The 50,840-nt window shown below is 72.7% G+C and carries 40 protein-coding genes, 3 pseudogenes and 1 riboswitch; of the genes and pseudogenes, 20 read left to right on the forward strand and 23 right to left on the reverse strand.

Annotated features, from left to right (window positions below):
• Positions 1-58: 58 nt before the first annotated feature.
• Positions 59-361 carry a DUF4193 domain-containing protein gene (locus ACFQE5_RS07755; protein ID WP_379584142.1) on the reverse strand — a complete coding sequence of 101 codons (303 nt, stop codon included), beginning with the start codon at positions 359-361 and terminating at the stop codon, positions 59-61.
• 252 nt (positions 362-613) lie between these two features.
• Here ACFQE5_RS07755 and ACFQE5_RS07760 point away from each other — a divergent pair, with 252 nt between their 5' ends.
• Positions 614-1,714 carry a phosphotransferase family protein gene (locus ACFQE5_RS07760; protein WP_379584143.1) on the forward strand — a complete coding sequence of 367 codons (1,101 nt, stop codon included), beginning with the start codon at positions 614-616 and terminating at the stop codon, positions 1,712-1,714.
• Positions 1,714-2,373 (forward strand): envelope integrity protein Cei, encoded by a 660-nt coding sequence (cei, locus tag ACFQE5_RS07765; RefSeq protein WP_379584144.1) that lies wholly within the window; start codon positions 1,714-1,716, stop codon positions 2,371-2,373. Before ACFQE5_RS07760 ends, cei begins: the two co-directional genes overlap by 1 nt.
• A gap of 16 nt (positions 2,374-2,389) precedes the next feature.
• Here cei and ACFQE5_RS07770 read toward each other — a convergent pair whose 3' ends face one another.
• A complete protein-coding gene (locus ACFQE5_RS07770; RefSeq protein WP_379584145.1) occupies positions 2,390-3,220 on the reverse strand; it encodes an inositol monophosphatase family protein in 831 nt (276 codons plus the stop codon).
• Between the two features lie 269 nt (positions 3,221-3,489).
• Here ACFQE5_RS07770 and ACFQE5_RS07775 point away from each other — a divergent pair, with 269 nt between their 5' ends.
• The 5 genes from ACFQE5_RS07775 to ACFQE5_RS07795 all read left to right on the forward strand — a co-directional run bounded on the left by ACFQE5_RS07775 (position 3,490) and on the right by ACFQE5_RS07795 (position 9,183).
• Positions 3,490-4,908, forward strand: a complete 1,419-nt coding sequence (locus tag ACFQE5_RS07775; RefSeq protein ID WP_379584146.1) for an RNA polymerase sigma factor — start codon at positions 3,490-3,492, stop codon at positions 4,906-4,908.
• 316 nt (positions 4,909-5,224) lie between these two features.
• On the forward strand, positions 5,225-6,538 hold the full coding sequence (locus ACFQE5_RS07780; protein WP_379584147.1) for a branched-chain amino acid ABC transporter permease: 1,314 nt from the start codon (positions 5,225-5,227) through the stop codon (positions 6,536-6,538).
• Positions 6,539-6,548: 10 nt separating this feature from the next.
• Entirely contained in the window at positions 6,549-7,616 is a 1,068-nt protein-coding gene (locus ACFQE5_RS07785) for a branched-chain amino acid ABC transporter permease (protein ID WP_379584148.1), read from the forward strand.
• Positions 7,613-8,455, forward strand: coding sequence for an ABC transporter ATP-binding protein (locus tag ACFQE5_RS07790; protein ID WP_379584149.1), 843 nt, complete (start codon positions 7,613-7,615; stop codon positions 8,453-8,455). Before ACFQE5_RS07785 ends, ACFQE5_RS07790 begins: the two co-directional genes overlap by 4 nt.
• Entirely contained in the window at positions 8,452-9,183 is a 732-nt protein-coding gene (locus ACFQE5_RS07795; RefSeq protein WP_379584150.1) for an ABC transporter ATP-binding protein, read from the forward strand. Before ACFQE5_RS07790 ends, ACFQE5_RS07795 begins: the two co-directional genes overlap by 4 nt.
• Positions 9,184-9,253: 70 nt before the next feature.
• On the opposite strand, the gene ACFQE5_RS07800 is transcribed toward ACFQE5_RS07795, so the two are convergent.
• Positions 9,254-10,528: an ABC transporter substrate-binding protein gene (locus tag ACFQE5_RS07800; protein ID WP_379584151.1), complete on the reverse strand. Its 1,275-nt coding sequence runs from the start codon at positions 10,526-10,528 to the stop codon at positions 9,254-9,256.
• Between the two features lie 119 nt (positions 10,529-10,647).
• Positions 10,648-10,920, reverse strand: coding sequence for a hypothetical protein (locus ACFQE5_RS07805; protein WP_379584152.1), 273 nt, complete (start codon positions 10,918-10,920; stop codon positions 10,648-10,650).
• A gap of 120 nt (positions 10,921-11,040) precedes the next feature.
• Between ACFQE5_RS07805 and ACFQE5_RS07810 the strand changes: the two genes are divergently transcribed.
• Together ACFQE5_RS07810 and ACFQE5_RS07815 are read left to right on the forward strand one after the other, a co-directional pair.
• Complete coding sequence (locus tag ACFQE5_RS07810) at positions 11,041-12,105, forward strand: helix-turn-helix domain-containing protein (RefSeq protein ID WP_379584153.1); 1,065 nt, start codon at positions 11,041-11,043, stop codon at positions 12,103-12,105.
• A gap of 32 nt (positions 12,106-12,137) precedes the next feature.
• Positions 12,138-12,458, forward strand: a pseudogene (locus ACFQE5_RS07815) (DUF2784 domain-containing protein); the annotation flags it as partial.
• 29 nt (positions 12,459-12,487) lie between these two features.
• On the opposite strand, the gene ACFQE5_RS07820 reads toward ACFQE5_RS07815, so the two are convergent.
• From ACFQE5_RS07820 to ACFQE5_RS07825, 3 genes and pseudogenes are all read right to left on the reverse strand, one after another.
• Positions 12,488-13,036 (reverse strand): response regulator, encoded by a 549-nt coding sequence (locus ACFQE5_RS07820; RefSeq protein ID WP_379584154.1) that lies wholly within the window; start codon positions 13,034-13,036, stop codon positions 12,488-12,490.
• A complete protein-coding gene (locus ACFQE5_RS23180) occupies positions 13,033-13,524 on the reverse strand; it encodes a response regulator (RefSeq protein WP_449301265.1) in 492 nt (163 codons plus the stop codon). Before ACFQE5_RS23180 ends, ACFQE5_RS07820 begins: the two co-directional genes overlap by 4 nt.
• 33 nt (positions 13,525-13,557) lie before the next feature.
• Positions 13,558-16,047: pseudogene (locus tag ACFQE5_RS07825) on the reverse strand (HAMP domain-containing protein); the annotation flags it as partial.
• Positions 16,048-16,465: 418 nt separating this feature from the next.
• Here ACFQE5_RS07825 and ACFQE5_RS07830 point away from each other — a divergent pair.
• Positions 16,466-18,577: a SpoIIE family protein phosphatase gene (locus ACFQE5_RS07830; RefSeq protein ID WP_379584155.1), complete on the forward strand. Its 2,112-nt coding sequence runs from the start codon at positions 16,466-16,468 to the stop codon at positions 18,575-18,577.
• Here the strand turns inward: ACFQE5_RS07830 and cobN are convergent.
• Entirely contained in the window at positions 18,541-22,209 is a 3,669-nt protein-coding gene (cobN, locus tag ACFQE5_RS07835) for a cobaltochelatase subunit CobN (protein WP_379584156.1), read from the reverse strand. The genes ACFQE5_RS07830 and cobN overlap by 37 nt on opposite strands.
• Before the next feature lie 57 nt (positions 22,210-22,266).
• Positions 22,267-22,389, reverse strand: a riboswitch (cobalamin riboswitch).
• Between the two features lie 96 nt (positions 22,390-22,485).
• Here cobN and ACFQE5_RS07840 point away from each other — a divergent pair.
• Genes ACFQE5_RS07840 through ACFQE5_RS07850 form a run of 3 tightly spaced genes read left to right on the forward strand, consistent with a single transcriptional unit; the run spans position 22,486 to position 25,881 of the window.
• Positions 22,486-23,748 carry a precorrin-3B synthase gene (locus tag ACFQE5_RS07840; RefSeq protein WP_379584157.1) on the forward strand — a complete coding sequence of 421 codons (1,263 nt, stop codon included), beginning with the start codon at positions 22,486-22,488 and terminating at the stop codon, positions 23,746-23,748.
• On the forward strand, positions 23,745-24,371 hold the full coding sequence (locus tag ACFQE5_RS07845; RefSeq protein WP_379584158.1) for a precorrin-8X methylmutase: 627 nt from the start codon (positions 23,745-23,747) through the stop codon (positions 24,369-24,371). The genes ACFQE5_RS07840 and ACFQE5_RS07845 overlap by 4 nt, the downstream gene beginning before the upstream one ends.
• A gap of 1 nt (position 24,372) precedes the next feature.
• Positions 24,373-25,881 (forward strand): precorrin-2 C(20)-methyltransferase, encoded by a 1,509-nt coding sequence (locus ACFQE5_RS07850; RefSeq protein ID WP_379584159.1) that lies wholly within the window; start codon positions 24,373-24,375, stop codon positions 25,879-25,881.
• Here ACFQE5_RS07850 and ACFQE5_RS07855 read toward each other — a convergent pair.
• Genes ACFQE5_RS07855 through cbiE form a run of 3 tightly spaced genes read right to left on the reverse strand, consistent with a single transcriptional unit; the run spans position 25,869 to position 28,575 of the window.
• The gene (locus ACFQE5_RS07855) at positions 25,869-26,624 is read right to left on the reverse strand and encodes a cobalt-precorrin-6A reductase (protein ID WP_379584182.1); all 756 of its coding nucleotides are present in this window, start codon (positions 26,622-26,624) and stop codon (positions 25,869-25,871) included. The genes ACFQE5_RS07850 and ACFQE5_RS07855 overlap by 13 nt on opposite strands.
• Positions 26,621-27,364 carry a precorrin-4 C(11)-methyltransferase gene (cobM, locus tag ACFQE5_RS07860; protein ID WP_379584160.1) on the reverse strand — a complete coding sequence of 248 codons (744 nt, stop codon included), beginning with the start codon at positions 27,362-27,364 and terminating at the stop codon, positions 26,621-26,623. The genes ACFQE5_RS07855 and cobM overlap by 4 nt, the downstream gene beginning before the upstream one ends.
• Positions 27,361-28,575, reverse strand: coding sequence for a precorrin-6y C5,15-methyltransferase (decarboxylating) subunit CbiE (cbiE, locus tag ACFQE5_RS07865; RefSeq protein ID WP_379584161.1), 1,215 nt, complete (start codon positions 28,573-28,575; stop codon positions 27,361-27,363). The genes cobM and cbiE overlap by 4 nt, the downstream gene beginning before the upstream one ends.
• Before the next feature lie 126 nt (positions 28,576-28,701).
• Here cbiE and ACFQE5_RS07870 point away from each other — a divergent pair, with 126 nt between their 5' ends.
• The 3 genes from ACFQE5_RS07870 to ACFQE5_RS07880 all read left to right on the forward strand — a co-directional run bounded on the left by ACFQE5_RS07870 (position 28,702) and on the right by ACFQE5_RS07880 (position 32,721).
• On the forward strand, positions 28,702-29,433 hold the full coding sequence (locus ACFQE5_RS07870; RefSeq protein WP_379584162.1) for an ATP-binding cassette domain-containing protein: 732 nt from the start codon (positions 28,702-28,704) through the stop codon (positions 29,431-29,433).
• 3 nt (positions 29,434-29,436) lie between these two features.
• Complete coding sequence (locus tag ACFQE5_RS07875) at positions 29,437-31,386, forward strand: YhgE/Pip family protein (RefSeq protein ID WP_379584163.1); 1,950 nt, start codon at positions 29,437-29,439, stop codon at positions 31,384-31,386.
• 420 nt (positions 31,387-31,806) lie between these two features.
• The gene (locus ACFQE5_RS07880) at positions 31,807-32,721 is read left to right on the forward strand and encodes an IniB N-terminal domain-containing protein (RefSeq protein ID WP_379584164.1); all 915 of its coding nucleotides are present in this window, start codon (positions 31,807-31,809) and stop codon (positions 32,719-32,721) included.
• Here ACFQE5_RS07880 and ACFQE5_RS07885 read toward each other — a convergent pair.
• The 6 genes and pseudogenes from ACFQE5_RS07885 to ACFQE5_RS07910 form a co-directional block, all read right to left on the reverse strand.
• Positions 32,685-33,518 carry an ABC transporter ATP-binding protein gene (locus ACFQE5_RS07885; RefSeq protein WP_379584165.1) on the reverse strand — a complete coding sequence of 278 codons (834 nt, stop codon included), beginning with the start codon at positions 33,516-33,518 and terminating at the stop codon, positions 32,685-32,687. The two genes, ACFQE5_RS07880 and ACFQE5_RS07885, sit on opposite strands and share 37 nt — an antisense overlap.
• Positions 33,511-34,308 carry an ABC transporter permease gene (locus ACFQE5_RS07890; protein WP_379584166.1) on the reverse strand — a complete coding sequence of 266 codons (798 nt, stop codon included), beginning with the start codon at positions 34,306-34,308 and terminating at the stop codon, positions 33,511-33,513. The genes ACFQE5_RS07885 and ACFQE5_RS07890 overlap by 8 nt, the downstream gene beginning before the upstream one ends.
• Positions 34,275-35,321: an ABC transporter substrate-binding protein gene (locus ACFQE5_RS07895; RefSeq protein ID WP_379584167.1), complete on the reverse strand. Its 1,047-nt coding sequence runs from the start codon at positions 35,319-35,321 to the stop codon at positions 34,275-34,277. Before ACFQE5_RS07895 ends, ACFQE5_RS07890 begins: the two co-directional genes overlap by 34 nt.
• 262 nt (positions 35,322-35,583) lie before the next feature.
• Positions 35,584-36,256, reverse strand: a pseudogene (locus tag ACFQE5_RS07900) (enoyl-CoA hydratase-related protein).
• A gap of 8 nt (positions 36,257-36,264) precedes the next feature.
• A complete protein-coding gene (locus ACFQE5_RS07905) occupies positions 36,265-37,374 on the reverse strand; it encodes an acyl-CoA dehydrogenase family protein (RefSeq protein ID WP_379584168.1) in 1,110 nt (369 codons plus the stop codon).
• Positions 37,371-38,579, reverse strand: coding sequence for an acyl-CoA dehydrogenase family protein (locus ACFQE5_RS07910; protein ID WP_379584169.1), 1,209 nt, complete (start codon positions 38,577-38,579; stop codon positions 37,371-37,373). Before ACFQE5_RS07910 ends, ACFQE5_RS07905 begins: the two co-directional genes overlap by 4 nt.
• A 108-nt stretch (positions 38,580-38,687) precedes the next feature.
• Here ACFQE5_RS07910 and ACFQE5_RS07915 point away from each other — a divergent pair, with 108 nt between their 5' ends.
• Positions 38,688-39,344 (forward strand): TetR/AcrR family transcriptional regulator, encoded by a 657-nt coding sequence (locus tag ACFQE5_RS07915; RefSeq protein ID WP_379584170.1) that lies wholly within the window; start codon positions 38,688-38,690, stop codon positions 39,342-39,344.
• Between the two features lie 10 nt (positions 39,345-39,354).
• Here ACFQE5_RS07915 and ACFQE5_RS07920 read toward each other — a convergent pair whose 3' ends face one another.
• From ACFQE5_RS07920 to ACFQE5_RS07935, 4 genes are read right to left on the reverse strand one after another with little or no spacing between them, the layout of a single operon-like run.
• Positions 39,355-42,915 (reverse strand): ATP-binding protein, encoded by a 3,561-nt coding sequence (locus ACFQE5_RS07920; protein ID WP_379584171.1) that lies wholly within the window; start codon positions 42,913-42,915, stop codon positions 39,355-39,357.
• Complete coding sequence (locus tag ACFQE5_RS07925) at positions 42,912-44,273, reverse strand: hypothetical protein (protein ID WP_379584172.1); 1,362 nt, start codon at positions 44,271-44,273, stop codon at positions 42,912-42,914. Before ACFQE5_RS07925 ends, ACFQE5_RS07920 begins: the two co-directional genes overlap by 4 nt.
• Positions 44,274-44,276: 3 nt before the next feature.
• Positions 44,277-44,942 (reverse strand): response regulator transcription factor, encoded by a 666-nt coding sequence (locus ACFQE5_RS07930; protein WP_379584173.1) that lies wholly within the window; start codon positions 44,940-44,942, stop codon positions 44,277-44,279.
• Positions 44,933-45,613: a histidine kinase gene (locus ACFQE5_RS07935; RefSeq protein WP_379584174.1), complete on the reverse strand. Its 681-nt coding sequence runs from the start codon at positions 45,611-45,613 to the stop codon at positions 44,933-44,935. Before ACFQE5_RS07935 ends, ACFQE5_RS07930 begins: the two co-directional genes overlap by 10 nt.
• Positions 45,614-45,790: 177 nt before the next feature.
• Here ACFQE5_RS07935 and ACFQE5_RS07940 point away from each other — a divergent pair, with 177 nt between their 5' ends.
• Positions 45,791-48,376 (forward strand): Hsp70 family protein, encoded by a 2,586-nt coding sequence (locus tag ACFQE5_RS07940; protein ID WP_379584175.1) that lies wholly within the window; start codon positions 45,791-45,793, stop codon positions 48,374-48,376.
• Positions 48,377-48,612: 236 nt separating this feature from the next.
• Positions 48,613-48,786: a DUF7455 domain-containing protein gene (locus tag ACFQE5_RS07945; RefSeq protein ID WP_449301266.1), complete on the forward strand. Its 174-nt coding sequence runs from the start codon at positions 48,613-48,615 to the stop codon at positions 48,784-48,786.
• A 35-nt stretch (positions 48,787-48,821) separates the two neighbouring features.
• Here the strand turns inward: ACFQE5_RS07945 and ACFQE5_RS07950 are convergent, their stop codons facing one another.
• On the reverse strand, positions 48,822-49,262 hold the full coding sequence (locus ACFQE5_RS07950) for a hypothetical protein (protein WP_379584176.1): 441 nt from the start codon (positions 49,260-49,262) through the stop codon (positions 48,822-48,824).
• Between the two features lie 127 nt (positions 49,263-49,389).
• The gene (locus tag ACFQE5_RS07955; protein WP_379584183.1) at positions 49,390-50,295 is read right to left on the reverse strand and encodes an EamA family transporter; all 906 of its coding nucleotides are present in this window, start codon (positions 50,293-50,295) and stop codon (positions 49,390-49,392) included.
• A 290-nt stretch (positions 50,296-50,585) separates the two neighbouring features.
• Between ACFQE5_RS07955 and ACFQE5_RS07960 the strand changes: the two genes are divergently transcribed.
• The gene (locus tag ACFQE5_RS07960) at positions 50,586-50,771 is read left to right on the forward strand and encodes a DUF7455 domain-containing protein (RefSeq protein WP_379584177.1); all 186 of its coding nucleotides are present in this window, start codon (positions 50,586-50,588) and stop codon (positions 50,769-50,771) included.
• Positions 50,772-50,840: the final 69 nt, after the last annotated feature.

Here is a 50,840-nt window from a genome sequence, read left to right on the forward strand (position 1 = left end):
CGCTGACCGCAGGCCGCTGAGCGGCTCCGCCGGCCGGCCGGGCGCGCCGGACCTGGCGTCAGGCGGCGCAGTCACGGCAGATGAGCTGGTTGCCGTGGGTCTCGGCCAGCCGGCTGCGGTGATGCACCAGGAAGCAGCTGGCACAGGTGAACTCGTCGGCCTGCTTCGGCAGGACCTTGACGGTCAGTTCCTCGCCCGACAGGTCCGCACCCGGCAGCTCGAAGCTCTCCGCAGTGTCCGACTCGTCGACATCGACCACGGACGACTGCGCCTCGTTTCGACGGGCCTTGAGCTCGTCGAGCGAGTCCTCCGCAAGGTCGTCGGATTCATTTCGTCGCGGAGCGTCGTAGTCGGTCGCCATCGTTCCCACCCTTGTACTCAATGCACTTGTCTCGTCGTGCCGCAGGACAACGTCACAACTTCGGGGTTTGTGCCCGGCATACGGGTGACGCAGGTCACATCTCAGACGTGTCCAGGTTCGCCAGCAGGCCGGGCCCGTGGCACTCATGACAGATGTCGACTGCCCCCCGGGGCGGAGAGGGTAGCTCAGAGCTGCGCGATTCGCTGCGCCGCCCGCCGAACCTTCGGCCCCACTAAGGTCATTGCCGTGGTGGTGAGCTCCGAAGGACCCTCAGAACCCTCCGCCCCCGGCCATCCCGGGGCCGACCCGGCCGCCGTCGGCGCCTGGTTGGCGGTCGAACTGGGCGACGAGGCCTGGCGGCGGTCGACGCTGAGCCCGATCGGCGCGGGCCGCTCGAACCTCACCTATCGGGTGGACAGCCCCGCCGGGACCGTCGTGCTGCGTCGCCCACCCGTCGGTGCGGTCGCGGCGACCGCCCACGACATGAACCGCGAGCGTCGGGTCATCTCCGCGCTCCGGGGAACCGCGGTGCCGGTACCGGCCGTTCTCGCCGCGTCCGACGGTGGCCGGCCCGTCGGCGCGTCGTGCTACGTCATGGAGTACATCGACGGCGTCGTGCCGCTCGGCGAGCTGCCCGAGGGCTGGGCCGCGACCGAGGCCGACCGCGCCCGGGCCGGTCAGGCGCTGGTCGATGTGCTGGTGGGGCTGCACGCGGTGGACCCGGACACCGTCGGCCTGAGTGACTTCGGTCGCCCGGACGGCTACCTGGCCCGTCAGGTGCGGCGCTGGAGCACGCAGTGGGAGACCGCCCGCGCTGACGGCGTGACCGCCGCCTCTGCCCGGACGGCCGGTGAGCTGAGCCAGCTCTGCGCGCTGCTGGGCGGCTCCGTGCCCACGACGCAGCGGAACACGATCGTGCACGGCGACTATCGCATCGACAACTGCGTGTACGACCGCACCGACCCGGGGCGCATCCGTGCGGTGCTCGACTGGGAGATGTCGACCCTCGGCGACCCGCTGGCAGACCTCGGCCTGCTGCTCATCTACTGGTACCAGGCCGACGAGACGCCGGTCTGGCAGGCCGCGCAGCATCTGCCCAGCCCGACCCGGTTGCCCGGCTTCCCGCTGCGCGTGGACGTCGCGGCGGCCTATGCGCGAGCATCGGGCCTGGACCTCGAGCCGCTGCCCTGGTATGTCGCGTTCGGCGCCTTCAAGCTCGCGGTGGTGCTGGCCGGCATCCTGGCGAGAGTCCGCGCCGGCGCGGTGCCCGCCGCGATGGCCCACGGCATCGACGACGCGGTGGAGCCGCTCGTCGCGCTCGGCCACCACGTGCTCGCCCGCGGGATCGACTGATGACCATCCGGATCCGGCCCTACCAGCGCCGCCGCTCCCGGCCGATGATCGTCACGGTTTCCGCGCTCTTCGTCGCCGCGACGCTGACCTGGTCGATCGTCCTGATCAGCGCCGCTGGCCGATCCGGTACGTCGGCCTGCCCGAATCCCGCTGCCGGAGGCGCTCTGGGCACGGTCCTGGACGCCACCGCGCTCGACGAGGTCGCACCCCTGGCCCCCGACGCGATCAAGGTCCGGGTGCTCAACGGTGGCGGGCAGCGGGGCCAGGCCAACCTGGTCGCCGCGCAGCTCGGCGACCTCGGCTTCACCATGGCCGCACCGCCCGACAACGATCCGCACTATCCCGCGGGCGGCCTCAGCTGCCGCGGCCAGCTGCGCTTCGGCCCCGCCGGGGAGGGCGCGGCGGCGACGCTGGCGATCGTGCTCCCCTGCACGGAGCTGGTCCGCGACGATCGCTCGGACGAGACCGTGGACGTCGCGGTGGGGGCGTCATTCGGTGATGTCAACCCGAGCCGCCCGGCGCGTGACCTCCTCGACCAGCTCACGAGTCCCGCGTCGGTCGGCGGGACCGCCGTGGGGTCGGCGGCCGGGGACGACGACCCCACCCGGCCCGCCGTCGACCCGGCAACGCTCGCGAGCGCACGCGCGGTGCCGTGCTGAGAGGGGACCGCCCCGTTCAGACCGCTGCCGCACCGCAGTCGCGAACCAGCGCGGTCAAGGCATCCGCGATGCCCGGTGTGGCGGCCAACACGGCGTCGGCACCCAGCCCGTCGCCTCGGGGCGCGGTCGGGGCACCGGGCGGACCGGGCACCCGCACGACCGCGCCCGCCTCACGAGCGACAAGTCCCGCGGCGGCCCAGTCGTACCAGCTCAGGCCATGTTCCACGTAGGCGTCGAGCCAGCCCGCGGCCACGGCGCACAGATCCAGCGCCGCTGAGCCCGCACGGCGCACGTCGCGCACCCGCGGCAGCATCCCGGCGACCATCCGGGCCTGCCGGGCACGCCGGTCAGCCCGGTAGGAGAACCCGATCCCGATCAGCGACTGGGCGAGGTCGGTCTGCTCCCCCACCCTCAGCGGCTGGCCGTCGAGCGTCGCCCCGTCGCCGGCCGCCGCCGACCACACCCGGCCCGAGGCGGGCTCCACGACCGCGCCGGCGAGCGACCGGCCGCCCCGCACCGCGGCGACCGAGACCGCGTACCAGGGCAGCCCGTAGAGGTAGTTGACGGTGCCGTCGATCGGATCGACCACCCAGTGCGCCGCGGTGGGATCACCGCCCGTTTCCTCGCCGTAGACGACCTCCCCCGGGCGCAGCTCGGCGAGCCGGGAGCGCACCAGGTTCTCCAGGGCGGTGTCCGCCGCGGTGACGACGTCGGTCGGGGAGGTCTTCGTCCGCAGCGCCCGCACCGCCCCCTCGGTGCGTAACATGCGCAGGTGCTCGGCAGCCTCCATGGCCACCTGTTCTGCGGTTCGGCGCAGCGCGGACGGGTCGTCGACTACGGGATCCATGGCTCAATCGGACCACATCGCTCGGCGCGGCCCTTCCGCTCACCGGTAACCGGACGACCGCCCGGCGAATCACCCCTGCGCGCGATGTGCGCGAAGTGCGAGCACTCCGCGCGAGCACAGTTACAATGAGCGGGTACTCCGCCCAGGGAGGCGCGTCGAACCGACGAGACGACGGCTACGGGCGAGGCGAGGCAGCAGACAATCTCGACGGTCGCCGGATCAGTCCATGTCCCGGTGGACCGCAGAGCGCACGCAGCGAGAGGGCCTAGGTGGCAGCCGCAGACTCCGCAACCCGCACCGACGCGACCGTCGACCCGGCGGCCGCTCCGGCACCCGTACGCCGCACCCGAAGGGCGGGCACCGCCACCAAGGCGGGCAGCCCGAAGAAGGCCGCACCCAGCGCGCGGTCCCGGGCGGGGACGAAGACATCGGCCAAGAAGGCGACATCGCCCGCGGCCGGCGAGGAGCCCACAGACCTCGACGACCTCGACGGTGCCCCGGAGGCCGGCGAGCTCGAGGATGTCGATGTCGACCTGGACGACGCCGATCTCGACGCCGCCGTGGCGGACGACAGCCATGACGACGTCCTGGACGAGACGGACGACGAGGCCGACGACGAGGCCGACGACGAGCCGGAGAGCAACACCGGCGCACACCGCCGCGCACCCACGACACGCAGCTCGCAGCAGAAGCAGTCGAGCGACTTCGTCTGGGACGAGGAAGAGTCCGAGGCGCTGCGGCAGGCCCGCAAGGATGCCGAGCTCACCGCCTCGGCCGACTCGGTCCGCGCCTACCTCAAACAGATCGGCAAGGTCGCGCTGCTCAACGCCGAGGAGGAGGTCGAGCTCGCCAAGCGGATCGAGGCCGGGCTCTACGCCGCCGAGCGGCTGCGGCGCACGATGGACGCCGGCGAGAAGATCTCCCCGCAGCTGCGCCGCGACCTGCGCTGGATCGTCCGCGACGGCGAGCGCGCCAAGAACCACCTGCTCGAGGCCAACCTTCGCCTCGTGGTGTCGTTGGCCAAGCGCTACACCGGCCGCGGGATGGCGTTCCTGGACCTGATCCAGGAGGGCAACCTGGGCCTGATCCGCGCGGTCGAGAAGTTCGACTACACCAAGGGCTACAAGTTCTCCACCTACGCCACCTGGTGGATCCGCCAGGCCATCACCCGGGCGATGGCCGACCAGGCCCGCACCATCCGCATCCCGGTGCACATGGTCGAGGTCATCAACAAGCTCGGCCGCATCCAGCGCGAGCTGCTCCAGGACCTGGGCCGCGAGCCCACTCCGGAGGAGCTGGCCAAGGAGATGGACATCACTCCGGAGAAGGTGCTGGAGATCCAGCAGTACGCCCGGGAGCCGATCTCGCTGGACCAGACCATCGGCGACGAGGGCGACAGTCAGCTCGGCGACTTCATCGAGGACTCCGAGGCGGTTGTCGCGGTCGACGCCGTGAGCTTCACGCTGCTGCAGGACCAACTGCAGTCGGTGCTCGCCACGCTGTCCGAGCGGGAGGCGGGCGTGGTGCGGCTGCGGTTCGGGCTCACCGACGGCCAGCCTCGCACGCTCGACGAGATCGGCCAGGTCTACGGGGTGACCCGGGAGCGGATCCGGCAGATCGAGTCCAAGACGATGTCGAAGCTGCGCCACCCGTCGCGGTCGCAGGTGTTGCGCGACTACCTGGACTGAGCAGTCCATCGAGATGCCCTCCGAGCTGTGCAGCGGCTCGGAGGGCATCTCCGTGTCGTGCGCGGTGCTCCCCGCGAGGAGATCCGCTCGCCGTCCTCGTCTCCCGGATCGGCCGGAGGAGTCCGACGCTGCCACCGGCCGTCAGAACTCGGCACCGCGGCAGGTCACGGACCGGTCTCGACCTGTTTGGACACCGGACGACCTGGCCCCTTCGACGACGGTCGGACTGCCGGCCGCGCGTTGGTCAACTCTCGACCGGCGGCTCCGGGCAGGGCATGGTATAGCGACACATCATGCATCGGGGCGAGGAGGGGTCGTGCGCAGTCGCCTGGTGGTGTTGCTCCTCGTAATCGCCGCGCTGCTGACGCCGTCCGCCGCGGCGATCGCCCAGGAGGGGCAGTCCGTCGGCGGCACCCTGCGCGGCCCCGGCGGACAGCCGGTGGCCGGGGTGACCATCAGCGTCACGCAGGACGGCGCCCCCGTCGGCACCGCGACCACCGGCCAGGACGGGACATGGGAGGTGCCGGTGCCGGCGCCCGGCAGCTACGACGTCACGTTGGACGTCGCGACGCTCCCGGCCGGCATCATGCTGCGCGACCCGGGCGCGGCGACGCTGGCCGGGGTGACCGTCCGGCCCGCGCAGCAGCGCAGTGTGCTGTTCGCGCTCGTCCCGGCCGGCGGGACCACGGGCGAGGGCGGTTCGGCTCCCGGTCCCGCCCCGGCCCCGGGCCCGCCCGGGATCGGCGCCGTCCTCGCCCAGCTCACCCTGGCGGGGATCAAGTTCGGCGCCATCATCGCGATCACGGCGATCGGGCTTTCGCTGATCTTCGGGACGACCAACCTGATCAACTTCGCGCACGGTGAGCTGGTGACCATCGGGGCAGTCACCGCGTTCTTCCTCAACGCGGCGACAGTGGGACCGGGCTGGGGCCTCATCCCCTCGGCTCTGCTCGCCATCGCGATCGGGGCCCTGATCGGCGCGGCGCTCGAGCTGGGACTCTGGCGGCCGCTGCGGGTGCGGGGCACCGGTCGCATTCAGCTGTTCATCATCTCGATCGGGTTGTCCCTGCTGCTGCGCCACCTCCTGCTCGTGATCTTCGGCTCCCGGCCGCGCCCGTACACCGAGTACGCCATCCAGCAGGCAATCGTCCTCGGCCCGATCTCGATCACCCCGCGCGACCTGGTGATCACTCTGTTGTCCCTTCTCGTGCTGGTGGCAGTGGGTGTGATGCTGCTGCGCACCCGGATCGGCAAGGCGATGCGGGCGGTCTCCGACGACCGCGAGCTCGCCGAGGCGTCCGGGGTGAACGTCTCCCGCGTCGTGCTCTGGGTCTGGGTCTTCGGCGGCGGGCTGGCGGCCCTGGGTGGTGTCCTGTTCGGACTGACCGAGATCGTCGCGTGGGACATGGGATTTCGCCTGTTGCTACTGATGTTCGCCGCGGTGATCCTCGGCGGGCTCGGCAGCGCGTTCGGCGCGATGGTGGGTGGCCTGCTGGTGGGTCTCGTCGCCCAGCTCTCCACCGCGTACTTCCCCGTCGAGTTGCAGAACGCCTGGGCGCTGGGGGTACTCATCCTCGTCCTGCTGGTACGCCCGCAGGGTGTCCTCGGCCGCGCGATGCGGGTTGGGTAGGCGAGACGCGATGGACCTGCTGGCGATCCTGGCCGACTCCGGACGCGGCGCGCTGGGGCCGGTGGCGGCCATCTACGCGCTCGCCGCGGTAGGCCTGAACATCCACTTCGGGTACACCGGGCTGCTGAACTTCGGGCACGTCGGGTTCATGCTCGTCGGCGCCTACGGAGTCGCCGTGCCGGTCGCGGTCTACGGCGGGCCGCTGTGGCTGGGCGTGCTGGTCGGCCTGGCCGGCGCGGGCCTGCTCGCGCTCCTGCTCGGGTTGCCGACCCTGCGTCTGCGCGCCGACTATCTCGCGATCGCCACGATCGCCGCCGCCGAAGTCCTGCGCATCGTCTTCAACGCGGGCTTCGCCCAGCCGATCACCGGCGGTGTCTACGGCCTGCAACAGTTCGCCGGGGCCTTCTACGCCCTCAACCCGATCCCCCGCGGGGCCTACGGAGTGGGCCCGCTGGCCTTCACCGAACGGGACCTGTGGGTGATGCTCGTCGGCTGGGGTGCCGTGGCGGTGGCCGCGCTCGGCCTGTTCCTGCTCGTGCGCAGTCCGTGGGGGCGGGTGCTGCGGGCGATCCGCGAGGACGAGGAGGCCGCCCGGAGTCTCGGGAAGAACGTGTACGGCTACAAGATCCAGAGCCTGGTGCTCGGCGGGTTGATCGGCGCCGCCGCCGGGATGCTGCTGGCCGTCGACGCCCAGGCGGTGACCCCCAACATGTTCAACCCCGGGGTGACGTTCTACCTGTACACGCTGCTCATCCTCGGCGGCGCCGGCACGGTCCTCGGGCCGGTCCTCGGTTCGGTGCTGTTCTGGTTCCTGCTCTCGTTCGCCGACAGCGTGCTGCGTCAGGCGATCGGAGCGGGATACATCTCGCCACAGGTGATCGAACCCGCCGACGTCGGCGCCCTGCGCTTCGCCCTGGTCGGGCTCGGGCTGATCCTGCTGCTGGTGTTCCGGCCGGAGGGCATCCTCGGCAACCGCGCCGAGATGCGGCTGGAGGAAGGTGCCTCCGGCGCTCCGCGCCGCCCCCACCGCCGTCCCGGCCCCCCGGCACCGTCGCAGATCGAGGAGGTCAGCAGGTGAGCGAGAAGGAGGCGCTGGCCCACGTCGCCGCCGAACCCGGGGTCGCCAAACCGGACCCCCTTCTCGTCGTGGACGGTGTCCGGCGCAACTTCGGCGGCATGCGCGCCGTGGACATCGACCACATGCAGGTGCAGCGTGGGGTGATCACCGGGCTGATCGGGCCCAACGGCGCGGGCAAGACCACGTTGTTCAACGTGCTCACCGGCTTCGACCGGGCCGACTCCGGGCGCTGGACGTTCGACGGCCGAAACGCGTCCGGACTGCCCGCGCACCGGCTGGCCCGCCGCGGCATGGTCCGCACCTTCCAGCTCACCCGCGTGCTCTCCCGGCTGACCGTGCTGGAGAACATGAAGCTGGCCGCCCACGGACAGCGGGGAGAGCGGTTCCTGCCCGCGTTGCTGCACCCGCTGTGGCACACGCAGGAGGCCCGGATCGAGCGGCAGGCCGACGAGTTGCTGACCCGGTTTCGTTTGGCGGCCAAGCGAAACGACTACGCCGGTTATCTGTCCGGCGGGCAGCGCAAGCTCCTGGAGATGGCGCGCGCGCTCATGGTCGATCCGGCGCTGGTGTTGCTGGATGAACCGATGGCCGGGGTGAACCCGGCCCTGCGCCAGGACCTCCTCGCTCACATCACCGACCTTCGCGACTCGGGTCGCACCGTGTTGTTCGTCGAACACGACATGGATGTGGTGATGACGATCAGCGACTGGGTGGTCTGCATGGCCGAGGGACGCATCATCGCCGAGGGACCACCCGCCAGCGTCGCGGGCAACCGCGCCGTCATCGACGCCTACCTCGGCTCACACCATGACGAACCCGAGTTCCGGGAGGGCCGATGAGTCCGCAACCGCTCCTGGCCGCCGAGGCGGTCGTCGCCGGCTACCTGCCCGAGGTCAACATCGTCAATGGCTGCGACCTGCGACTGGAGCCGGACGAGATCGTCGGCATCATCGGCCCCAACGGCGCCGGGAAGTCGACCCTGATCAAGACCCTGTTCGGGCTGCTGCCCATCCGGTCCGGCGCGATCCGGCTCGAGGGCGCGGACATCACCAACGTGCCCGCCCACCGGCTGGTATCCCTCGGGATCGGCTACGTGCCCCAGACCCGCAACGTGTTCCCCAGCCTCACCGTCGAGGAGAACCTGCAGATGGGGCTCTACCAGCGCCCCAAGCGGATGTCGCAGCGGATGCGGGAGGTCGCGGCGCTGTTTCCGCTGCTGGCCCGGCGGCGCACGCAGCGCGCCGGCGCACTGTCGGGCGGTGAGCGCCAGGTGGTCGCGATGGCGCGCGCGTTGATGATGGAGCCGAAGGTCCTGCTGCTCGACGAGCCCTCCGCCGGGCTGTCGCCGATCGCCCAGGACGACGCGTTCGACCGGATCCAGGCGATCAACGAGGCGGGCGTCGCGATGGTCATGGTCGAGCAGAACGCCAGGCGCTGCCTCGAGATCGCCCACCGCGGCTACGTGCTCGACCAGGGCCGCAACGCCTACACCGGCAGCGGCCGCGACCTGCTCGCCGACCCGGCCGTGATCGAGCTCTACCTGGGCACGCTGGCCAGGGCCCGGTGAACCGTATCCGGGTCCGGCAGCCGGCTGCCGGACCCGGATGGCGACGACACCCCCGCGGGCGGCGGCCCGGCTACTTCGCCGACGCCGACTGCACGGTCCGCAGCGACTGCAGCGCGCCCTGGTCGTTGAACGTGTAGACCTCGATCGAGGCGGTGCCCGGTTCGCCTGCGGGGACGAAGTCGAGCGGTCCGCTCACGCCGTCGTAGTCGATGTCCGTGCCGTTGGCGAGAAGCCGCTGGCACTCGGTGAACGTGGTGCACTTCGTGCCGTCCCTCGTCACCTCGACGATCTTGTCCTTGAAGACGGCCGGATCGTCGCTCTTCGCCGACTCGGCGGCGAGCGCGATGACGTTGACGCAGTCGAAGACCTGGGGCGCGTACTGCACCTCGGTCAGCTCGGGGGCGAAGCTGCGCAGGTCCGTGAGGAACTGCGGGTTGTCCGCCGACGCGGGCGCGGTGCCCTTCATGCCCGCGAGCACCGCGGGATTGCCCGGAGCGACCAGCTGGGGAAGTTCCTCGCTGCGCAACCCGTCGGCCCCGTAGATGCCGACGCTGCCCGGCCCCATTCCCGCCTCGATCAGGCCCTTCAGGACCTGGGTGCCCTCCTCGAAGGAGACCAGGACGACGGCGTTCGGCTGCGCGCCACGCACCTGCTGCACGAGGGCATCGAAGTTCTGCGAGTTCGGGTCATAGGTCTCGTTCAACGCCACCGTCGCCCCGGCCTCCTCCAGCGCCTGGGCGGTGGCCTTCGCGAGCCCGCGGCCGTAGTCGTCGGCACGAGCGACGATCGCCACCCGGCTGTGCCCGTCGGCGACGACCGTCTCGGCAAGCACCGGACCCTGCAGCGCGTCGCTGGGCGCGGTACGGACGTAATAGCCGTTGTCGTTGTAGTCGGTCAGGTTCGGCGCGGTGTTCGACCCGGAGCACTGCACGACGTTCGCCCCGGTCACCCGGTCGATGATGGCCAGCGTCATGCCCGACGCGGCCGCGCCGATGACCGCGTCCACCCCGCTGGCGAGGACCCGGTCGGCCGACTGCTGGGCCACCGCGGCCTGATCGGCCTCATCGCCGCCGACCAGATCCGGAATCGGCTTGCCGAGCACGCCACCGGCCTCGTTGATCTGCGACACCGCGTACCTGGCCGCCTGGATCTGCGGCGGGCCGAGGAAGGCGAGCTGCCCGGTCTGCGGCAACACGAACCCCAGCTTGAGCACGCCGTCCGCGCGCGCCCCGCCACCGGCAGGCGGGGCGGCGCCACCACCTGCTTCCCCGCCGCCTCCGCCACACCCGGCGGCGACCAGCGCCATCACCGACAGTCCCATCAGCATTCGCAAGCGCCTGCGCATCGTCTGTCCCTTATGCGATACCGAGCGAGGTTCTGGCCTAGTCGCAACTCTTGTGACCTATTCGCTACGGGCAATGATCGCAGGACAATCGTTATCAGTCCGTGTCTATCGAGTGGGGATCATCGGCGCTCGCAGCCCTCCTCCCACGGCCGGTCCAGCCGAATGCGACGTTCCTGCAGCTCGCGCATGTCGGCGAGGACACGGCGCACCGCCCGCCACAGGGTCGCGAGGTCGCGTGCCGGCGAATGCGCCCGATACGGAGTCGGCGCCAGCCGGGGCGCCGGCTCGCGACGGATGTTCCAGTCCTGGCCGTCGCGGCTGTCGACCCCGTAGCGCCATGCCGCGGCGTACACCAGTCCGATCAGGATCGAAGCGATCAACCAACCCGGCATCAGGACCACCTTCGGCCGGCTGTCTCGACGTTCGAGGGATCGTGCATGCCCCGAGCATGCGCCGGGACGGGCGCTGCCGGGACTGGCAGGAGTGACAGTAATCGGGAAAAATCTGCCAACATGATGCGCGATGTCGTCGCCCTCGTCGACCATCGGATCCACCCGTTCGAGCTGGGCGTCGTCTGCGAGGTGTTCGGCCTGGATCGCACCGCCGACGGCCTGCCGGGTTTCGATTTCGCCGTCTGCGCCGCCCGGCGCCGGCGGCTGCCGGCGCTCGGCGGTACGACCCTGCACGTCGGCCACGGACTCGACCGGGTCGCCACCGCCGACCTCGTGGTCATCCCGGCCTGGGAGACCGGCGACGTCGCCGTGCCGCGTGGGGTCATCCGGGCCCTGCGCTCGGCACTGGAACGGGGCGCCACCCTGCTGAGCGTGTGCTCCGGGGTGTTCCTGCTGGCCGCGGCCGGCCTGCTGGCGGACCGCCGGGTCACCTGCCACTGGATGCATGCCGACGTCCTCGCGCGCCGGTTTCCCACCCTGCAGGTCGAGCCGGACCGGCTCTACGTCCAGGACGGTCCGATCATCACCAGCGCGGGCACCGCCGCCGGGATCGACGCCTGCCTCTACGTGGTCCGCTGCGAGTTCGGGGCCCGGGTCGCCACCGGCATCGCCCGTCGAATGGTCGTGCCGCCGCACCGCGACGGCGGCCAGGCCCAGTACATCAGTACCCCGGTTCCCCGCCGTGCCGGTGACGGCGACGACCTCGCGCCGCTACTGGCCTGGCTGCAAGCCCACCTGCACCATCGGCACACGGTCGCCGGCCTGGCCGAACGGGCCCACATGTCGCCGCGGACCTTCGCCCGTCGCTTCGCCGACGCGACCGGCACCACCCCGCACCAGTGGCTGATCCGGCAGCGGGTCCTGCTCTGCCAGGAACTGCTCGAACACGACGACCTCACGATCGACGAGATCGCGCGCCGCACCGGTTTCGGTACCGCGGACCTGCTGCGCCACCACTTCACCCGCCTGGTCGGCACCACGCCGCGGGCCTACCGGCAGACGTTCGGCCTGCGCTCCGGCAGCGATCCGGGTCCGGGCGGCACCACAGGCGGCCTGGCTCGCCGGATGATCGCCCCTGCCCCGGAGGAACCGGGCCGGGCGGCACAGACCGGGAAACCGGCGTAATCTCGGCTCGCATCCTCGATCCGGAGGCGGCCGTGGGCTACCAGGCTCTTGCCGACCTGACCATGGCGGCGCATGTCACCTTCCTGGTCTACGTGGCCCTCGGAGGGTTCCTCGCCTGGTGGCGGGCATGGCTGATCGTGCCGCACGTCGGGTCCGCGGTCTGGGGCCTGCTCACCACGACCGTCGGTCTGGTCTGCCCGCTCACCCTCCTCGAGGACTGGGCCCGGCGCCGCGCCGGGGAGCAGGGTCTGCCGCGCGGGTTCATCGACACCTACCTGACCGGGGTGGTCTATCCCACCGATGCCCTCGTCGGCATCCGCGCGGCGGTGGCCACGACGGTCGCGCTGTCCTGGATCGTGCTGGTGGTGCTGCTGCGCCGCCGTCACCGCCGGGTGCGCCGGTCGCGGGCGGCGGCGAGCCGGGCCCGGACCCGGGCGAGCACCTCGGCGGGATCGTCCGCGGGGTCGGTGAGCATCACGAGCGCGTCGTCGACGGCGCCGCCGAGCTCGTCGCGTTCGGCGGCTCGCTCCACGACCTCGGTGTTCAGCCGCCACAGGTCGACGAAGACCGCGATCTTCGAGCGCAGGACCCACGGATCGAACGGTTTGGTGATGTAGTCGACCGCGCCTGCCTGATAGCCGCGGTACGCCAGATGCGAGTCGTAGTCCACGGCGGTGAGGAAGACGATCGGGACATGCCGGGTCCGCAGCCGGTTCTTGATGTGCCCCGCGGTTTCGAAGCCGTCCATGCCGGGCATCTGCGCGTCGATCAGGATGACCGCGTAGTCGTCCACGAGCAGCCGTTTGAGCGCCTCGTCACCGCTGGTCACACCGACCACCTCGATCGGGAGGCCTTGCAGGATCGCCTCGAGCGCGAGGAGGTTCTCCTTGCGGTCGTCCACCGCAAGGGCCTTGGCGGTACGTCTGGTCACCCGACCGGCTCCTGCCCGGGTGCGCCGCCTGTCCGGGACCACTCGACCCAGGATGCCATCACCGTCAGCAACCGGTCGATGTCCACCGGCTTGATCAGGTAGTCCGACGCCCCGGCGGCCAGGCTCGACTCGCGGTCGCCGGGCATCGCCTTGGCGGTCAGGAACACCACCGGAAGGTTCCGTCCCTGAGGCAGCTTCCGGATCCGCCGGGTGGTCTCGTTGCCGTCGAGGTCGGGCATCATCGCGTCCATCAGCACGATGTTCACCTCCGGGTGCTCGGTGAGCAGCCGGATCCCCCCGAGGCCGGTGTCGGCGTAGAGCACCCGTAGCCCGTGCAGCTCCAGCGCGCTGGTCAGCGCGAACACGTTGCGCACGTCATCGTCGACGATGAGGACCGTGACGCCGTCGAGCCGGCGCTGCGCGCCGGTGCCGCCGGCCTCGTTCGGCAGGATCGAGGCCCCCGACCGCGCGGGCGCGGACGCCGGCACGGAACGGCGGTACGCGCCGGTGGCCAGCGCCGACGGCAGCTCCTCGGGAAGCAGCAACGTGAACACCGAGCCCCGCCCCGACCGCGACGACACCCGGATCGCACCGCCCAGCAGCTGCACCAGTTCCTTGCTGATCGACAGGCCGAGTCCGGTTCCGCCGTACTTGCGGCCGGTGGTGCCGTCCGCCTGCTGGAACGCCTCGAAGATCATGTCGAGCTTGTCGTCGGCGATGCCGATACCGGTGTCGCTGACCACGAAGGCGATCACCGACCGGGCCGCGTCGAGCGTCGGCACCCCGTACCCAGGGCCCGGCGCCACCGATTCGATCCGCAGGCTGACCCGGCCCGCGTCGGTGAACTTCACGGCGTTGGACAGCAGGTTGCGCAGGATCTGCTGCAGCCGCCGTGGGTCGGTGATGATCGTCGGGGGTAGTCCGGGTGCGAGGTCGACGTGCAACTCGAGGCCCTTGTGCTCGGTGTGCGGACCGAAGGCGGCCAGCACGTAGTCGCGGATCTCGGCCAGTTCGATCGGCTGTGCCTCGACGTCCACCCGACCGGCCTCCACCTTGGACAGATCGAGGATGTCGTCGATGAGCAGCAACAGTTCCGAGCCCGCCCGGTGGATGGAGCTTGCGAATTCCCGCTGCTTGTCGCTGAGGTTGCGTTCGGGGTCGTCGGCCAGCAGCCGCGACAGCAGCAGCAGCGAGTTGAGCGGGGTCCGCAGCTCGTGACTCATGTTGGCCAGGAAGTCCGACTTGTAGCGGCTCGCCCTGGCCAGCTGCTGCGCCTTCTCCTCCACCCCGCGCCGGGCCGCGTCGATCTCGGCGTTCTTGATCTCGATGCTGCGGTTCTGGGCGGACAACAGGGCGGCCTTCTCCTCCAGCTCCGCGTTGGTGCGCTGGAGCTCGGCCGAACGCTCCTGCAGTTCCCGGGCCATGTCCTGGGACTGCGCCAGCAGCTGCTCGGTGCGACGGTTGACCAGAATCGTTCGGATCGCCACCCCGATCGTGCCGACCAGCCGTTCCAGGAAGCTCAGATGCAACGGGGAGAACGGCCGGACCGCACCGAACTCGATGACCCCGAGCGGCTCCCCCTCGAACAGCACCGGCAGGACGACGAGGGCGCGCGGCGAGGCCGAACCGAGGCCCGACCGGATCGTCAGGTAGTCCTGCGGGACGTCCTCGACGAGCACGACCTCCTTGGTCACCGCAACCTGCCCGACGAGCCCTTCGCCGGAGCGGACCGAGCGGGCTGTGGCGCCGGGGCCGAGCGCGTAACCGGCGCACAACCGCCAGTGGGTGGGCTCGGCGTGCGGCTCCTCGCCCGTCGGTTCCGCGGCGACGAAGAAGGCACCGACCTGTGCCTTGATCAGGGGCGCCACCTCGTTCATGATCATCTGACAGACCTGGCGGAGATCGTGCTGTCCCTGCAGCAGCTCACTGATCCGAGCCAGGTTGGAGTCGAGCCAGCGCTGTTCGGCGTTCGTCTCCGTGGTCGCCCGCAGGGCGGTGATCATCTGGTTGATCGTGTCCTTGAGGTCGGCGATCTCGCCATGGGCGGCCACGCTGATCTGCTGGGTGAGGTCGCCGCTGGCGACGGCCGTGGACACCGCCGAGATCGCGCGTAGCTGGGTGGTGAGGGTCGACGCGAGCTGGTTGACGCTCTCGGTGAGATCCCGCCAGGTTCCCGCGATACCCCGGACATACGCCTGGCCGCCCAGCTTGCCCTCGGTGCCCACCTCCCGGGCCACCCGGGTCACCTCATCGGCGAAGCTCGACAGCTGCTCCACCATGGTGTTCACCGTCGACTTCAGCTCCAGGACCTCCCCCTGCGCGTCCACGGTGATCTTCTGCGACAGGTCCCCGCGCGCCACCGCCGTCGAGACCTGGGCGATGCCCCGCACCTGAGCGGTGAGGTTGGCCGCCATCAGGTTCACCGCGTCGGTGAGGTCCTTCCACGTGCCCGCCGCATTCGGCACGTCGGCCTGGCCGCCGAGCCTGCCCTCGGTGCCCACCTCCCGGGCCACCCGGGTCACCTCATCGGCGAACAGCCGCAGCGTGTCGGTCAGCCAGTTGATGGTGTCGGCCAGCTCGGCGACCTCACCGCGGGCGTTCACCGTGATCCGCGGCGACAGGTCGCCGCGGGCGATCGCGGTGGCCGCCGAGGAGATGGACCGGACCTGGTTGGTGAGGTTGCTGGCCATGGTGTTCACCGAGTCGGTGAGCGCCCGCCATGTTCCGGCGACGCCCCGCACGTCGGCCTGGCCGCCGAGCCTGCCCTCGGTGCCCACCTCGCGGGCGACCCGCGTCACCTCGCCGGCGAAGCTGGACAGCTGGTCGACGAGCGTGTTGACGGTGCTGGCGATGCGCAGGAACTCCCCCCGCATCGGACGGCCCTCGATGTCCAGGGACATGCGCTGGGACAGATCGCCCTCAGCGACCGCCTCGAACACCCGGGCGATCTCGGCGGTCGGCCCGGCGACATCGTCGATCAGCGCGTTCACCGCCCGGACCGCGGACGCCCACGCCCCGTCGTAGGACTCCTCGTCGAGCCGCTCCAGCATGCGGCCCTCGCGCCCGACCAACCGGCTGATCCGCAGCAGGTCCCGGTTGCGCCGCTCCAGCACCGCGATCAGTCCGTTGAACTGACCGACCAACTCGTCAGCCGCTCCACCCCGGCGCGCCAACCGCACGTCGAACCGCCCGCCGCGCACCCGCCGCAGGGCCTCGGCGAGTTCGTCGAGCAACTCGGCGGAATCCCCGTGGCCGGACCCCTCCTCGCCGGGGCCGCTGGCGTCAGCCTGCTGTACTCCGCCCTCTGCGTCCATCGCTCGCCCCTCCCCCAGGAGCCCAGCCTGCCATCCGACGACGACGACCGGGCTGCTGACACCCCGCGGCGCGGCCCGGCAGACTGTCGGGGTGGGCGCTCCAGGTCGATGGCGGATGCGGTTCCCCCCGGTGGCGGACGCGCCACGCCGGGCGCGCGGCCTGCTCCGCCGGGAGCTCACCGCCGCCGGTCTCGCCGAGCACGACGACCTCACCGACTCGGTCGTGCTGCTGGCCAGCGAGTTGTTCGACAACGCGGTGCTGCATGCGGGTACCGAGTTCGAGGTCGAGATGCAGACGCGGCCGGATTCGGTGACCGTGGCGGTCAGCGACCACGGTGCCGGCCCACTCGAACGGCATCTCGCCCAGCCCCGGCAGGGCTTCGGCCGGGCCGCGGAGCACGGTCGCGGGCTGATCCTCGTGGAGCGGCTGGCCACGGCCTGGGGCACCCGGCACGACTCCGACGGCACCCACACGATCTGGTTCACCCTGCACCACCGACCGCCCGCGCGGTGCCCCGCGCCGACCGTTCCGCAGCCGGTGCCGGTCGGGCCGGTGCCGAAGTGGCCGGACCCCGACCAGGTTCGCCGGCTGTTGCACATCCCGGCCGAGGTGGGCGAGCGTCTCGGGGCGAACGCCCTGGTCGCCGAGCTGACCCGGCGGCTCCGCGAGATCTTCGCCCCGGACGGGGCCGGTGGCGTCGAGGGGGTCACCGTCGAGGTCGATCACGGTGACGGCAACGGCATGCACAAGCTCACCCGGGACGGGCGCGACCCGGCGACGCAGGTCGCCCCGCATCGGGTGATCGACGTGCCACTGCCTCTCACCGCGCCGCAGCGCGGCAGGCTGCGGGTCGCTCTCGGCCCCGACACCACCTCGGCCCGGAGCATCACCGAGGTCGCCGAGCTCGCCGCGTACCGGATCGCGCTCGCCGTCGAGTCGGACTGGCTACGCGGCGCCGACCGGAGCCGTCGGGCCTGGATGACCTATCTCGCCGACACCAGTCAGCTGCTCGGCCAGTCGCTGGACGTCGAGCTCACCGTCACGGTCATCCCGCAGATCGTCGTGCCGCGGCTGGGCGCCTGGTGCGCGGTCCATCTCCTCGGCCCCACCCGCGAGCTGGCGCTGGCCGCGCTCACCCACGCCGACGAGGACACCATCGTCGAGCTGCGCGCCGCCCTCGACCCCGCGCGATCCGGCGCGCTGTGCGCCCGGTTGGCGGAGCTGACCGACCCGACCGCCGCCACCACCGACCCGGCCTGGATCAGCCGACCCACCGACGCGATCGCCGTGCCGCTCGTCGCCGCGGGCCGCCCGATCGGGGTGCTGACCGTCGGGCGTCCGACCAACCGGCCACACACACCCGAGGACGTCGTCCTCATCACCGATATCGCCCGCCGCTCGGCGCTGGCGATCGATAACGCCCAGCGCACGGCTCGGCACGTCGCCACCTCCCAGGCCCTGCAGCAGGCCCTCCTGCCCCGGGCACTGCCCGCCGCCGAGGGGGTGGAGTTCGCCGCGGAGTACCTCCCGGCCAGCGTCGGCAGCGATGTCGGCGGCGACTTCTACGACGTCATCACCCTGGTCTCCGGGCATTGGCTGGCCGCCATCGGCGACGTGTGCGGCAAGGGTGCCACGGCTGCGGCGCGGACCGGGCTCGTGCGGGACGTGTTGCGGGTCCTCGCCCGGGACGGACGCCCGTTGACCAGCGCGCTCGAGCTGCTCAACGACGTGATGATGGAGGCGCACGACCCGTCCCAGTTCTGCACGCTCGCCGCAGCCGAGGTGCGCCGCGCCGGGCCGGGCGTGACCGGCCGGACCGCCGGCCTGTTCGTCGACCTCGTGCTCGCCGGGCACGAGCGACCGGTACTGGTCCGCGCCAGCGGCGCCGCCGAGCTGGTGGGCACCTACGGAACCGCGCTCGGCCTGGTCAACCGGGTGCAGCTGCGGCACACCCGGCTGCATCTGGCTCCCGGCGACGCGCTGCTGGCCTACACCGACGGCGTCACCGAGCACCGCGACGCCGACGAGTTCTACGGCGCGGACCGGCTGGTCGCGACCGTCTCCTCGATCGGTGGCGCCTCGGCCGCCCGGCTCGTCGGGGGGGTGCGCGCCGCGATCGAGGCGTTCTCCCGCACCGAGCGCCGTGACGACGTGGCGCTGCTCGCCGTGGCCGCGACCGAACGCGGCGCTCAGTCCCCCTCGAGGTCCCCCTCGGTCTCCAGGTAGGCCTGGCGCAGCGCCTCCAGCGTCGCGGGCTCCGGAGCCGCCCACATCCCGCGGTCGACGGCCTCGAGCAGCCGTTCCGCCATGCCGTGCAGGGCCCAGGGGTTGGCCTCGGCGAGGAACTTGCGGTTCTCCGGGTCGAGGACGTACTCGGCGCTCAGCCGCTCGTACATCCAGTCCGCGACAACACCCGTGGTCGCGTCGTAGCCGAACAGGTAGTCCACCGTCGCGGCCATCTCGAACGCGCCCTTGTACCCGTGCCTGCGCATCGCCTCGATCCACCGCGGGTTGACCACGCGCGCACGGAACACCCGAGCGGTCTCCTCGGAGAGCGTGCGGGTGCGCACCGACTCGGGACGGGTGGAGTCCCCGATGTAGGCCGCCGGATCCCGGCCGGTCAGCGCTCGGACGGTCGCGATCATTCCGCCGTGGTACTGGTAGTAGTCGTCGGAGTCGGCGATGTCGTGCTCGCGGGTGTCGGTGTTCTTGGCCGCCACCGCGATCCGCCGGTAGGCGGTCTGCATGTCCGCACGCGCGGGGACGCCGTCGAGGCCGCGGCCGTAGGCGTACCCGCCCCAGGCGGTGTAGACCTCGGCGAGGTCGGCGTCCCCGCGCCAGTTGCGGGACTCCACCAGCTGCAGCAGCCCCGCGCCGTAGCTGCCCGGTTTGGAGCCGAAGATCCGGGTGGTGGCGCGGCGGGGGTCCCCGTGGCGCTGCTGGTCGGCCAATACATGGGCGCGCACGAAGTTCTGCTCGGCGGGCTCGTCGCGGGCGGCGACGAGCTGCACCGCGTCGTCGAGCAGCGCCAGCACGTGCGGGAACGCGTCGCGGAAGAACCCGGAGATCCGGACCGTGACGTCGATGCGGGGCCTGCCGAGCTCGTCAAGGTCGATCACCTCCAGCTGGACCACCCGCCGGGACATCTCGTCCCAGACCGGCCGCACCCCCAGTAGCGCGAGCACCTCGGCCACATCGTCGCCGCAGGTGCGCATCGCGCTGGTCCCCCACACCGAGAGCCCGACCGAACGCGGCCACTCACCGTGGTCGCGGCGGTAGCGCTGCAGCAGCGAGTCGGCCATCGCCTGCCCGGTCTGCCACGCCAGCCGGGACGGGACGGCCTTCGGGTCCACCGAGTAGAAGTTGCGTCCGGTGGGCAGGACGTTGACCAGCCCGCGCAGCGGCGAGCCGGAGGGCCCGGCCGGGATGAAGCCCCCGTCGAGGGCGTGCAGCACCCGATCGATCTCCTGGCCGGTCTCGGCCAGCCGCGGCACGATCTCGGCGGCCGCGAACCGCAGTACCCGCCCCACCTCTTCCCCGCGAGTCGCGGTATTTCCGACCGCGAGTCGGGGTGTTTCCGCGACCGAGTCGGGGAGATCCCGCGTCCCCAGCCGCGCCGCGACGACGTCCGCGACGGCATCGGGAACCCAGCCGGCGGCCTCCATGTCCGCGACGAGGCCGTGCGCCAGCGCCTCGACCGCGTCGACGCGAGCCTTGGCCTGCGACCCGTCCTCGACGAGGCCGAGCGCCTCGCGCAGTCCCGGCACGCTCTGCTCGCCGCCCCACATCTGCCGGGCGCGCAGCATCGCGAGCACCAGATCGACCCGGGCCTGGCCCTGCGGCGCCGCGCCGAGCACGTGCAGCCCGTCGCGGATCTGCACGTCCTTGATCTCGCACAGCCAGCCGTCGACGTGCAGCAGGAAGTCGTCGAACTCGGCCTCATGCGGACGCTCGGTGAGCCCGAGGTCGTGGTCGAGCTTGGCCGCCTGCAGGAGAGTCCAGATCTGCTGACGGATCGCGGGCAGCTTCGCCGGGTCGAGCGCGGCGATGTTCGAATGCTCATCGAGCAACTGTTCGAGCCGGGCGATGTCGCCGTAGGTCTCGGCCCGCGCCATCGGCGGAATCAGATGGTCGACGAGGGTGGCGTGGGCTCTGCGCTTGGCCTGCGTGCCTTCGCCGGGGTCATTGACGAGGAACGGGTAGATCAGCGGGACATCGCCGAGCGCCGCGTCGGTGGCGCATGACGCGCTCATCCCGAGCGTCTTGCCCGGCAACCACTCCAGGTTGCCGTGCTTTCCGATGTGGACGATCGCATCGGCACCGAACCCCCCGTCGGCCTGCCCCGCCGCCAGCCAGCGATAGGCGGCGAGGTAGTGGTGCGAGGGCGGCAGGTCCGGATCGTGATAGATGGCGACCGGGTTCTCCCCGAACCCGCGCGGCGGTTGCACCATGAGCACGACGTTTCCGGCGCGCAACGCGGCGATGACGATCTCACCCTCCGGGTCGGCGGACCGGTCGACGAACAGCTCGCCCGGCGCCGGGCCCCACTGTCGCTCGACACCTTCCCGCAGCGCGGCGGGCAGCTGTGCGAACCAGTCCCGGTACCGCGCCGCGGAGATCCGGATCGGGTTACCCGAGAGCTGCTCCTCGGTGAGCCAGTCCGGGTCCTGGCCGCCGGCGGCGATCAGGGCGTGGACGAGCGCGTCGCCGTCGCCCGCGTCGACCCCGGGAAGTTCGCCGATCTCGTACCCGGCCTCGCGCATGGCGCGCAGCAGCGCGACCGTGCTGGCCGGGGTGTCGAGACCGACGGCGTTGCCGATCCGGGAATGCTTGGTCGGGTAGGCCGACAGCATCAGCACGATGCGCTTGTCCCGGTTCCGGATGTGCCGCAGCCGGGCGTGGCGCACGGCGATCCCGGCGACGCGGGCGGCCCGTTCCGGATCGGCGACGTACACCGAGAGCCCGTCGGCGTCGATCTCCTTGAACGAGAACGGCACCGTGATCAGCCTGCCGTCGAACTCGGGGATCGCGACCTGGGACGCGACGTCCAGCGGCGTCAACCCGTCGTCGGACGCCTCCCAGCTGGCCCTGCTGCTGGTCAGGCACAGACCTTGCAGGATCGGGATGTCGAGCGCGGCGAGCTGAGAGACGTCCCATTCCTCGTCGTCCCCGCCCGCCGTCGCCGACGCGGGCCGGGTGCCGCCCGCCGCCAGGAGGGTGACGATCATCGCGTCGGCCTCGCGGAGCGTGTCCAACAGCGCGGGCTGCGCCTGGCGCAGCGAGGCGCAGTAGAGCGGCATCGGGCGCGCCCCGGCCTGTTCGATCGCAGCGCAGAGGGTGTCGATGTAGGCGGTGTTCCCGGCGAGCTGCTGTGCGCGGTAGTGCAGGACCGCAACCGTGGGCCGGGCGGGGTCCCGCTGGTCGCCGCTGTCCTCGACCCGCACGAACCCCCATTGGGGCAGCTCGACCGGTGGGGCGAAACCCTCGCCGGTGAGCAGGACCGTGTCGGACAGGAACGCGTGCAGCTGGCCGAGATTGTCGGCGCCGCCGTGGGCGAGATACCGGTGGGCCTCGGCGGCGACACCGGCCGGGACCGTCGACAACGCCATCATCTCGGCGTCCGGCGACTGCTCGCCACCGAGCGCCACCAGCGGCTTGCCGGACGCGATCAGCGCGTCGAGGCCGTCCTCCCAGGACCGGCGGCCGCCGAGGATCCGCACGACGACGACGTGGACGCCGTCGAGCAGCGCGGGCAGGTCCTCAAGGGGAAGCCGGGCCGGGTTGGCCGGCCGGTAGTCCGCGCCGGAGGCACGCGCGGAGAGCAGGTCGGTGTCCGAGGTGGACAGCAGCAGGATCACCGGGATGAGCCTTCCTCGGGATCCGCGTCCCGGGTCGGAGGGATGGGGCGGGCAGGTCAGTTTCCTGGCTCCCGGATCGTCGCTCGCCCCGGCCTTCCCGGCGTGGCGCCCGTGGCCGTGTGCGGGGTCCGCTCCCCGGTGACAGTGGCGGGACCGCGCCGGACTCGCACCGGCTTCCTGGCTCCGCTCGCCCATGCAGTTGTGCGTCCACTGTCGGCAACCGGTGGGCCACCCGTCAAGCCGGGCCCCGATCGGACGGGTGTTTACAGTGACGGCGTGCCTGCCCCCATCCGTGTTGGACCCGACGCGTGTCCCGGCGTGTTCGCCGTGCACGACGCCGCGGACGGTGCGTTGGCACGGATCCGGCTGCCCGGTGGGGTCATCGGCGCCGCCCAGCTCCGGACGCTCGCCGACTGTGCCGAAGATCTCGCTGACGGCGCGGTGCACCTCACCTCGCGTGGCAACCTGCAGCTGCGCGGCCTCGACCGGGACGATCCCGGGCTGATCCGACGGCTCAGCACCGCCGGGTTGCTGCCCTCGCCCGCCCATGAGCGGGTCCGCAACGTTCTCGCCTCCCCGCTCAGCGGCATCCACGGCGGGCTGGCCGATGTGCGTGGCCTGGCCGCGGCGCTCGACGCGGCCCTGTGCGCTCGGCCCGGGCTTGCGGCGCTGCCCGGGCGGTTCCTGTTCGCCCTCGACGACGGCCGCGGCGACGTCGCCGCCGAGGCTCCCGACCTGTGCTGGCGTGCGTCCGACCCGACCGTGGGCGCGCTGCTGGTCGCGGGTGCGGACACCGGGCTTCGGGTGCCGATCGGCGACGCCGTCGACCTGCTGCTCGCGGCCGCCGAAGCGTTCCTGCTGGTGCGGGGGCCTGGTCGGGGCATGGGGGGCCCGGCCTGGCGGACGTACGAGATCCCCGACGCCGCGGCCCGGATCGCGGCCGTCCTGAGCCGACCCGGCGCTCCGGCCGGCCCCGACCTCCCCGATCATGATCAGCGTCTGGGCGGCGCGAACCTCGGTGAGCGCGGCGGCCGGCTCCCCAACGACGATCACGGTGGGGGTGGAGCGGAGCGCGCGACGGTCGGCCGGATCGGCACCGGGCCCGCGCTGGGCGTCGCCCCCCGGCTGGGCGAGCTGTCCGCGGCGGGGTTGCGGCTGCTGGCCGACCTGGCACCCACCGTCCTCGTCACGCCGTGGCGCACGCTGGTCCTGGCCGAGCCCGCCGAGGAGGCGGCGACCGCCCTGGCGGCGGCCGGGCTGATCGTCGAGCCGGACGACCCGGCGCTCGGGGTGAGCGCGTGCGCCGGCCGGCCGGGATGTGCCAAGGCGCTGGCCGACGTCCGCGCCGACGCCCGCGCGCTGCTCGCGGCGGGCGCGCTGCCCCGCGCAGTGCGGATCCACCTCGCCGGCTGCGAGCGGCGTTGCGGAGCCCCGCACGGCCCGCACACCGACGTCGTCGCGACCGCGAACGGCTACCGGGTCGACGGCACACCGGTGCCGGTGGCCGTACTCGGCACCACTCTCGGAGGAGCACCGTGAGCAGCACCTACATCCGCGACGGCGCGGAGATCTACCGGCGGTCGTTCGCCACGATCCGCGCGGAGGCCGACCTGTCGCGCCTACCCGCCGACGTCGCCGACGTGGCCGTCCGGATGATCCACGCCTGTGGCCAGGTCGACCTCGTCACGGACATCGGACACTCCCCCGGCATCGTGACCGCCGCACGCGCCGCCCTGCGCGGCGGCGCACCGATCCTGTGTGACGCGATGATGGTCGCCTCCGGGGTCACCCGCGCCCGGCTGCCGCGCGCGAACGAGGTGCTCTGCCTGCTGCGCGACGAGCGCGTCCCGGCCCTGGCCACCCGGCTGGGGACCACCCGCTCCGCCGCGGCCGTGGAGCTGTGGCGCGACCACCTCGACGGGGCCGTGGTCGCCATCGGCAACGCCCCCACCGCCCTGTTCCACCTGCTGGACATGATCGATGCCGGGGCACCGCGGCCCGCCGCGGTCCTGGGCATCCCGGTCGGGTTCATCGGCGCTGCGGAGTCCAAACAGGCCCTCGCCGCGCGCACCGACCTCGAGTATCTCGTCGTTCACGGCCGCCGCGGCGGCTCGGCGATCACCGCGGCCGCGCTCAACGCGCTGGCCGACGAGCGGGAGTGAGATGAGTTCCACGACGGGCGCGCTGTACGGCGTCGGGCTCGGCCCCGGCGACCCCGAACTGATGACCCTCAAAGCGGCACGGCTGATCGCCGCGGCCGACGTCATCGCCTACCACGCGGCCCGGCACGGCCGATCCATCGCCCGCAGCATCGCCGAGCCGCACCTGCGCGGCGACCAGATCGAGGAGGCGCTGGTCTACCCGGTCACGACCGAGACCACCGACCATCCCGGCGGCTACCGCGGCGCCATGGACGAGTTCTACGCCGAGGCCGCCGGGCGGCTCGCCGCGCATCTCGACGCGGGCCGTGACGTCGTGCTGCTCGCCGAAGGCGACCCGCTCTTCTACGGCTCCTACATGCATATGCACAAGCGGCTCGCGCACCGCTACCGCACCGAGGTCGTCCCCGGCATCACCTCGATCAGTGGCGCCTCGGCCGCGCTGGGCGCACCGCTGGTCGAACGGGACGAGATCCTCACCGTGCTGCCCGGCACGCTGCCACGCGAGGAGCTCGCCCGGCGGCTCGCCGAGACGGACTCGGCGGCCGTCGTGAAGCTCGGCCGCACCTTCACCCAGGTGCGGGGCGCCCTGGCCGACGCGGGCCGCCTCGACGAGGCCCACTACGTCGAGCGGGCCACGATGGACGGTCAGCGCACGGCTGCGCTGGCCGACGTCGACCCGGACTCGGTCCCCTACTTCGCCATCGCGCTGCTGCCCGGGAAGATCGCCACCGCGGTGCCCGAACCCGCGCCGGTGCCGCTCGGCGGCGCCGGGGAGGTCGTGGTGGTCGGCACCGGCCCGGCCGGACGCGACTGGCTGACCCCGCAGGTCGCGGCCGCGCTCGCGGTGGCCGACGACCTCGTCGGCTACGGCCCCTACCTCGATCGGGTCCCGCCCAACCCGCGGCAGACCCGCCACCCGTCGGACAACCGGGTGGAGGCACAGCGCGCGGCGCTCGCCCTCGACCTCGCCGCGTCCGGCCGCCGCGTCGCCGTGGTCTCCGCCGGTGACCCGGGGGTGTTCGCGATGGCCAGCGCGGTGCTGGAGGTCGCCGCCGAACCGAAGTACCGCGACGTGCCGGTCCGGGTCCTGCCCGGCCTCACCGCGGCGCAGGCCGTCGCGGCCGCGGTCGGCGCTCCGCTCGGCCACGACTTCGCGATGATCTCGCTGTCGGATCGGCTCAAGCCGTGGGACGTGGTCGCCGAGCGGCTCGTCGCCGCGGCGCGGGCCGATCTGGCCATCGCGATCTACAACCCCCGCTCGAAGGCCCGGCCGTGGCAGGTCGGGGCCGCCCGCGACCTGCTCCTCGAACACCGCCGCGCCGACACCCCGGTCGTCCTCGGTCGCGACGTCGGTGGCAGCGGGGAACGGATCGTCGTCACAACCCTCGCCGAGCTCGACCCCGAGCAGGTCGACATGCGCACCCTGCTGATCATCGGCTCCTCGACCACCCGGGTCGTGGAGCGCGCCGGGCGCACCACGGTCTTCACCCCTCGCCACTACTCCCGCTGACCCGCTCCCCGCAGCGCCCGGATCCAGGCCAGGGCGTCCTTCGCGGTGGGGACCGCGGTGACCCCCGCCGGGAGCGGCGGGCGCCGCTGCACGACCACCGGGATCCCCGCCTCGCGGGCGGCGGTGAGTTTGGCGGCGGTCATGGCCCCCCCGCTGTCCTTGGTCACCAGCACCTCGATGCGGTATTCCCGGATCAGGGCGCGCTCCTCCTCGACGCGGAACGGGCCACGGTCGAGCAGGACCCGCATCCGCGCCGGTACCGGCGGCTCCGGCGGATCGACCGACCGGACGAGGAACCACAGGTCGAGCCGCGCGAAGGCGGCGAGGTCCTGGCGGCCCGTGGTCAGGAACACCCGCGAGCCCAGCGCGGGCAGCCGCGCCGCCGCCTCGGACAGCGAGTCCACCCAGTGCCAGTCATCGCCAGGGCCCGCGGTCCAGCCCGGACGGCGCAGCACCAGTAGCGGCACCCCGGTCGCGGCGCACGCGGCCGCCGCGCCCGCCGTCATCCGGGCGGCGAATGGATGGGTCGCGTCGATGACGGCGTCGATCCCGTTGTCCCGCAGCCACTGCGCGAGTCCTTCGGGTCCGCCGAAACCGCCGATGCGGACCGCGCCCGGCGGCAGCGCCGGGGTCCGCACCCGCCCCGCGAGCGAGGAGACGACCTCCAGCCCCGGGGCGTCGACGAGCGCCCCGGCCAGCCGCCGCGCCTCCGATGTCCCGCCGAGGATCAGCAGCCGGATCAGGATCGGCACCTCGCATCGGAGTAGAGATGGCTGTCGGGGAACTGCTCGGCCGCCAGCGCCGGCCCGACGATGATCACCGCGGTGCGCTGGATCCCGGCGTCGTGCACGGCGCCGGCGATCTCGTCGAGCCGCCCGCGCAGCACGATCTCGTGTTCGCGGCTCGCGTGGGCGACCACCGCGGCCGGGCAGTCCGGTCCGTAGCTGCCGACCAGCTCCTTGACCAGCTCGTCGATCCGGTGCACCGCCAGGTGCAGCACCAGCGTCCCCCCCGCCGTGCCGAGCGCCGCCAGGCCTTCCGCCTCCGGCATCGGCGTCGCCCGCGCGGCGATCCGGGTCAGCGTCACCGTCTGGGCGACGGTCGGGACGGTGAGCTCCCGGCGCAGCGCCGCCGCCGCGGCGGCATAGGCCGGAACGCCCGGGCACACGTCGTAGGGCACCCCGGCCGCGTCCAGCCGGCGCATCTGCTCGGCCATCGCCGAGAACACCGAGGGGTCCCCGGACGCCAGCCGGGCCACGTCCATCCCGTGCGCGTGGGCCCGCACCATCTCCTCGACGATCTCGGTGAGCGTCATCAGCGCGGTGTCGATCTTGCGCGCCCCGGGCGGGCAGTACGCGAGCATCTCCGGCGGCACCAGGCTGCCTGCGAACAGGCAGACCGGCGAGACGGCGATGAGGTCGCGGCCACGGATCGTCAGCAGGTCCGGCGCGCCCGGCCCGGCGCCGATGAAGTGAACCGTCATTGCTTCTCCACACTCCAGATCGTCACCGGCATCGCCGGCCGCCACGCGGTGAACCCGCCGAGCGGGCTCGCCCGCTGCACCGCGAGCCGCACCAGCGACCCGCCGAGCCGGGCCTGCCCGGCGGCCAGCACACCCTCGGCCTCCAGGGTCACCGCGTTGGCCACCAGCCGCCCGCCGGGCCCCAACGCCGTCCAGCAGGCGTCCAGCACCCCGTCCCGGGTCACCCCGCCACCGAGGAACACCGTGTCGGGGGCCGGCAACCCGGCCAGCGCGGCCGGGGCGCGACCCGTCACCACCTGCAGGCCGGGCACGCCGAGCGCCTCGGCGTTACGGGTGAGCGCCGCGGCGCGCTCGGGATGCGACTCCACCGCGACCGCCCGGCAGGACCGGTGCGCGCGCATCCACTCGATCGCGATGCTGCCCGCCCCGGCACCCACATCCCACAGCAGCTGACCGGGCCGGGGGGCCAGATGCGCGAGGGTCACCGCCCGCACCTCGCGCTTGGTGAGCTGGCCGTCGCTCTCGTAGGCCTCGTCGGGCAGCCCGGGGACCTCGCCGAGCAGCCGTACGCCCGGATCGGCCACACACGACACCGCGACCACGTTGAGTGCGTCACCGGGCGGGTGGCACCAGTGGCGGGCGGTGCCGTCGAGCCGCCGCTCCGCCGGCCCGCCGAGCTGCTCCAGCACGGTCATCTCGCTGGGCCCGTAGCCGTCGCCGACCAGCAGCGCGGCCAGCTGCGCCGGCGAGTCGGCACCGGCGGACAGCACCAGGATCCGGCGCCCGGGGGCGAGCTGGCGGCGGACCGCGGCGAGCGGGCGGCCCACGACGCTGACCGTCTCGACCTCCTCGGCGGCCCAGCCCAGCCGCGCACACGCCAGCGCCGCCGAGGAGGGGACCGGCAGCACCCGCAGCCGCTGCGGACCCAGCAGCCGCGCCAGGGTCGCCCCCAGCCCGAAGAACATCGGATCGCCGCTCGCCAGCGCGCACACCCTCCGGTCGTGCAGGCCCGTGAACAGCGCGGGCAGCGCCGGCAGCATCGGCGACGGCCAGGTCACCCGTTCCGCCGCCACGGTCGCGGGCAGGAGCGCGAGCTGGCGCGGGGCACCCAGCACGACCTCGGCGGCGGTGACCGCCTCGCGGGCGGCACCGCCCAGCCCGTCCCATCCCTCGGCCCCGATGCCGACGACCGTCACCGGTGTCGCGTTCACCCCTGCCCCTCTCACCGCAACCGGACTGCACGCTAACCGGCGAGCCGCGGACCGTGACGAGCCCCGCCCCGTGACGTCGCACGCCCGCGGCGTGCGGGCGCGGGTCCGGCGTCAAAAATATGTGGCGTGTCCGAACTGCCCCCCGGGCCCCTGCCCGAGACGCCTCCCGCACCCGACCCCACGCCGCCCGAGGTGCCGATCCCACCGGTCCCGGCGCTGCGGGCCGACCGGCTCGGGCTGCGGACCCGGCGCGGCTGGGTGTTCCGGGACGTGAGCGCCGAGCTGCCCGAGGGCGGGTTGCTGGGCATCCACGGCCCGGCGGGCAGCGGTCGGTCGATGCTGCTGCTCGCGCTCGCCGGGCGCGCCGCGCTCACCACGGGACGGCTCGCCGTCGCCGGGGCGCGGCGGCCCGCGGAGGTTCGGCGACGGGTCGGGGTGGCCCGCATCGGCGGCGCGATCGGCCTCGAACCCGGGCTCACCGTGGGTGATCACCTGACCGAGTGCGCCCGGTTCGGTGGCAGCGTCGACCTCGGCGCGGCCGCGGCGCTTCTTCGCCTGCAGGTCGAGCCGTCCGACCTGGTCGAGGACCTGCCCGCGGTCGAGGCGCTGCTGCTGGCCGTCGCGCTGGCGACCGCGACACGGCCGTCGCTGATCGTGGTCGACGACCTGTCGGCCGGGCTGACCAGCGCCGACTGCGCACGCGCCCACGCCGCGCTCGGCTCGGTGACCGCCGCCGGTACGGCGGTCGCCGCCACGGACAGCGTTCCGCTGCCCGGCGCGGACGTGCTCGTGGACCTCGGTTCCGGCAGCGACGGCCCGCCCCTGCCGGCCCGGCGTGGCCGCCACGAGAAGGAGTGAGACGTGCCTGCCCCACGAGTCTTCGGCCTGGCCGCGCTGGAGCTGCGCCGCTTCCGCACCCCGCTGCAGCGGATGGCGCTCGTGTTCGCCGTCTGCGTGCCACTGCTGTATGGCGCGCTGTACCTGTGGTCGAACTGGGAGCCCTACCAGCGGCTCGACCGGATCCCGGTGGCGGTGGTGAACGAGGACCGCCCGGTGACGGTCGACGGGGAACAGGTCGACGCCGGAGCGCTGTTCGTCGCCGAGCTGCGCCGCGACCCGATCTTCGACTGGCGTTTCGTGGACGCCGCGGAGGCCGACCGCGGAGTCCACGACGGCGACTACTACTTCCTGATCTCGGTGCCGCCGGACTTCAGCGCGAAGCTCGCCAGCGGCGCCACCGGAACCCCGCAGCGGGCGTCGATGCAGATCGTGCTCAACGACGCCAACGGGTACGTCGTGGGCAAGATGGCCCAGACGGTCCAGTCCAAGCTGGAGAACCAGATCGACGCGGCCGCGGTGAGCGCCTACTTCCAGTCGGTCTTCGGCAACCTCGACCGGCTGCGGGCGGGGATGACCGAGGCCGCGGACGGGGCCACCCGGCTGCGCGACGGCGCCCACCAGCTCACGGCCGGCACCGGCGCGCTGGTCGACGGGATCGGGCAGCTCAAGACGGGCGCCCAGCAGCTCGCCCCCGGCGCCCGCCAGGTCGCCGACGGCGTCGGGCAGATCGCCGCGGCGGTGGGACCGGCGGCCGACCGGATCGCCGACGCCCTCCCCACGGTGGGGCCCGGCGCCACCCGCGCGGCGACCGGCGCGGCCGAGCTGACCGCGACGGCGGCGAACGCGGCCGCCGCCGTGGACGGCGGCGCGGACTCGGTGCGGGCCGCCCTGGCCGAGCTGGGACGGGCCGACCCGACGGTCGCCGCACAGCCGGCCTACCAGGCCGCGGTCGCGGCGGCGGACCGGGCGGCGGCGCGGACCGCCGAGGTCTCCACCGGCGCCGATCGGCTGCGGGACACGACGGCGACGGTCGCGGCAGGGATGACGACGCTGGCCGGGGAGACCCCGCAGTTGCAGCAGCGGGTCCGGCAGGCCGCCTCCGACGTGCGACGTCTCTCCGCCGGAGCGGCCGCGGTCGCCGACGGCGCCGCCCGGCTCGACGCGGGTCTCGGCGAGGCGCAGTCCGGCGCACAGCGGCTCGACGCGGGGGCCGTCCAGCTCTCGGCCGGGGCCGACGCCCTCGCGACCGGGCTCACCGGCGCCCTCGACGAGCTTCCGGTGCTGAGCCCGGACCAGCAGCGGCGCGACGCGGCGACGCTCGCCGCGCCGGTCGACGTCGGGTTGACGAACCTCAACCCAGCCGGCGTCTACGGCCGGGGCATCGCGCCGATGTTCTTCGCCATCGCGCTGTGGGTCTTCGGCATGGTGGCGTTCCTGTTGTTGCAGCCGCTGTCGGCGCGGGCCCGGGCGAGCGTGCTCGGCAACGTTCCGGTCGCGCTGGCCGGCTACCTGCCCGCCGCCCTCGGTGCCCTCGTCGCGACCGCGCTGCTGTACGGGGTGGTCGAGTTCGGCCTCGGGCTCGACCCCGTGCACGTCTGGGCCAACCTCGGGCTGCTGGCGCTCGCCGCGGCGACGTTCATCGCGATCGCCCACGCGTTGCGGATCTGGCTGGGCGGGGTCGCCAACGCGGTGCTCCTCGTGCTGCTGATCGCGCAGCTGACCTCCTGCGGCGGGGTCTACCCGGTGGAGACGCTGCCCGCGCCGCTGCGGGCGCTGCATCCGGTGCTGCCGATGAGCTATCTCGTCGACGGGCTGCGGGTGACGATCAGTGGCGGCAGCGGCGCCCACCTGCTCGGCGACGCCGCCGTGCTCGCCGGGTTTCTGATCGTCGCGCTGGTGCTCGGTGTGGTCGCCACGGCCCGCAAGCGGTGTTGGTCGATCGCCGAGCTCAAACCCGAACTGGTGCTCTGACGGTCGAGCCCAGGCAAAGAGATTCTCCTGCGGCACGCCGTCTCGGACCCCGCCGGCCCACGACTCTCGCGTTTCGGAAAGGATTCGGTAAAGTCACCGCCAATCAGGTCGCCGACTGGGCAAACCAATTGCAATATCGAACGAACTGGGCAATACTGAGGAAGCACGCCGCACGACCGAAAACACTTAACGGAAGTCGCGTTATCGCTCCGCACGGAGAGCGCGTTAGCCCCTTCCACCCCCTCATTTCAAAATTATCGGGATTTCTCCCAGTCCCCCTATCGGAAGGAGCCCGCAAAAGGGACGAGCGGGGCCGCAGGACTGCGTGCGATCCCCGATTCCCTGGCCTTTTCGCCGCCCTAGCGTTCCGCCCCGAAGGCCGGCTCACCCGGAGCCGGCGACACACTCGGGAGGAATCAGATGGCCGCGCCCGTCTCCTTGCTGGACATGCTCCTCACGCTGCTCAACGACCCGGCGGCCAAGGCCGCCTTCGTCGACGACCCGAAGGGTTTCCTCGCCGACTGCGGGCTCGACCACCTGACCGCCGACGACGTGCACGACGCGATCGTGCTCGCCGCCGACAACGAGCCGCATGAGTACGCGCGCCACCAGCACGGCCAGACCGAGGCCGCACACCTGACCCCGGCGCCACCGGTCACACACCACCACGGGGAGGACGCCCACGACCAGGCCGTGCGCTACCTGAACAACTACATCACCAACAACTATCTCGACGCGCGCCAGACGAACATCGACAACTCGTTCCATCAGCACGTCGACACCGACGGCGGCGACTTCGACCAGCGGCTCGACCTGCACCCGACCAACGCCACCGGCGACGGCGCGGTGGCCATCGGCGGCGACAACCACGGCCCGATCACCACCGGCGATCACAACGTGGTCGGCGACCACAACAACACCGTCGATGGCAACAACGACACCACCGGATTCGGCAGGGGTGATGTCAGCAGCCTCACGGGCGTCACCGCCGACCACGGCAGCGCCGTGTCCGGCACCGGCACTGCGACCGGCTCCGACACCGACAGCCACAACGAACTGAACAACTTCGGCAAGGGTGCGATCAACACCGCCGACCATGGCAGTACCGCGACCCAGACGACCAGCGACACGCACACCGACAGCCACGACGACTCCAGCACCCACACCGACAACCACAGCCTTACCGACAGCCACGACAGCAGCGAGACCGCCTCGCACAACGACACCGCCGTCGATTCCCACGACCACACGGAGCTGGCGTCGCACAACACCGACACCACCGATTCGCACGACACGCTTCACGTGCTGTCGGACAACAGCCACTTCCACGTCTGACGCGAACGTCCGCTCCCGGCACCACGGCTCACCGGGGCCGTGGTGCCGGGACACCCCCGCGTGGGCCCGCGCAGCGCGGCGAGCACCTCCGCCTCGGCTGCGCCGAACCGCGGCCTGGTGAGAATCTCGACCGTGCGCGGGCGCGGCAGCCCCACCTCGACCTCGTCGCACACGGTCGCCGGGCGCGGGCCCAGCACCACCACCCGATCGGAGAGGAACACCGCCTCGCGGATGTCGTGGGTGATGAGCAGCACCGTCCAGCCGTACCTGGCCCGCACCCCCTCCAGCCACTCCTGCATCCCGGTGCGGGTCAGCGAGTCCAGGGCGCCGAAGGGCTCGTCGAGCAGCAGCACGTCCCGGTCCTGTACGACGGTGCGCAGCAGCGCGGCGCGCTGGCGCATCCCACCGGAGAGCTGGCTCGGCCGCGCCCGTTCGAAGCCGGTCAGCCCGAACGGCTCGAACAGCGCCTGCGCCTTCTGCCGGGCGGCCCGCTTGCGCATCCCGGCGACCTCGAGTCCGAGCGCCGCGTTGTCCAGCACGGTGCGCCACGGAAACAGCAGGTCCTTCTGCGGCATGTAGCCGAACGCGGACCTGTCGGCGGGCGCGCCGTCGACGAGTACCCGGCCGGAGTCGGGAGCGACGAGCCCGGCGAGGACGTTGAACAGGGTGCTCTTGCCACAGCCACTCGGCCCGATGATCGAGACGAACTCGCCGGGCGCCACCCGCAGGGACACGTCGGCGAGCACCGGCAGCGTCCCGAAGCTCTTGGCGAGATGTTCGACGCGGATCTCACGCACGTCGGCGCTCCGTGGCGTACCAGGGGATGACGAGCCGCTGCACCAGGTAGGTCAGCGCGAACAGCGCGACGCTGATCGCCGCCGCCACCACCACCGCGGCGAGCACCAGGTCGGTGCGGAAGGAGTTCTTCTGCTGGTTCATGAAGATGCCCAGCCCGGACGTGGCGCCCACGTACTCGGCGAAGATCGCACCGGTCACCGCGTAGGTGATCCCGATCCGCAGGGCGGTGAAGAAGTACGGCATCGCCCCGGGCAGCCGTACGTAACGGAACTCCTTCCAGCGCCCGGCCCCCATGCTGCGCAACAGGTTCGAGGCCTCCCGATCGGTCGAGCCGAAGCCCTCGATGAGCCCGACCGCGACCGGGAAGAAGGTCACCAGAGCGATGACCACGACCTTGGGCAGCAGCCCGAAGCCGAACCAGATGATCAGCAACGGGGCGATCGCGATGATCGGCAGCGTCTGCGAGGCCACCAGTAAGGGCACCAGGGCGCGGCGCAGCCACCCGGAGAAGTCCACGACGATCGCCAACGCCCAGCCGAGCGCCAGCGACACCCCGAACCCGATACCGGTCACCTGCAGCGTCGGGACCGTGTTGGCCCAGATCACATCGCGATAGGCCCAGCCCTGCTCGACCACGCGAAGCGGGGAGGGCAGCACCTGAGGGGCGATGCCGCTCGCCGTGACGTACCACTGCCAGCCCACCAGCAGCGCGGCGACGACGACCAGCGGCGGCAGCGCGCGCCGCAGCCCCCTGGTCAGGGTGCCGCCAGGTACTCGTCGGTGAACCATGTGGCGAAGTCGGGACGGACGGTCAACGGCTGTCCGCTCGAGTCGAGCAGGACGCCGGCGTCGGAGAGGAACCCGGAGAACCCGGCCCACCGGGCCAGGGTCTGGGTGCCCACCCGGCCCGAGGGGTCGCGCAGGTACCGCTCGCTCATCAGCTGCTGGCTACGGGTGACCAACTCGGGCTCGGGGAACGCGCCGGGGTTGGCGTCCATGAGCAGCGTGCCCGCGGCCACCGGGTCGTCGGCGGCGAACCGGTAGCCGCGCTGGGCGGCCTGCACGAACGCCCTGGCCTGCTGGGGGTGCTCGGCGAGCCATCGGCCGTTGCCGATGAGCAGCACGCTGTAGGCGTCGGGGAAGCCGAAGTCGGTGTAGGCGAAGGTCTTGAGCGGCTGGCCGCGCAGCTGCGCGTCGATGGCCTCCCAGGTCACGAACGGCTCGGTGAAGTCGACCTTTCCGGCGTAGAGCGCCTCATACGCCGAGGTGCCCAGCACGACCGTGGTGAACTGGCCCTGACCTCCCGCGTCCCTGATCACCGCGCGCATCTTGGCGTCCTCGCCGGGCCCACCGAACCCGCCGTAGACCTTGCCGTCGAGATCCTTGGGCGAGTTGATGTCGGTCCGGTCCGCGCGCACCGCGATCTCGCTCGCCCAGTGCTGCAGGATCGCCATGACCGACGTGATGTCCGCGCCCGCCGCCTTCGAGACGCTGAACGAGTCCTGGAAGCTGATGCCGAACTCCGCGGCGCCCGAGCCGACGAGCGTGTCCGGCGAGGTCCCGCTGTAGGGCAGGAACTGGACGTCGAGGCCCGCGTCGGTGAACCAGCCTCGCTGCTGGGCGACGAACAGTCCGGTGTGGTTGGTGTTCGGCGTCCAGTCCAACGCGATGCGGATCGTGGACGGGGTCCCGCCCGCGTCCGCCCTGGTCGCGTCGCCGCAGCCGCTGAGGACCACCACCAGCGCCGCGCACACCGCGAGGATCCGCCAGATCCTGGATCGGGTCGGCTCGGGGATACCCACCGTTTCCTCCCTACGCCGGTGCTAACCGGGTCAGGTGCGAACGGTCGACGGCCGGTCCTGCCGTCCTCTCAGCCTCGGTACGTGAGTGCTCCCGCGGTCCGGATCACGATACGCGCCAGGGGCGCAGAAGACCACCGACGGGCCCGGCGGCCACGTGCCCGCGCACCACCGGCTGGTGCCGGCGCCCAGCGGTGGCGGGCCGATCGACTCGACCCAGCCGACCGGTTCGACCCGGTGGCGCACGGCGCTGCCGGTGGCCCGATCAGAACGGATTCGCCGGCCATTCCGGCACGATGTCGAGGTCGTCGCCGACCCGGCCGGGAAACCGCGGTGCCCGCTTCTCGAGGAACGCTGCGACGCCCTCCGCCGCGTCCGGGCCCTGGCCGAGCCGGTGGATCGCCGCCGAGTCGAGCCGGTGGGCCTCCCACGGGGTCGGGGCGCCGAGCATCGACCGCAGCATCCTGCGGGACAGCGCCACCGAGACCGGCGAGGTGTGGGCGACGATCTCGGCGGCGATCGCGCGCGCCGTGGGCAGCAGTTCGCCGTCGGGCAGCACCCGCGAGACCAGCCGCCCGGCCAGTGCCTCGGCGGCATCGAACACCCGGCCGGTGACCACCCACTCCATTGCCTGGGAGATGCCGACCACCCGCGGTAGGAACCAGCTCGACGCGGCCTCCGGCACCAGCCCGCGGCGGGTGAACACGAACCCGAAGCGGGCCGACTCCGCGGCGAAGGTCCGCACCGGCACAGAAGCCCCGGCCCGCGCCCGTGACGACCACGACCCGCACGTCGTCGTCGGCGTCCGTGGCATCGAAGGCCGCGACCAGCTCGCGGGCCATGGTGGTGGTGAACGCGTTGAGCCGGTCCGGCCGATGCAGCGTGATCGTCGCGATGCCGTCGGCGACGCCGTAGCGGATCTCGGAGTACCCGGTCACGGCACGGCCTAGAGCCCCAGCCGGTCCGCCAGCCTGCGGCGGTGCTGCGCCGGGGTCCCCAGCAGCAGCTCGGAGCCCTTGGCACGCTTGTAGTACAGCTGCGCCTCGTGCTCCCAGGTGTAGCCGATCCCGCCGTGGTACTGCACCATCGCCGTCGCCACCGCGAAGTAGGCGGGTCCGATGTAGGCCTGGGCGAGCGCCGCCGCCAGCGGCAGCTCGGCCCGGTCGTGGTCGGCGGTCCAGGCGGCGTACCGCAGCACCGCGACGGCATGCTCCCACGCGCAGTACATGTCGGCGCAGCCGTGTTTGACCGCCTGGTAGGAGCCGATCGGGCGGCCGAACTGGATGCGGACCTTCGCGTAGTCGACCGTCAGCTCCATGGCCCGTTGCAGGCCGCCGACCTGTTCGGCGGCCAACGCAACCGCGGCGAGATCGGCGACGAGGTCCAGTGCCGCCGCCGGGTCGATGCTCGTCAGGGGGCGCGCGGGAGTGTCCGCGAAGGCGATCCGGCTGAGCCGCCGGGTCGGGTCGAGGCCGGCCAGAACCGTGCGGGAGAGCCCGGGGGCGTCGGCGTCGACGGCGAACCAGCCCGGTCCGTCCGCGGTGCGGGCGTAGACGATCAGCAGGTCGGCCTCCGCGCCGGCCACCACCGGGGTCTTGGTCCCGGCGAGCGTCCAGCGCCCGTCCCGGCGGGTCGCGGTCGTGGCGCCACCGGCCCGGTCCCAGGCCCCGCCCTCCGCGACGGCGACCGTCCCGATCCGCTCCCCCGACGCCAGGCGCGGCAGCAGCTCCGTACGGGCGCCGTCGTCGTCGAGCGCGAGCAGGGTATCGACGGCGAGCACCGCGGAGCCGAGGAACGGCGACGGGATGAGCCCGCGCCCGAGCTCCTCGGCCACGATCGCGCGCTCCACGTGACCGGCGCCGGACCCGCCGAGCGCCTCGGGCACCACCAGGCCGAGCAGACCGAGCTCCCCGCCGAGGCGCAGCCACAGTCCGTGGTCGTAGCCCCGTTCGGAGGTCATCGCGGCCCGCACCGTCGCGGACGGGGCCTGGTCGGCGAGGAACGTGCGTACGACCGAACGCAGCTGCTGCTGTTCAGCGTTCGGCACGAGGTTCATCGGGCACCGTCCGGGCGCTGGGTGCCGACCTTCAGGTCGCGGAAGGCGATGTCCCGGTCGAGCAGTGGTTCCTTGGGCAGGCCGAGGATCCGTTCGCCGATGATCGTGCGTTGGATCTCGTTCGTTCCCCCCGCGATGCCCGACGCGGGGGCCGAGCTGATCGCCAGGGCGAGCTCGTCGCCGCCCGGGTCGCCGGGCGGCCAGGCGATCGCCGCGACACCGGCCACCTCGCTCGCGGTCTCGACGGCCCGGCGCAGCAGCAGCGCCCCGGCGAGCTTGGCCACCGAGCCGCGGGCCCCGGGCGGCTCGCCCGCAGCCGCCTGCTGCCGCATCCGCTGGTTGACCAACTCCAGTGCCCGCTCGTGCGCGTAGAGCTCGGCCAGCCGCTCCCGCTGCGCCCGCGCAACGCCGGTGCGGCGGGCCAGCTCGACCAGTGCGTCGTAGGTCAGCGCGCTGCTGCGCGACGGCCGAGCGGCGCCGATCGACACCCGCTCGTGGCCGAGCATCGTCACTGCGGCCTGCCAGCCCGCGTTGACCTCGCCGATCACCGCGTCGGCCGGGATCCGCACGTCGTCGAGGTACACCTCGTTGAACGGGGCCTTGCCGGACATGTCCCGCAGCGGCCGCACGGTCACCCCGGGCGCGTGCATGTCGAGGATGAACATGGTCAGGCCGGCGTGTTTGGGCCGGTCCGGGTCGGTGCGGGCGAGCACGGCGCCGAAGTCGGCCAGCTGGGCGTTGGTGGTCCACACCTTCTGACCGTTGACGATCCAGCCGTCGCCGTCCCGCACCGCGCGGGTCTGCAGGCTCGCCACATCCGAGCCTGCGCCGGGCTCGGAGAACAGCTGGCACCAGATCTCCTCCCCCCGCAGCATGCGCGGCAGGTAGCGCGCCTTCTGCGCAGGTGTGCCCAGATCGACCAGGGTGGGGCCGCACATCCCCAGGCCGATCATGAACGGATGGCCGGGCAGCTCGAACGCGGCGGCCTCCTCGCTGAAGACCTGCTGTTCGGCCGCGCCGAGTCCCTGTCCGCCGACCTCCCGCGGCCACGTGATACCGGCGTACCCGGCGTCGGACAACGCGGCCTGGAACTGTTTGGCGCGACGCAGGTGCTCGGCCGGGTCGAGACCGCGCATCGGCCCGGGTGCGTGGCGACGCAGCCACGACCGCACACCCGCGCGGTACTCCCCCAGCCCCTCGGCCACGGCGCATCACCTCGATCGTCCTCGACCCGAGACCCGCGTCCGAACCTACTGATCACTCGTTAAGCCGGCAATGGGCGTTGCGCCGAGAATCGCTCCTATGCTGTCGCGATGGGTCCCTCTGACCGGTCCGCCGCCGATCCACGGATGGCTCCGGCCGTGCCCCGCGGCGCGGGCCGCGACGCCATCTCCGGCGCTGCCCGCGAGATCTTCGCCGAACGCGGCTACCACGGCGCCTCGATCCGGGACATCGCCAGGCGAGCCGGGCTGAGCCTCTCGGCGCTCTACTACTGGCATCCCAGCAAGCAGGACCTGCTCGCCGCGCTCATCGAGGAGAGCGCGCAGGCCTACTTCCGCCTGTGCGAGATCGCCCTCGGCCGGTCGGGCGACGATCCGGCCGACCGCCTCCGCGCGATGGTCGCCGCCGCGGTCGAGTTCCGGGTGCGCCATCGCGTCGAGAGCAGCATCGCGGCCCAGGAGTGGCGCAATCTGGAGCCGGTCAACCGCGAGCGGCTCGACGGGCTGCGCCGGTCGGCGACTCGCCTGTGGGCCGAGATCATCGACGCGGGGGTCGCGCAGGGTGTGTTCGGCTGCGAACACCCCGACGACGCCCGCCGCGCGATCGAGGCCGCCTGCAACGCGATCGCCCAGTGGTACGACCCGCGGGGCCCGCTCGGCCTGCCCGACCTGGTGCACCGCTACACGGCGATCGCGATGCGGATCGTCGAGCACCGGGCCGGATCGGCCCCGGACGTGGGGGGGGGGTAGCGCCGCGGCGCTACCCGCCACCCACCGGAACCAGCAGGCCCTCGCAGATCCTGATCAGCACCTCGGCTCCGTCGCGCACCGCCTTCGTCGACGCCGGATGCGACATCCGCTGTCGCCACCTCGCCAGCTGCGCCATCGCCGCGTCCTGCAGCTCCCCCGGACCGGCCTCCGCGGCGAGCCCGAGCCGGCTCCACGGCTGGGTACCCGCCGCCCCCAACAGCCGCTCGGCCGCGCGGCATTCGTCCTCCGGCAGGGGCAGCTCGCCCGCCCGCAGCACGTCCAGCAACTCGATCTCGGCGAGCTCATGCTCCCCCGCGCGGATCCGGTCGATCTCGTACCGCAGTCGGCGGCCCGCCTCGTCGGCCGCAGACCCCGACCGGACCAGCGCGTCGAGCTCGGCCAACTCGGTCCTGGCCCGCAGCGCCCCGGCCCGCCGGACGCACCAGCCCGCGAGCAGCTCGCCCACCGCCGGGACTCCGCTGGCCTGCAGCAGAGTCTCCGCGAGCGCCCGGACATCCGGTGCCGCGCCCGAGGCGACGAGCTCGATCGCGAGCCACGTGCCGAAGGGACCGAGCAGGCCGTGCAACCGGCGCCGGGCGGTCCCGGCGACCTCGCCGGGCTCGAGGGCGGCCCCGGCATCCGTGCCCCCCTGCGGTCCGGCGAGCAGCGCCAGCGCCCGATGGTCCTGCTCGCCCAGGGCCGCGCTGCCGAGCGCGAGCACCCCGGCGACCGGCACCACGACGGGGCACACCCGGGCGACCCGGTGGTCGGCCGCCAGTTCCTTGGCCAGTTGGTGCGCCCGCTCCAGTGCGTCCGGACCGCCGCCGCCGAGCTCGTCGGCCCTGCTCAGCGCCCCGATCGCCGGTACCGACCGCAGCCCCTCCCGGGCCGCGGCAAGCGCCGGAAGATCCTCGGGATGATCGGCGCGGATCAGCAGCACGGCCGCGTCGGCAGTGCCGCCCCGCCGCGCCTCGACGGCGATCATGGACGAGTGCTGCGGATCGGCACCCGTCGTCGCGGCGAGCCCGTTGAGTGCCGTCACCAGGGTCGAGACTCCGGAGCCGGGCGGTCCGCTGACGGCGATCCGCAGCGGCCGTTCCAGCCGTTCGCCGATCTCACGCACCGCCTCGTGCCGGGGACCATCCGGGTAGAGCCGTCCGGCCGTGCGAACGGCCTCCCGGACCTGGTCGAGGAGCGCGGGCTCGGCCGTCGTGGGTCGCGGGGCCCGGACGGGTGGCGGCACGGCCGGTTTCGGCGGGGACGCCGTGGCTGCCGGCGCCTGCCCCGGGGCGGGGGTCGTGCTCGCCCCGGCCGTCGGGGGCGGCGGGGGCGGCGGAACCGGCACCGAGCCCTCGACGCTCGTCCCGGCGCCAGGAGCGGACCGCACCGCGATCACCCCACCGACGGCGCTGATCCGTGTCGTGACGTTGCGCAACCCCCGCCCGGCCGAGCGTGGATCGCGATCCTGGGCGAGCCCGGGCCCGTCGTCGTGGACGGTGAACGTCAGGCGACCGTCGGTCTCCGCCAGCCGCACCCGGATCGCCGCGCCCGGGGCGTGCTTGCGCGCGTTGTTCACCGCCTCCAGACAGCAGAAGTACACCGCCGTCTCGATCTCGTCCGGGTACCGGCGCCCGGAGACGGCCTCGTCGGTGTCGAGTGCGACCGGCTGCGGACCGGACGCGAGATCGGCGGTCAGCGCGGCGGAGAGGCCGTGTGCGGACAGGGCGGTCGAGGACACCCCGGTCGCGGTCTCGGCGAGCACCGCCTCGGCGGTACCCAGCTGCTCGTCGACCTGGTCGAGATGCTGCCGCGCCTGGCCGAGGTCGCCCGTCGCGACCTGGTGCTCGACCAGCCCGAGGGTCAGGCTCAGCGAGACGAGGTGGTGCTGCGCCCCGTCGTGCAGGTCGCGCTCGATACGCCGTCGCTCGGCGTCCATCTCGGCGACCGCCCGGTGGCGGGAGACCGCGATCTGTTCGGTGTGCGCGACCGCGGCCCGCAGCTGACGCTCCAGCTCGATCCCGAACCGGCTCGCCTGCAGGACGACGCCCAGGTTGTCGGCGATGTCGGCGAGCAGGTGCGCACGCTCGGCGTGCAGCCCCGCCACGGCGCCCCGGTCGACCGAGATCCGGCCGATCTCCTCCGCGCCGTACCGGATCGGGACCGCGACGAGATCGTCCTCCGACGGCGCAGACCCGGTGTCCGACCACCCGTAGGTCCGGTCGCGCAGCCCCGGGCGGAAGACCGTCAGCGAGCACGAGGTGGCACCCAGCCCACGAGCGACCGCCTCGGCCATCCGGGTCAGGTCCGGCGCGTCGGTCGAGGTCGCCCGCGACAGCGCCGCGACCTCGGCCAGGACGCTGTAGGGGGTCGGCCGGGTGCCGTAGAGCAACCGGTCCACCAGCCGCTCGACCCGGACGTACAACGGGAGGGCGGCCAGGGCCACCAGCGCCGTCGGCAGGGCGTACGCGACGGTCGGCGCACCGGCGAGCGCGTCGATCGTGACCGCCCTGACCACCACATACCCGCCGCCGAGCAGCGTCACGACGAGCGCGGTGGCGAGGCCGCGGCTGAACATCCGCTCGGCCGTCCAGAGCTGGGTCCGCCGGCTCGCGACGAGCACCGCGCCCGCGATCGCCGCGGCCGCCAGCCGGGCGAACCAGAACAGCAGCCCCGTCGGCTGGCCGTGCTCCCCGCCCGCGGTGGGGTCGTGGACCATCAGTCCGGGCCAGCCCAGCACGAACAGCAGCAGCGTGATCAGACCCAGAACGACGGTGGTCGCGAAGGCGGCGGCCAGCACGCTGAACAGCAGCCTGGCCTGGGTGCGTTGCCCGGCGGTGGGGCCGCGCCGGATCCGGCGCGGCAGCACGACCAAGCCGACCAGCGGCACACCGAAGCCGAACAGCAGCACGCAGCTGGTGGTGTGCGGGAGCAACGCGGTACTGAACCCGGCGACGAGCACCGCGCCGACGCCGGCGATCAGCAGCAGCCGCCGGGTCAGGCCGGAGTCGGGCTGCAACCGCCACAGCGAGCTCGGGAACACCAGGATCGCCAGGATGTAGGCCGCCCCCGCCACCCCGTGCAGCACGATCTGGTGCACCGTGCCCATCGACAGTCCGGTCGGGATCTGCACCGCGACCGCCGCCGCATGCGCCTGGAGGTTGAACGCGCCCGCGGATCCGATCATCGCAATGACCAGCAGCCGGATGAACCAGACCCGGCGGCCCAGCACGAGCAGCAGCAGCGCGATGAGCAGGTTCAGGACGCTGAAGGCATAGTCGGCCACGACCTGGTCGAGCGGCTCACTGCGGGGGATCGCGGCGAGCACCCCGCGGGCCCAGGCGTTGCCCGACTGCGCCGCCTCGGTGAACCCGGCGGCAACCTCGGGCTGGTACGACGCGGCGGCGACGATCGCGCCGACGCCCAGCCACCCGAGCGTCACGGCCGCGACGAGCACGAGCAGCCCGGCGTACCCACCGGTCACCAGCCACGACTCGCGCGGCGCCGTACCCGGCGGGGTGACCGCGGACCGGGCCGTGGGCCGCGCGGCGGTGGCGGCCGTCGAGAACGTCATCGCGGCCCCGGTGCAAGCGCCCGCAGGCCCAGCTGCTCGACCGCCGGGTGGAGCTGGTCCGGCAGCCTCGCGCAGAGCACGGCGCCCCCGCTGCCGTCCTCGGTCAGCTCCAGCTCCCCACCCAGCGCCGCGAGCCGCTCGACATCGTCGGCGAGCGCGGTGCGCACCTCGTCGATGGATGTCGGCAGGGCCGGATCCGTGATCCGCACCGCCAGCCTCCCCTCGGTGTGTTCGAGGTGGACCCGCAGCGTCGCCTCGGCCGGGAGTCCCGCCAGATGCTGCATCGCCGATGCCGTGAGGTAGTAGATCCCCGATTCGACCTCCCAGTCCAGCCGCTCGATCGGCCCGCCGGTGAGCCGGATGGGGCGCGGCAGATCGGCCGCCAGCTCGTCGAGCGCGCCGGCCGGCCCCTGATCGCGCAGGACCGCGGGGTACACGCCCCGGGCGATCACCCGGAACCGCTCGAGCAGCTCGTCAAGCCCCGCACGGGCCCGGGCGAGCGCTCCACCGGCGCGCCCGAGATCGACGGGGCGGTCGGTGAGCGCGGCGCGGGCCACCGCAAGCTCCCGGTGCAGCGCGGCGAGCCGATCGGTGGTGACGTGGGAGAGCTCGGTGACGAGCCTGCGCCGCTCGACGTCGCGGGCGTTGGTCAGCCGCTGGCGGGACTGCTGGAGCTCGGCGGCCAGCTCGGCCGCCCGCCGGACTCGCTGCTCCAGCTCCGTGTTGAGCGCCACGCCGCGCAGCAGCAGGCCGGCACCGTTCGCGACGTCCTGCATGAGCTGCTGGTCGGCCGGGGTGATCGGGGAGCCCGGTTTGCCGATCGCCAGGGCGGCGCGCAGCACCGGCCCGTCGAGAACCGGGACGACATGGTCGGTGTCCGGACGGGCGAGCAGCACCCCGAGGTTGTCGACGGTATGCCGGGCCGTCACCGGCTCCGGGGGGTAGACCGCCGCGCTGACCAGCCGGTCGGAGACCGCGAGCCACAGCACGGCCCGCCGCGCGCCGGTCCCCTCCGCAAGGACCTCGGCGAGGCCGGGCAGCGCCTCGGCGAGGGTTCCCGCCCGGATCCGGGCGGCCGCCGCCGCGAGCGCCGAGTACGGCGTGGTCTGGCGGTGCTGGGTCAGCTGCTCGACCAACCGGTCGATCGGCGCCAGCACGAGGCCGAGCCCGGCCGCGGCCACCAGGGCGGCCGCGAACGGCGCCAACAGGTTCAGCTGCTCGATTCCCAGAACCAGCCCCGCCACCGCCATGACCGCGAGGAACACCACGGCGACGAAGGAACCGACCAGCAACAGGCGCAGGGTCTTGGCCACGATCATCCGGGTCGTCGCCGGGCTTCCGGCCGCTCGTCCCGGCATCGGCTACTCGCCGTTGCGCTGCGACCGCAGGTAGGTCAGGACGGCCAGCACCCTTCGGTGATGCTCCGCCGTATCCGCGTGCAGGCCGAGCTTGCCGAAGATGCTGGCGATGTGCTTCTCGACGGCCTTGGGCGTCACGAACAGCTGCCCGGCGATGCCGTTGTTCGACCGGCCCTCGGCCATCAGGCGCAGCACGTCGAGCTCTCGTTCCGACAGCGCGGCGATGACATCCTTCTTGTCCCCGCGAGGCCGTTCCACCAGCCGTTTCGCCAACACCGGCTCGATGACGATCTCGCCGGCCTCGATCCGGTTCAACGTATCGGTGAGGACGTCGACGCTCCCCACCTTCTCCTTGAGCCGGTACCCGATGGCCTCGGTGCCGATCTGCAGGATCCGCATCAGGTAATGCGATTCGGCGTAGTGCGAAAGGAACAGCAAGCCCAGCTTGGGGTGCGCGGCGCGCAGGCGTTCGGCGGTCACCAGGCCACCATCGGGTTCGGGAGGCATCCGGATGTCCAGGATCGCGACATCCGCGGCTTGGTTCGCCAGCATCGCGACGAGCTCGTCGCCGCCCGCCGCACAGGCCACGACCTCGTGCCCGGCGGCCCGAAGCAGCATGAGCAGGCCCTCCCGGAACAGGGCCCCGTCCTCGGCGAGCGCTACTCGCATGGGATCCTCGCTGTGATCGTCCCGGTCCCGCCTTCCGCGGCGACGTCGACCGTCCCACCCAGTGGTCGGACCTGATAGTCCACCACTTCGGTGTGCCGCGTGTCGACGCCGGTCAGCGAAAGGATCAGCTGGCCTTCGGCTCCCTCGACCGCCACCCCGACCGGCCCTGCCCCGGGCGGGAGGACGGCCAACAGCTCGCTGACGGCGAAGTAGGCGGCGCCCTCCGCGGCCGCGCCGAACCTGCGGTCGGCGGCGGAGACGTGCACCCTCCGGTCGGCGTGTTCGGCCAGCTCGCGCAGCGCCGGGCCGAGACCGGCCTCGTCGAGCAGCGGTGGGTAGATCTTCACCGCGACGTCGCGCAGCTCCTGAAGGACCGTGTGCAACTGGTCCTGCAACCCGTCGATCGAGTCCTGCAGGTCCGTCTCGCCCACGGGGACCCGATGCCGGAACAACCCGAGCTGCAGCGACAGCGCGGAGATCCGCAGCGCGGCCCCGTCGTGCAGCTGCCGCTCGAGCCGCCGCCTGCGCAGCCACTGCTCGCGTCCGTGACGCCGACGCTCCTCGCTCACGGGTTCGGCGAGGCGGACGACCTGCCTCGCGGGCTCCGCCGCGTACGGCCCGGGTGCCGGACCCGACGCCTCCCCGGCACAGTGCGCGGGCTCGAGCGTCATGGGAAGATCGTGGCCCTCGCACGACGCGCCGGGAAGGGGGAGAACCCCACCTCGCGGGTGGGGTTCTCCCCGATCCTGCGAGTTCGCCCACGGCTGGTCCAGCGATTCGCGAGATGTTCAGGTATCGGGCCCGGCGAGATTCTCGTTACGATGGCGGCCCGCCTGCAAGGAGTCGCGGTGACCTACAACCTCGGCGTGGATCTCGGCACGACATTCGTCGCGGCCGCGATCGCGCATGAGTCCCGGGTCGAGATGTTCACCCTGGGCGACCGGTCTGTGGTCACCCCTGCGGTCGTGTATCTGCGGGAGGACGGAACCGTCGTCACCGGTGATGCCGCGAGCCGTCGCGCGGTGAGCAGTCCGGAGCGGGTCGGCCGGGAGTTCAAGCGCAGGCTCGGCGATCCCACCCCGGTGATGCTGGGCGGCATCCCGTACGCGGTCACCGCGCTGCTGGGCGCGCTGCTGCGCGACATCCTCACCAAGGTCAGCGAGACCGAGGGCCGGCCGCCCGGCCAGATCGTGCTGACCCATCCGGCCAACTGGGGCCCGTTCCGCAGGGAACTGTTCGAGGAGGTTCCCCAGGCCGCGGGGCTCACCGGGCCGCGGCTGGTCACCGAACCGGAGGCGGCGGCGGCGCACTACGCCGCGTCACGGCAGCTCGCCGACGGTGACGTCGTCGCGGTCTACGACCTCGGTGGCGGCACGTTCGACGCCACGGTCCTGCGCAAGCGGACGGACGCCATCGAGATCCTGGGCATCCCGGAGGGAATCGAACGCCTCGGCGGCGTCGATTTCGACGAGGCGATCCTGTCGCATGTCAACTACGCCTCCGGCGGCGCCCTGTCCGAGCTGGACCTCGGTGACCCGCAGACCGCGATCGCGCTGGCCCGGCTGCGTCAGGACTGTGTGCTGGCCAAGGAGGCCCTGTCGATCGACACCGAGACCACGATCCCGGTGTTCCTGCCCAACCGGCACTTCGACGTCCGGTTGACCCGGGCCGAGTTCGAGGACATGGTGCGGGCCCCGGTCGAGTCGACGATCGTGGCGCTGGAGCGCACCCTTCGTTCGGCGAACGTCACCCCTGAGCAGCTCACCGCGGTGCTGCTGGTCGGCGGATCCTCACGGATCCCGCTGATCGCCACGATGCTCACCGAAGCGTTGCGCCGCCCGACGGTCGTCGACGCCCATCCCAAGTACGCGGTCGCGCTCGGTGCGGCAACGCTGGCCGGGACCCTCGCCGGAGCGGGCGGCCCGAACACCATCGTCGTCCCGGACGAGGTGGAGACGCCGACCCGGGTGACCGCGGGAGCGACCGGGCCGCCCGGGCCCGCCGCGGCCGCTGCGGCCGGCCCGCCCACCCCCTCCGGATGGGCCGGCTCGTCGAACGGATCGGCCGTCGGGCGGGAGGCCGTCACCGGTGCGGCGGCCACCGTGGCCGCTGCGCCCCGGACGCCGACGCCCGATCCGCGCCCGGAGGCGAGCGGCTCCGTACCGCCCGGCGCGATCCCCGAGCAGCAGGTACCCCGGTCGGCAGCCACCGCGGGCCGGACGAGTCCCGCTGGTCCGCCACCCCGGCCACCGGGACCATGGCCCGAGCCGAGCGGCCCACCACCGCCTGCGGGCGGTCCACCGGGCGACACCCGCCTGGGCGCACCGCCTCCCGCTCGCCCCGGCCGCACCGGGCGGACACCCGTGATCGTCGCCGCTGTCGTGGCGCTTCTGGCGCTGGTCGGTGTGCTCGGCTACGTCGCGGTCAACCGGTTGGGCGGATCGCCCGGCGCCGGTCCCGCCGAGCCGACCGGTCCCGTCCAGGCAGGACCGGCACCTCCCGGCACCGTCACGGTCGCCACGAGCGTGCCGATCCCCACCATCGGCCCCACCATCCCGGTCGGGACCACCCCCGGCTTCGTCGCTGCCTCGCCCAACGGCAAGCTGCTCTACATCGCCAACCGGAACGCCGGGGTCGTCACGGTGGTCGACACCGCGGTCAACGCGGTCACCGCGACCATCCCGATCACCACCGGGCCGCCGCAGTACCTGACGTTCTCCGCCGACGGCAAGCGCGTGTACGTGAGCGTCTTCAACGACGCCCGCACCGTCAACGTCGTCGCCGTGCTGGACACGACCACCAACTCGGTGATCGCGACGATCCCGGTCGGCACCCGGCCCTTCGCGCTTGCCGTCCAGCCCAACGGGGATCGGCTCTACGTTCCCAACCACGACTCGGGCAACGTGTCGGTGATCGACACCGGCAACAACACCCTCCAGGACACGATCACGGTGGCGCGCAACCCGCACTGGGTCGCGTTCTCCCCCGACGGAACCCGCGCCTACACCGCCAACCACGAGTCGAACCTGGTCTCGGCCATCGACACCGCCACCAACAAGGTCATCGCCGAGGTGCCGGTGGGCACCAGCCCGCACAGCATCGCCGTGCACCCGAACCGGCCCCTGGTCGCGAACGTCAACTACGACAGCGCGTCGGTCTCGGTGATCGACACCAACACCCTGAAGGTCATCGCGACGATTCCGGTGGGCACGAACCCGCAGTACATCGCGTGGGCCCCGGACGGGCGCTTCGCCTACACCGCGAACGTCACCGACGGCACCGTTTCGGTGATCAATGCTGAGACCTTCCAGGTCACCGCGACGATCCCGACCGGGAAGTCACCCACCAGCATCGCGGTGCTGCCGAACGGCAAGCAGGCCTACGTGAGCAACCTCGGCGACGGGACCCTGCGGATCCTGGATATCGGGACCTGACCGACGGGGGTGGTCCCTACCCGCGGAGGCGGGTTGACCCAGAACGTCGTAGGGACAACGAGATGGCTGGGGAACGCCGGCGGGCGCATCCTGCACAGGCCCGGGAAGGACCGGACCACACGGAGGAACCCGATGGCCATCCCCACACCCCGCCCCGCCGACCAGCCGGGGCCGTGCCCTGGTCACCGCGTCCGGCCGGGCGCTGCTCGCGGCCGCGTGACGACATGACGACGAGGATGGACTCGCCCTCGCCCACCCGCCTGGACCGCCGATGCGACCGGTGCGGCGCCGCCGCCACGGTCAGGGTCATCCTGTCGACCGGCCACGACCTGCTGTTCTGCGGGCACCACGCACGCGAGCACCGGCCCGCACTGGAGGCCGCGGGTGCTCGCCTGAGCACGCAGGCCTGATCCGGTCACCCCGCGACCGGATCGGCGCCCCACGGTCACGAGGGAGCCGGTTCCGCCCGCGGCCGCGCCTGCTCGCCCGCGGCCCCCTCGTCGGCCGCGTCGTCGTGTTCGTGGGTCGCGTCCGGGTCCAGCAGGTCGGAGCGGGCCAGCATCATCGTCCCCACGCCGATCAGCCCGGCGCCCATGAGCGTGCCGACCAGGAAGAACCCACCGCGACCGTGTTCGCCGAACACCGCCAGCCCCCACGCCACCGAGACGAGCGGGTTGGTCAGGGTGAATCCGGGCTGGGAGGCGACGAGATTGCCGGCGGACAACGCGAGAATGCCGAGCAACCACAACGGGCGGCGGAGCAGGTCGAGGATCATCCCGAGCGAGAACGCCGCCGACTCGGGTTGTTCCCTCGTCACGCGCCGCTGCAGCACGGAGGCCAGGGCGTTCAGGCACGCGGCCACCAGCATGAGCACGACACCGAGCACGCCCGATGAGTACCCGGGGTCAAACACCACGGTCCGGACCGGCTCGCACCGAACGGCAGGCAGGAACGTCCCGCGGGACCGGGTGAACCGGCAGGGCCGGTGCCGCCACTGCACCGTGCCGCGGCGGCTACCCGGCCCCCGGTGCCTTCTCACGCGGTCCGTACCGACCCGCCGGTACCTGCTGCGCCGCGATCGGGGTGTCACCATCGCGCGAGCGCAGCCCGACCGCGATCACCACGGCGACGATCCCGAGGCTCTCCAGCACGCCGGGCACCTGACCGAGACCAACCAGCCCGACGACCGTGGCGGTGGCCGGCAGCAGGGCCAGCAGTACCGCGAACCGGGCCTGCCCGAGGCGGCGCAGCACAACCTGGTCGAGCACATAGGGCAGCGCGCTGGAGAGCACGCCAACCCCGAAGCCGATGAGCAGCACCCTGGGCTCGGCCAGGGCCGGGAGCGCCCGCTCGTCGACCATCAGCAGCGGAAGCAGCGCGACGGCGGCCAACGTGAATCCCACCGTCATGTCATCGACACCGTTCCCACCGCTGGCGATGCGCTTGCCGAGCACGATGTAGGCCGCCCACAGGGCCGCCGCGGTGAGCGCCCACAGGACCCCCGACGGGCTGCCTGACCAGCGCACATCCGCGATGAGCGCGACACCGACGGCGGCCAGGGCAACGGCCGCGACATCGCGGGCGCGCCGGGAGGCGAGAGCCGCCACGGCGACCGGGCCGCAGAACTCCAGCGCGACGGCGGTCCCCAACGGCAGACGGGCGATCGCCTCGTAGAAGGCGATGTTCATCCCCGCGGTGGCCAGGCCGAACGCAACCGCCGCCGCCAGCCGGCCGATGCGCCACGCGTCGGCGCCGGGTCGTCGCCACACCAGCAGGACCAGCGCCGCCCCGACGATCCGTAACACGGCGACCGCGGCGGGCGAGAGCAGATCGAACAGACCCACCGCGAGGGCCGCCCCGGCATACATCGAGGTGCCCCCGAGGACGAACAGGACGGGAGCCGGAATCCGGTCTCGCATCCTGCTCGGCACAACTGCGCAGCGTAGTCGGCATCCGCACAGGTGATGACCGAAGACACCTTGCGACGGTCACGACTCGCACCGCATCATTCACTCGTAGTCAACTGAATCTGTGGATGTTCACCGGCGCGACAACCCATCGCTCTCCGGTGTCAACGTGACGGTTGTCGCGTCGGGTCTCGGGAACACCCACAGGGGTGCTGTACGTCTGCAAGAGTGGGCGCACCGCGCGAGCGGTCGTCACAGCAAGCGATACCGGGGGACCGGTATCGAGACGGAGGGAGACCGCTGTGCAGCCAGGAACACTCACCCGGCCCGAGTTGACCGCCGCCGACCGCTGTGACCGTTGCGGGGCGGCCGCCAAGGTACGTGCCGTGCTGCCGTCCGGCGGCGAGCTCCTCTTCTGCGGGCACCATGCGCGGGCGCATGCCGACAAGCTGCGCGAGCTGGACGTGGAACTGCAGTCGGGCGCTTGATCGGGCCGGCCTCGGGCCGGCCTCCCCAGAGCATCCCGCGGGGCGGGGACCACTCGGTCCCCGCCCCGC

It is taken from the genome of Pseudonocardia hispaniensis, from assembly GCF_042658695.1.
In the GTDB taxonomy this organism is placed as follows: Bacteria; Actinomycetota; Actinomycetes; order Mycobacteriales; family Pseudonocardiaceae; genus Pseudonocardia; species Pseudonocardia hispaniensis.

Bases quoted from the DNA above. Each gene is read 5' to 3' on its own strand.
- ACFQE5_RS07920 (WP_379584171.1), bottom strand. From the start codon at position 42,915: ATGACGTTCTCGACGGCCGCCACCGCCGCGCGGCCCACGGCCCGGTCC.
- ACFQE5_RS07945 (WP_449301266.1), top strand. From the start codon at position 48,613: ATGGACTCGCCCTCGCCCACCCGCCTGGACCGCCGATGCGACCGGTGC.
- ACFQE5_RS07805 (WP_379584152.1), bottom strand. From the start codon at position 10,920: ATGCCGGGTTGGTTGATCGCTTCGATCCTGATCGGACTGGTGTACGCC.
- ACFQE5_RS07810 (WP_379584153.1), top strand. From the start codon at position 11,041: ATGATGCGCGATGTCGTCGCCCTCGTCGACCATCGGATCCACCCGTTC.
- ACFQE5_RS07930 (WP_379584173.1), bottom strand. From the start codon at position 44,942: ATGCGAGTAGCGCTCGCCGAGGACGGGGCCCTGTTCCGGGAGGGCCTG.
- ACFQE5_RS07770 (WP_379584145.1), bottom strand. From the start codon at position 3,220: ATGGATCCCGTAGTCGACGACCCGTCCGCGCTGCGCCGAACCGCAGAA.
- ACFQE5_RS07795 (WP_379584150.1), top strand. From the start codon at position 8,452: ATGAGTCCGCAACCGCTCCTGGCCGCCGAGGCGGTCGTCGCCGGCTAC.
- ACFQE5_RS07880 (WP_379584164.1), top strand. From the start codon at position 31,807: ATGGCCGCGCCCGTCTCCTTGCTGGACATGCTCCTCACGCTGCTCAAC.
- cei (WP_379584144.1), top strand. From the start codon at position 1,714: ATGACCATCCGGATCCGGCCCTACCAGCGCCGCCGCTCCCGGCCGATG.
- ACFQE5_RS07915 (WP_379584170.1), top strand. From the start codon at position 38,688: ATGGGTCCCTCTGACCGGTCCGCCGCCGATCCACGGATGGCTCCGGCC.
- ACFQE5_RS07935 (WP_379584174.1), bottom strand. From the start codon at position 45,613: ATGACGCTCGAGCCCGCGCACTGTGCCGGGGAGGCGTCGGGTCCGGCA.
- ACFQE5_RS07890 (WP_379584166.1), bottom strand. From the start codon at position 34,308: ATGGTTCACCGACGAGTACCTGGCGGCACCCTGACCAGGGGGCTGCGG.
- ACFQE5_RS07755 (WP_379584142.1), bottom strand. From the start codon at position 361: ATGGCGACCGACTACGACGCTCCGCGACGAAATGAATCCGACGACCTT.
- ACFQE5_RS07850 (WP_379584159.1), top strand. From the start codon at position 24,373: ATGAGTTCCACGACGGGCGCGCTGTACGGCGTCGGGCTCGGCCCCGGC.
- ACFQE5_RS07800 (WP_379584151.1), bottom strand. From the start codon at position 10,528: ATGCGCAGGCGCTTGCGAATGCTGATGGGACTGTCGGTGATGGCGCTG.
- ACFQE5_RS07785 (WP_379584148.1), top strand. From the start codon at position 6,549: ATGGACCTGCTGGCGATCCTGGCCGACTCCGGACGCGGCGCGCTGGGG.
- ACFQE5_RS07830 (WP_379584155.1), top strand. From the start codon at position 16,466: ATGCGGTTCCCCCCGGTGGCGGACGCGCCACGCCGGGCGCGCGGCCTG.
- ACFQE5_RS07955 (WP_379584183.1), bottom strand. From the start codon at position 50,295: ATGCGAGACCGGATTCCGGCTCCCGTCCTGTTCGTCCTCGGGGGCACC.
- cobM (WP_379584160.1), bottom strand. From the start codon at position 27,364: ATGACGGTTCACTTCATCGGCGCCGGGCCGGGCGCGCCGGACCTGCTG.
- ACFQE5_RS07925 (WP_379584172.1), bottom strand. From the start codon at position 44,273: ATGCCGGGACGAGCGGCCGGAAGCCCGGCGACGACCCGGATGATCGTG.
- ACFQE5_RS07905 (WP_379584168.1), bottom strand. From the start codon at position 37,374: ATGAACCTCGTGCCGAACGCTGAACAGCAGCAGCTGCGTTCGGTCGTA.